General features: G+C 49.7%; 48 protein-coding genes, 1 tRNA gene and 1 pseudogene. 15 read left to right on the top strand and 35 right to left on the bottom strand.

Going from position 1 to position 49,629, the window contains the following annotated elements; all coding sequences use genetic code 11:
- Both NSMM_RS12140 and NSMM_RS12135 read right to left on the bottom strand, forming a co-directional pair.
- The coding region (locus NSMM_RS12140; RefSeq protein ID WP_090287796.1) for an IS1380 family transposase at positions 1 to 927 on the bottom strand (927 nt) is incomplete at its 3' end.
- Positions 928 to 1,006: 79 nt separating this feature from the next.
- Positions 1,007 to 1,246, bottom strand: a complete 240-nt coding sequence (locus NSMM_RS12135) for a hypothetical protein (protein ID WP_090287794.1) — start codon at positions 1,244 to 1,246, stop codon at positions 1,007 to 1,009.
- 290 nt (positions 1,247 to 1,536) lie between these two features.
- On the opposite strand from NSMM_RS12135, the gene NSMM_RS12130 reads away from it, so the two are divergent.
- Positions 1,537 to 1,824 carry a hypothetical protein gene (locus NSMM_RS12130; RefSeq protein WP_090287793.1) on the top strand — a complete coding sequence of 96 codons (288 nt, stop codon included), beginning with the start codon at positions 1,537 to 1,539 and terminating at the stop codon, positions 1,822 to 1,824.
- Between the two features lie 120 nt (positions 1,825 to 1,944).
- On the opposite strand, the gene ftsZ is transcribed toward NSMM_RS12130, so the two are convergent.
- The 16 genes from ftsZ to mraZ all read right to left on the bottom strand — a co-directional run bounded on the left by ftsZ (position 1,945) and on the right by mraZ (position 19,806).
- Positions 1,945 to 3,093 carry a cell division protein FtsZ gene (ftsZ, locus tag NSMM_RS12125; protein WP_090287791.1) on the bottom strand — a complete coding sequence of 383 codons (1,149 nt, stop codon included), beginning with the start codon at positions 3,091 to 3,093 and terminating at the stop codon, positions 1,945 to 1,947.
- Positions 3,094 to 3,161: 68 nt separating this feature from the next.
- A complete protein-coding gene (ftsA, locus tag NSMM_RS12120) occupies positions 3,162 to 4,400 on the bottom strand; it encodes a cell division protein FtsA (protein ID WP_090287790.1) in 1,239 nt (412 codons plus the stop codon).
- A gap of 3 nt (positions 4,401 to 4,403) precedes the next feature.
- On the bottom strand, positions 4,404 to 5,207 hold the full coding sequence (locus NSMM_RS12115) for a cell division protein FtsQ/DivIB (RefSeq protein WP_090287788.1): 804 nt from the start codon (positions 5,205 to 5,207) through the stop codon (positions 4,404 to 4,406).
- A 7-nt stretch (positions 5,208 to 5,214) separates the two neighbouring features.
- Positions 5,215 to 6,138, bottom strand: coding sequence for a D-alanine--D-alanine ligase (locus NSMM_RS12110; RefSeq protein WP_090287786.1), 924 nt, complete (start codon positions 6,136 to 6,138; stop codon positions 5,215 to 5,217).
- A complete protein-coding gene (murB, locus tag NSMM_RS12105) occupies positions 6,135 to 7,085 on the bottom strand; it encodes a UDP-N-acetylmuramate dehydrogenase (protein ID WP_090287805.1) in 951 nt (316 codons plus the stop codon). Before murB ends, NSMM_RS12110 begins: the two co-directional genes overlap by 4 nt.
- Positions 7,086 to 7,129: 44 nt before the next feature.
- Positions 7,130 to 8,548: a UDP-N-acetylmuramate--L-alanine ligase gene (gene murC / locus NSMM_RS12100; RefSeq protein WP_090287784.1), complete on the bottom strand. Its 1,419-nt coding sequence runs from the start codon at positions 8,546 to 8,548 to the stop codon at positions 7,130 to 7,132.
- Positions 8,545 to 9,627: an undecaprenyldiphospho-muramoylpentapeptide beta-N-acetylglucosaminyltransferase gene (gene murG / locus NSMM_RS12095; RefSeq protein WP_090287782.1), complete on the bottom strand. Its 1,083-nt coding sequence runs from the start codon at positions 9,625 to 9,627 to the stop codon at positions 8,545 to 8,547. Before murG ends, murC begins: the two co-directional genes overlap by 4 nt.
- A gap of 46 nt (positions 9,628 to 9,673) precedes the next feature.
- Entirely contained in the window at positions 9,674 to 10,846 is a 1,173-nt protein-coding gene (ftsW, locus tag NSMM_RS12090) for a putative lipid II flippase FtsW (protein ID WP_090287779.1), read from the bottom strand.
- 2 nt (positions 10,847 to 10,848) lie between these two features.
- Positions 10,849 to 12,261 carry a UDP-N-acetylmuramoyl-L-alanine--D-glutamate ligase gene (gene murD / locus NSMM_RS12085; protein WP_090287777.1) on the bottom strand — a complete coding sequence of 471 codons (1,413 nt, stop codon included), beginning with the start codon at positions 12,259 to 12,261 and terminating at the stop codon, positions 10,849 to 10,851.
- Complete coding sequence (mraY, locus tag NSMM_RS12080) at positions 12,258 to 13,343, bottom strand: phospho-N-acetylmuramoyl-pentapeptide-transferase (protein ID WP_090287775.1); 1,086 nt, start codon at positions 13,341 to 13,343, stop codon at positions 12,258 to 12,260. The genes murD and mraY overlap by 4 nt, the downstream gene beginning before the upstream one ends.
- Positions 13,344 to 13,377: 34 nt before the next feature.
- Positions 13,378 to 14,802 (bottom strand): UDP-N-acetylmuramoyl-tripeptide--D-alanyl-D-alanine ligase, encoded by a 1,425-nt coding sequence (locus NSMM_RS12075; protein WP_245654795.1) that lies wholly within the window; start codon positions 14,800 to 14,802, stop codon positions 13,378 to 13,380.
- On the bottom strand, positions 14,799 to 16,367 hold the full coding sequence (locus tag NSMM_RS12070; protein ID WP_090287773.1) for a UDP-N-acetylmuramoyl-L-alanyl-D-glutamate--2,6-diaminopimelate ligase: 1,569 nt from the start codon (positions 16,365 to 16,367) through the stop codon (positions 14,799 to 14,801). The genes NSMM_RS12075 and NSMM_RS12070 overlap by 4 nt, the downstream gene beginning before the upstream one ends.
- Positions 16,367 to 18,115: a peptidoglycan D,D-transpeptidase FtsI family protein gene (locus NSMM_RS12065; RefSeq protein WP_090287770.1), complete on the bottom strand. Its 1,749-nt coding sequence runs from the start codon at positions 18,113 to 18,115 to the stop codon at positions 16,367 to 16,369. The genes NSMM_RS12070 and NSMM_RS12065 overlap by 1 nt, the downstream gene beginning before the upstream one ends.
- A gap of 1 nt (position 18,116) precedes the next feature.
- Entirely contained in the window at positions 18,117 to 18,395 is a 279-nt protein-coding gene (gene ftsL / locus NSMM_RS12060; protein ID WP_090287768.1) for a cell division protein FtsL, read from the bottom strand.
- A 7-nt stretch (positions 18,396 to 18,402) separates the two neighbouring features.
- Entirely contained in the window at positions 18,403 to 19,344 is a 942-nt protein-coding gene (gene rsmH / locus NSMM_RS12055) for a 16S rRNA (cytosine(1402)-N(4))-methyltransferase RsmH (RefSeq protein ID WP_090287766.1), read from the bottom strand.
- A gap of 15 nt (positions 19,345 to 19,359) precedes the next feature.
- On the bottom strand, positions 19,360 to 19,806 hold the full coding sequence (mraZ, locus tag NSMM_RS12050; protein WP_090287764.1) for a division/cell wall cluster transcriptional repressor MraZ: 447 nt from the start codon (positions 19,804 to 19,806) through the stop codon (positions 19,360 to 19,362).
- Between the two features lie 189 nt (positions 19,807 to 19,995).
- Between mraZ and NSMM_RS12045 the strand changes: the two genes are divergently transcribed.
- From NSMM_RS12045 to NSMM_RS12010, 8 genes are all read left to right on the top strand, one after another.
- On the top strand, positions 19,996 to 20,613 hold the full coding sequence (locus NSMM_RS12045) for a DNA-3-methyladenine glycosylase family protein (protein WP_090287762.1): 618 nt from the start codon (positions 19,996 to 19,998) through the stop codon (positions 20,611 to 20,613).
- A gap of 48 nt (positions 20,614 to 20,661) precedes the next feature.
- Positions 20,662 to 21,783: a tRNA 2-thiouridine(34) synthase MnmA gene (gene mnmA, locus NSMM_RS12040; RefSeq protein WP_281200914.1), complete on the top strand. Its 1,122-nt coding sequence runs from the start codon at positions 20,662 to 20,664 to the stop codon at positions 21,781 to 21,783.
- 103 nt (positions 21,784 to 21,886) lie between these two features.
- Entirely contained in the window at positions 21,887 to 22,357 is a 471-nt protein-coding gene (locus NSMM_RS12035; RefSeq protein ID WP_090287758.1) for a DUF5658 family protein, read from the top strand.
- Between the two features lie 10 nt (positions 22,358 to 22,367).
- A complete protein-coding gene (locus NSMM_RS12030; protein ID WP_218121111.1) occupies positions 22,368 to 22,583 on the top strand; it encodes a DUF2905 domain-containing protein in 216 nt (71 codons plus the stop codon).
- Between the two features lie 55 nt (positions 22,584 to 22,638).
- On the top strand, positions 22,639 to 23,451 hold the full coding sequence (gene proC / locus NSMM_RS12025; RefSeq protein WP_090287754.1) for a pyrroline-5-carboxylate reductase: 813 nt from the start codon (positions 22,639 to 22,641) through the stop codon (positions 23,449 to 23,451).
- A gap of 41 nt (positions 23,452 to 23,492) precedes the next feature.
- Positions 23,493 to 24,050 carry a YggT family protein gene (locus tag NSMM_RS12020; RefSeq protein ID WP_090287753.1) on the top strand — a complete coding sequence of 186 codons (558 nt, stop codon included), beginning with the start codon at positions 23,493 to 23,495 and terminating at the stop codon, positions 24,048 to 24,050.
- A complete protein-coding gene (locus NSMM_RS12015; RefSeq protein ID WP_342671791.1) occupies positions 24,047 to 24,337 on the top strand; it encodes a DUF167 domain-containing protein in 291 nt (96 codons plus the stop codon). The genes NSMM_RS12020 and NSMM_RS12015 overlap by 4 nt, the downstream gene beginning before the upstream one ends.
- A gap of 57 nt (positions 24,338 to 24,394) precedes the next feature.
- Positions 24,395 to 25,387 carry a 2-hydroxyacid dehydrogenase gene (locus tag NSMM_RS12010; protein WP_090287751.1) on the top strand — a complete coding sequence of 331 codons (993 nt, stop codon included), beginning with the start codon at positions 24,395 to 24,397 and terminating at the stop codon, positions 25,385 to 25,387.
- 6 nt (positions 25,388 to 25,393) lie between these two features.
- Here NSMM_RS12010 and NSMM_RS12005 read toward each other — a convergent pair whose 3' ends face one another.
- From NSMM_RS12005 to thiS, 5 genes are all read right to left on the bottom strand, one after another.
- Positions 25,394 to 25,879, bottom strand: a complete 486-nt coding sequence (locus NSMM_RS12005) for a YajQ family cyclic di-GMP-binding protein (protein WP_090287749.1) — start codon at positions 25,877 to 25,879, stop codon at positions 25,394 to 25,396.
- A gap of 41 nt (positions 25,880 to 25,920) precedes the next feature.
- On the bottom strand, positions 25,921 to 27,144 hold the full coding sequence (locus tag NSMM_RS12000) for an argininosuccinate synthase (RefSeq protein ID WP_090287748.1): 1,224 nt from the start codon (positions 27,142 to 27,144) through the stop codon (positions 25,921 to 25,923).
- Positions 27,145 to 27,175: 31 nt separating this feature from the next.
- Positions 27,176 to 28,096: an ornithine carbamoyltransferase gene (argF, locus tag NSMM_RS11995; RefSeq protein ID WP_090287746.1), complete on the bottom strand. Its 921-nt coding sequence runs from the start codon at positions 28,094 to 28,096 to the stop codon at positions 27,176 to 27,178.
- Positions 28,097 to 28,104: 8 nt separating this feature from the next.
- Complete coding sequence (locus NSMM_RS11990) at positions 28,105 to 28,911, bottom strand: thiazole synthase (protein WP_090287800.1); 807 nt, start codon at positions 28,909 to 28,911, stop codon at positions 28,105 to 28,107.
- Positions 28,912 to 28,993: 82 nt separating this feature from the next.
- Positions 28,994 to 29,194, bottom strand: a complete 201-nt coding sequence (gene thiS, locus NSMM_RS11985; RefSeq protein ID WP_090287744.1) for a sulfur carrier protein ThiS — start codon at positions 29,192 to 29,194, stop codon at positions 28,994 to 28,996.
- Positions 29,195 to 29,250: 56 nt separating this feature from the next.
- Between thiS and NSMM_RS11980 the strand changes: the two genes are divergently transcribed.
- The 4 genes from NSMM_RS11980 to NSMM_RS11965 all read left to right on the top strand — a co-directional run bounded on the left by NSMM_RS11980 (position 29,251) and on the right by NSMM_RS11965 (position 32,520).
- Positions 29,251 to 29,321 (top strand) — tRNA-Gly (locus tag NSMM_RS11980).
- 62 nt (positions 29,322 to 29,383) lie between these two features.
- Positions 29,384 to 29,998, top strand: coding sequence for an ATP-dependent zinc protease family protein (locus tag NSMM_RS11975; RefSeq protein WP_245654793.1), 615 nt, complete (start codon positions 29,384 to 29,386; stop codon positions 29,996 to 29,998).
- Entirely contained in the window at positions 29,995 to 31,557 is a 1,563-nt protein-coding gene (locus tag NSMM_RS11970) for an inactive transglutaminase family protein (protein ID WP_090287740.1), read from the top strand. Before NSMM_RS11975 ends, NSMM_RS11970 begins: the two co-directional genes overlap by 4 nt.
- 18 nt (positions 31,558 to 31,575) lie before the next feature.
- Positions 31,576 to 32,520: an alpha-L-glutamate ligase-like protein gene (locus NSMM_RS11965; protein ID WP_090287738.1), complete on the top strand. Its 945-nt coding sequence runs from the start codon at positions 31,576 to 31,578 to the stop codon at positions 32,518 to 32,520.
- Positions 32,521 to 32,666: 146 nt separating this feature from the next.
- On the opposite strand, the gene NSMM_RS11960 is transcribed toward NSMM_RS11965, so the two are convergent.
- Entirely contained in the window at positions 32,667 to 32,882 is a 216-nt protein-coding gene (locus NSMM_RS11960; protein WP_090287736.1) for a CopD family protein, read from the bottom strand.
- A gap of 336 nt (positions 32,883 to 33,218) precedes the next feature.
- On the opposite strand from NSMM_RS11960, the gene NSMM_RS11955 reads away from it, so the two are divergent.
- On the top strand, positions 33,219 to 34,724 hold the full coding sequence (locus NSMM_RS11955; protein ID WP_245654792.1) for a porin: 1,506 nt from the start codon (positions 33,219 to 33,221) through the stop codon (positions 34,722 to 34,724).
- A 103-nt stretch (positions 34,725 to 34,827) separates the two neighbouring features.
- Here the strand turns inward: NSMM_RS11955 and NSMM_RS11950 are convergent, their stop codons facing one another.
- The 9 genes from NSMM_RS11950 to NSMM_RS11910 all read right to left on the bottom strand — a co-directional run bounded on the left by NSMM_RS11950 (position 34,828) and on the right by NSMM_RS11910 (position 46,387).
- Complete coding sequence (locus NSMM_RS11950; protein WP_090287734.1) at positions 34,828 to 35,226, bottom strand: hypothetical protein; 399 nt, start codon at positions 35,224 to 35,226, stop codon at positions 34,828 to 34,830.
- 340 nt (positions 35,227 to 35,566) lie between these two features.
- On the bottom strand, positions 35,567 to 36,868 hold the full coding sequence (gene odhB / locus NSMM_RS11945) for a 2-oxoglutarate dehydrogenase complex dihydrolipoyllysine-residue succinyltransferase (protein WP_090287732.1): 1,302 nt from the start codon (positions 36,866 to 36,868) through the stop codon (positions 35,567 to 35,569).
- Between the two features lie 23 nt (positions 36,869 to 36,891).
- Positions 36,892 to 39,756 (bottom strand): 2-oxoglutarate dehydrogenase E1 component, encoded by a 2,865-nt coding sequence (locus NSMM_RS11940; protein WP_090287730.1) that lies wholly within the window; start codon positions 39,754 to 39,756, stop codon positions 36,892 to 36,894.
- A 43-nt stretch (positions 39,757 to 39,799) separates the two neighbouring features.
- Positions 39,800 to 41,089: a citrate synthase gene (gene gltA / locus NSMM_RS11935; RefSeq protein WP_090287728.1), complete on the bottom strand. Its 1,290-nt coding sequence runs from the start codon at positions 41,087 to 41,089 to the stop codon at positions 39,800 to 39,802.
- A 173-nt stretch (positions 41,090 to 41,262) separates the two neighbouring features.
- Positions 41,263 to 41,496, bottom strand: coding sequence for an FAD assembly factor SdhE (locus NSMM_RS11930; protein ID WP_090287726.1), 234 nt, complete (start codon positions 41,494 to 41,496; stop codon positions 41,263 to 41,265).
- The gene (locus NSMM_RS11925) at positions 41,493 to 42,188 is read right to left on the bottom strand and encodes a succinate dehydrogenase iron-sulfur subunit (RefSeq protein ID WP_090287724.1); all 696 of its coding nucleotides are present in this window, start codon (positions 42,186 to 42,188) and stop codon (positions 41,493 to 41,495) included. The genes NSMM_RS11930 and NSMM_RS11925 overlap by 4 nt, the downstream gene beginning before the upstream one ends.
- A 111-nt stretch (positions 42,189 to 42,299) precedes the next feature.
- Positions 42,300 to 43,709 carry a threonine synthase gene (gene thrC, locus NSMM_RS11920; protein WP_090287722.1) on the bottom strand — a complete coding sequence of 470 codons (1,410 nt, stop codon included), beginning with the start codon at positions 43,707 to 43,709 and terminating at the stop codon, positions 42,300 to 42,302.
- 50 nt (positions 43,710 to 43,759) lie between these two features.
- Complete coding sequence (locus NSMM_RS11915; protein ID WP_090287720.1) at positions 43,760 to 45,076, bottom strand: homoserine dehydrogenase; 1,317 nt, start codon at positions 45,074 to 45,076, stop codon at positions 43,760 to 43,762.
- Between the two features lie 84 nt (positions 45,077 to 45,160).
- The gene (locus NSMM_RS11910; RefSeq protein WP_090287719.1) at positions 45,161 to 46,387 is read right to left on the bottom strand and encodes a pyridoxal phosphate-dependent aminotransferase; all 1,227 of its coding nucleotides are present in this window, start codon (positions 46,385 to 46,387) and stop codon (positions 45,161 to 45,163) included.
- Positions 46,388 to 46,561: 174 nt separating this feature from the next.
- On the opposite strand from NSMM_RS11910, the gene NSMM_RS11905 reads away from it, so the two are divergent.
- A complete protein-coding gene (locus NSMM_RS11905) occupies positions 46,562 to 46,945 on the top strand; it encodes an Mth938-like domain-containing protein (RefSeq protein WP_090287717.1) in 384 nt (127 codons plus the stop codon).
- A 153-nt stretch (positions 46,946 to 47,098) separates the two neighbouring features.
- Here the strand turns inward: NSMM_RS11905 and NSMM_RS11900 are convergent, their stop codons facing one another.
- Complete coding sequence (locus tag NSMM_RS11900; protein ID WP_090287715.1) at positions 47,099 to 48,517, bottom strand: dihydrolipoyl dehydrogenase; 1,419 nt, start codon at positions 48,515 to 48,517, stop codon at positions 47,099 to 47,101.
- Between the two features lie 309 nt (positions 48,518 to 48,826).
- Positions 48,827 to 49,629, bottom strand: a pseudogene (locus NSMM_RS11895) (IS256 family transposase); the annotation flags it as partial.

The raw sequence follows: 49,629 nt of genomic DNA, 5'->3' as shown, positions 1-49,629 counted from the left end.
CATATTTATGATTTTCTTTCGCCCGTCATTTGTGATGTAAGCTGCTTTGGCAAAGAGCTTGTAGCGTAGCGTTTTTAGGGTATGCTGAACATCCGGCTTATCAGAAACGGTGTTGCTTCTCATTACCCCCTGACGAAACAGGCTCATTAAATTGTAAGCCATCATAACCGTCAACAAAGCCGCCTCGGTAGCCCAGAAGTTCTTGAGATTGAGGCTATCTCCGCCAAAGTCATATTTCAGTTCCTTGATGCGGTTTTCACAATCTGCACGACCACGATATAAACGCCAAAGTTCTGCTGCAGGCAAGTCTATATTGGTGACGATCACGCTATAACGATACTGAGAATAAACAGCATCATCTACGAATAAGGAGAGTTGTTTGCCCTTGGCGTTAGCACGTTCGTCTATTTTTTGACGAATACCCACGACCCGACGTGGCTCGTCCCAACTCGGTGCCTGGTAATCAAAGCGAACTAACTCAATACCATCATCCAATTTCCACCAACCTGTTTCATCGACTAATGCTCTCTGCAAGGGTTGGTTTAAGCGTAATGCAATTAAATAATTCATGCCGCGCCGATCCAAATCATCCAGAAATGCCCGTTCACTAAAACCGCTGTCAGCTCGAAGCAATGCGACTCGCTTATCGCCCAACTTATCCAGGCTATCATCCAAAAACGAAAGCACATTATTGGCGCTATGGCTGTTACCTGGCCGCAACCAGAGATTCGCAATCATGCGTGTGTCTGCAACAAAGGCCATCAGTGGATGATGTGAGCAACGTCCCGGTTTTCGTGGGTTGTAACCACGAGCCGCGCCTTCCTGCTGCCCGTAACGCGTCATCACCGTTGAGTCTAGATCAAGCGTCAAGTAATTAACCTGCAGATTGTCGAAAAACCAACGATATAGACGACTAAAAACTCTCATCAAAGTCGCTTGATCAAATCACCTGGAAAGTCGCATAATCGCCTTGAAATTGGCCATGCGCTTAAAACCAAACAGCTTCTTACACTGGATCATGGCGTGTGATTTCTACATGTTCAAACCGATTGGCACCACACCATATGGATAGCATGAACTGCAGAATCAACTGGTGCGGCGCATAACCTCGATTACTCCCAGGCTGTGGTAAGTCACATGATTCAACTGCGCTGGAAAAACCTATGCGATCTAACAGCTGTTTCATCAAGCCCATTCCTCCCCAGGCAGTAATCTCTTTTTCAGTAAATCGAAGCTTAAATTCCATCAAAACCTCCCGGATGAAAAATATACATCTAGAAAACAACTTTAATTTACCAAAATATGCTTATTTATAACAGCTTATTCTAATGGCTTCCATTAGAAATCAAACCTAATGGGAAATCTGGGCTAACTCGCCAATCGCTGGACTCCAGACTGCTCTCGGACGAGAAAATTAGTTTCAACGTTTAATGCGGACATAGCCTAAAAAAGGCTAATTCAAAAAACCGCTAAACTCTGGCTGGCACTTGCCGTTAATGAAAATTCATTAACTCTCGTTGTCTATGGGTCAACAACATGGCACTGAAAAACAACATAAAAGAATTCGCAGCTTTTTTGGGTGACCAGGAATCCATCCTTGACCATTCCTATCCAAGGATAGCGGAAAAAATCGAATTACTCTGGCGCCACAATGAAGTTTATCTTTATCTTGACCAGATGATGGTCGTCGAAAAAGGGCGTGAGCGCAACGGTTTCCCCCTCGCAGTCATGAAGGAATTTCAGACTCTGCGCGAAATTCATGCCCGTTTGTATGGTGAAGTTGCCGTGAACGACATGGGTAGCAAGCCGGTCTGGCGTGGCTGAGTTTCTGCGCCTGGCTTACTACCCGATGGTTGGGCAACAGGGGACAATACTTCCATAGCGACCGTCTCCGACAGCTATTTCACTGATTCAGTACAGTTCCCTTTTTCCTTCTACTCATTCTTAATCGGCCTGTCTGCGCAAAAAAGCCGGAATATCCATTGGATCCATCCCTGATTGCTGCATGGCGGCCACAACAGCATTACCTCTTCTGCCCGTGCGCATCACGGCGGGCTCATCTATATTGTGCGACATATCCTGATCGTCAGTACCGGTACGAGTATTAATGACTTTCAACGGTCTTTGTGCTTGTTGCGACACGCTACCCAAGCCGGTTGCAACCAGAGTCACCCGCAAGCTTTCTCCCATATCTTCATCGATAACCGTGCCAACAATGACGGTTGCGTCTTCAGCAGTCAGTTTCTTGATGGTATCCATCACTTCCTGTACCTCACGCATTTTCATCGTTGAGCTGGCAGTAATGTTTACCAATACACCCCGTGCGCCAGTCAGTGCGATATCCTCGAGCAATGGGCTGGCAACTGCCTGTTCGGCTGCCATGCGCGCACGATCGACCCCGCTGGCAACTGCAGAACCCATCATGGCCATGCCCATTTCTGACATGACCGTTTTAACGTCCGCAAAATCTACGTTAACGTGCCCTGGGCAATTGATTACTTCGGCAATACCTGCAACGGCACCATAAAGTACATCATTCGCCGCTCTGAAAGCATCCAGCATGCTGATATCGTTTCCAAGCACATTCATCAGCTTGTCATTGGGAATAACAATCAGGGAATCGACATACTGAGCCAGTGATTCCATTCCCAGTTGTGCGGCTTTCAGGCGTTTACCCTCAAACGAGAAGGGCTTGCTAACCACGGCAACTGTCAAAATACCCATATCCTTGGCAATCTGCGCTACAATCGGCGCCGCCCCCGTGCCAGTACCTCCACCCATGCCTGCAGTAATAAACAACATATCCGCACCCTGAATCATTTCGGCAATGCGATCGCGGTCTTCCAGCGCAGCTTCCTTACCGACATCCGGATTGGCACCTGCACCCAACCCACGGGTGACATTGGCACCAAGCTGTAATAAAGTTGGCGCCTGATTACCTTTCAGCGCTTGCGCATCGGTATTCAAGCAAATAAATTCGACACCTTTCGTTTCGTTGCGAATCATGTGATCGACTGCATTTCCACCACACCCCCCCACACCAATTACCTTAATAATGGCTTCCTGAGACTCGGCATTAGTAATTTCAAACATGGCATTACTCCTTTTTTGATCAAAGTTTAAGACAGACAACTAACTGGCAACACACATCTATATCTTCATTAAAAATTTTCCTGAAACCATCCTTTCATTCTTGCCAGCACCTGTTTCGCTGAACTATTTTTCAACTTGGTTTTATGATGATGAAGATGCTCCTCCGCACCTACCATCACCAAGCCAATTGCAGTTGAATACCTTGGCGTTTGAATAACTTCTTCAAGATTCCCTTTATATATGGGTAACCCCAAACGTACCGGCATGTGGAAAATTTCCTCACCCAACTCGACCATGCCTTGCATCGAACTGCTACCACCGGTAATCACGATTCCGGAAGAAAGTAGCTGCTCAAACCCGCTTCTGCGTAGCTCTGCCTGGATCAGGAGATAAAGCTCTTCTACCCGCGGCTCGATTACTTCAGTCAAGGTTTGTCTGGAAAGTGCGCGTGTGCCACGATTGCCCACATCCGGCACTTCCAGCATTTCATGGATATCTGCCAATGCACGCAATGCACTGCCGTAACGACACTTGATATCTTCTGCATTCTTGGTAGGCGTGCGCAGTGCCATCGCAATATCGTTGGTGATTTGGTCGCCAGCGACCGGAATGACAGCAGTATGGCGGATCGCGCCATCGGTGAATACCGCGATATCTGTCGTGCCGCCTCCAATATCGACCAGACATACCCCCAGGTCCTTCTCATCTTCAGACAAGACTGCTTTTGCGGATGCCAACGGTTGTAATACCAGATCCCGAACACCGATATCACAACGATGTATGCATTTGGCGATATTCTGCGCGGCAGAAACTGCGCCGGTAACAATATGTACCTTGACTTCCAGGCGGATGCCACTCATGCCCACTGGCTCACGAACATCTTCCTGGCCGTCAACGATATACTCCTGATTAAGAATATGTAAGATCTGCTGGTCAGCGGGAATATTGACTGCTTTTGCGGTCTCCATGACCTTTTCGACATCTGCCTGCGTCACCTCGCGATCCTTAATCGCAACCATGCCATGCGAATTGAAGCTTCTGATATGGTTGCCCGCAATGCCGGCATATACTTCGCTGATGCGACACCCTGCCATGAGCTCGACTTCTTCGAGCGCTCGCCGGATTGCATTCACCGTGGTTTCGATATTCACAACCACCCCTTTCTTAAGGCCGCGTGAGGAATGACTCCCCAATCCGATGACCTCGAATCCCCCCTCAGGCGTCAACTCAGCAACGATTGCTACAATTTTGGACGTTCCGATATCGAGACCGACGACCATCTGCCTTGTTTCCCCGGCTTTATTCATTTTTTAAAATCCTCCCTGACTTGTCATTTCCCTATCTGGCCAAATAAATGCCGCCGGGTCAGGGCTGGCTGAACCAGACTGTTTGCCGATAGCTAATCCGTCGGGATAGCGCAAATCCACATAGGATAGCGGGCTCTCCTGATCAAAATTGTGTGTATGTTGATGCATAACGGAAATGTAGCGCTGGAAGCGTGATTGGATCTCTTTGCGTCCCAGTTTCAGCCAGACACCCGTATCCAGACGGATATGCCACGAATGCCTGGGTGTCAACACCACTTCCGCCACGTTTTGTCCAACTGGTTGCAACATTTTCCTGAAAATCTTGTAGTTTCGGGAGATCAACGAGCTGCTGTCATAATCGGCTGCAATAAACACTGGCATAGAATTTTCCTGAAAACTCGCATAAAATATTTCTCCATGCGTATTGACTAACGCAGCATTTCCCCAGTATGCCAGCGGAACATGTTCCTCGAGCAGAATATGCAGGGCAGGCGGCCACTGGCGTGAAATGGTAATTGACCGGATCCATGGCAACTCAGTTAATGCCGTCTGCAAAGACAGCAGATCAATTGTCATGAAATTTCCGTTTATGGAGTTTTTAATAACCCGCTCCAGCTGATCGCGTGAAACATTAAGCGGTGTTGCCTGTTTAACACGCAAATGATCCACGCTCTCGATACGAATCTCCCTGAGTGAAAAAAATGGCAATGCTAGCACTCTAACGCCAATTGCATAAACCGCTATTAACAGAACACCTGTTAATAGCGTGTTGGCCAATAAATTCAGAGTCTGATGATCGTTCCACATGATACTTTTATTCCCTGCGCTGTTCGACCAGCCTGAGTATTTTAACAACGAGCTCATCAAATGAAATATTTGCTGCCTTTGCTGCCATGGGCACCAGACTGTGATCGGTCATGCCCGGTGAAGTATTGGTTTCCAGCAAAAAAGGGCGCTCACTCTTATCCAGCATCACATCCACCCTGCTCCAGCCGGAACATCCCAGGACCCGGTGCGCACGCAGGGCAATCGACTGAATCTGTCTGGTTAGCTCATTTGATAACCCACTTGGGCAGGTATAGCGAGTTTTGTCCGAACAGTACTTGGCGTGATAGTCATAAAGCGTGTCCGCAACATCAATGCGCACGAGCGGTAACGGTTCATCATCCAGAATAGTAGCGGTCAATTCGACTCCATCGATAAACTGTTCAGCCATCACCAATTCATCGCAGCTGACAGCCAGTGCATAACCTGCCTGAAACTCCTGCTGACTGGCCACTTTACTCAAGCCAATGGTAGAGCCTTCACGAGCCGGCTTGATGATCATCGGCAAACCCAGTATTTCAGCTACTTTGTCAAAGCAGCTGTCAGCACCCAGCATGAGATATCGCGGCGTATCAATTCCAGCCGCCTGCCAGATCATTTTGGTGCGCCATTTATCCATCGCCAAAGCGCTGGCAAGTATACCGCTACCCGTATAGGGCATTCCCATCAATTCCAGCGCACCTTGTACTGAACCATCCTCACCATACCGGCCATGTAGTGCGATGAAAACCCGGTCAAAACCATCCCGCAGCAGATTGTCCAGCGGCTGTCCGACTGGATCGAACGCATGCGCATCGATCCCGCACCTGAGTAAGGCAGCGAGCACAGCCACACCACTTTCCAATGAAATTTTCCGCTCTGCAGAGCGCCCCCCGAGCAACACCGCAACCTTGCCGAACTCACTGGCAGTCATGCTTTTCGCTCCTCTCCGATAATGTGAACCTCCGGGATGAGTACAACCCCCATTCTGACCAGAACCGTCTCTTTTACCGATTCAATCACCGCTTCGATGTCGCTGGCGGATGCCTGACCACAATTAACAATGAAATTTACATGTTTGGGGGATACCATGGCATCACCGATGCGCCAACCTTTCAATCCACATTCTTCGATCAGGCGCGCGGCATGATCTCCGGGAGGATTGCGGAATACCGAACCCGCATTGGGATAATTCAGAGGCTGACTTTTGATACGCGTTGCCAGCAATGACTTGATTCCCTGGCGTGAGGTCTCCTGATTACCGGCATTGAGACGGAACCAGCCGCCCGTAAACCACGTTTCAGTATCGCTGACGGGAGCATTCCCACGTAACACAACCTGCCGGTAACCAATCTCATATTCATCTGGCTGCCGTTCCCGCAAAGCGCCGGTGCGATCGATAGTGTTGACACGTTCAACCTGTTCCCATGTCTGGCTGCCGTAGCAACCAGCATTCATTGCCAGCGCGCCGCCCACCGTGCCGGGAATACCCGCCAGAAATTCCGCGCCAGCCAGATTCTGTGCAGCGGCAAATCGCGCCAGTTTGGCACAGGCCACGCCTGCTCCGGCATAAATCAGGCCACCCTGTGTATCGCGTTCAATCAATACCAGGTCATTAAGCCGCGCATGTAACATGATGACCACCCCTGTCACGCCGCCATCCCTGACCAGCAGATTACTGCCGAGCCCAACCATATAAACCGGCTCATTTTCTGGCCAGACCGCCAAAAAAGCTGCAAGATCATCAATATCTGCCGGCACATAAAAATTGGCCGCATGCCCGCCCGCACGCCAGGAAACATGCCTACTCATCGGTTCATCACGCAACCATTTTCCACGCAGACTTGATTGCACAATTTTTCCTGCCTTTACCATTCTCATTTCGGGTAATCGACGATAATTGTCATAATTCAGCGCCAACATGATCAAGTGCCTATCACTGCTATTTTTCTGACTGGCTGCGCAATCTCCGCAGCCAGTCTGCCAATCGCGCCCGCGCCCATAATCACTACCACATCCCCATCCCGGGCAATGGTCTCGATCGCTTCAGGCAATTCCTCTACCTGCTCGACATAAATCGGCTCTAGCCTGCCATGCACGCGAATCGCGCGTGCCAGCGATTTACTGTCCGCAGCAATAATCGGCTCCTCCCCGGCAGCATAAATCTCAGTGAGCAGCAACCCATCCGCCTGCGACAACGCCTTGACGAAATCCTCGAACAAATCACGGGTACGACTGAATCGATGCGGCTGAAAGGCAAGCAACAACCTGCGTCCAGGAAAAGCGCCTCTAGCGGCAGCCAAGGTTGCCATGATTTCCGCAGGGTGATGGCCGTAGTCGTCGATCAGCGAAAAAACGCCACCGCTCGGCAGATCGATTTCTCCATAATGTTGAAAACGCCGCTCCACGCCACCAAATTTGGCAAGTGCAGCGGTAATGGCGGAATCGCTTATGTTCAATTCGTTAGCAATCGCAATTGCCGCCAGCGCATTCTGCACGTTATGCAAACCTGGCAGATTGAGCGTTACCGGCAGTCGACGTGCGGAGCCATTGACACCGAGATGCGCCACGAAATGCATTTTGCCGTGATCGGGACATATTTCTGTGGCATATACCTGTGCCTCGTTCGTCAATCCATAGGTTGTCACCGGCTTAGTGATCATTGGAATGATTTCACGCACATGCGCATCATCGATGCACAGCATGGCCATGCCATAAAATGGCAGATGCTCGATAAATTCGACAAAAGTCTGTTTGAGCCGGTTGAAATCGTGACCATAGGTACTCATGTGATCAGCATCAATATTGGTCACGACGGTCAGGACCGGTTGCAGATACAGGAAGGAAGCATCAGATTCATCCGCCTCGACCACGATGAATTCCCCGCTGCCCATTTTGGCGTGGCCACCCAACGTCTTGAGTCTGCCACCAATGACAAACGTTGGGTCCATATTAGCTTCGGCAAGAATGCTTGCAATCAGGCTGGTGGTGGTAGTTTTGCCATGCGTACCCGCAACCGCAATGCCACGCCGCAGTCGCAACAACTCGGCGAGCATCATTGCGCGTGGCACGACTGGAATATGCTGTGCACGCGCCGCCACAATCTCCGGATTGTCGGTTTTGATGGCAGATGAGTAAACAACCACATCCGCCGTCCCAATATTTTCCGGAGCATGCTGGCGTTGAATGACCGCGCCCAGCTGATGCAAGCGACTAGTAACGGAATTTTCCGACAAATCTGATCCGCTGACCTGATAACCCTGATTGATGAGCACTTCTGCTATCCCACCCATACCGGACCCACCGATACCGACGAAATGGATATGATTGATTTTATGTTTCATCTAGCAGGCTCCAGTATTTCTTCACATGAATCGGCCACCCGGGTGGTCGCATCCAGCCGAGCAAGCTGACGTGCTTTTACAGCCATGGTCTGCAGGGATTCACGCGAACACTGACGCAGCCACTCTGCCAGCAAAGATGGTGTCAATTCATTCTGCGGCCAGAGTACTGCAGCTTTCGCATCGCTCAGAAAGCGAGCATTGCTGGTCTGGTGATCATCTACCGCATAAGGATAGGGAACCAGAATGCTGGCAACCCCGGCTGCCGCCAGCTCCGAGATCGTCAGCGCCCCCGCTCGGCAGAGGACCAGATCATTCTCGGCATATTGCGCAGCCATATCCTCTATAAAGGCAACCAGTTGCGCGCTCACACCAAATTCTGCATAGGCCCTCTCGAGATCGGCAAGATGCGCTCTGCCCGCCTGATGCGTAACCTGTGGACGTTGGGTTTCGTCGATCATGGCCAGCGCCTGTGGCATTACCGTATTCAGTTTTTGCGCACCCAGACTGCCACCAACCACCAACAGTTTCAGTTTCCCGGCACGTCTCCCATAGCGGTCTTCCGGTGATGGCAATCCGGCAATTTCAGTGCGGATCGGATTTCCGGTTACCCGCAGTTTTTTGTTATTTCCCTGCAATGTGCCCGGAAAAGCCAGCAAAATTCGGTCCGCAATTTTTGCCAGTACCTTGTTGGCCAGACCTGCCACCGCATTTTGTTCATGAATAACGAGCGGAATACCCAGCAATGCCGACATCATCCCGCCCGGTAACGTCGGATAACCTCCAAACCCCAGTACTACATCCGGGCGCAAGCGTCGCAGAATGCTCAGGCTTTGCCAGCAAGCGCGCTGCAGCCGCCAGGGCAGCAGCGCATAATCAGACAATTTTTTCCCCCTCACAGCTGAAAACTGAATAGTTTCAAGCGGAAAACCATGTTGCGGTACCAGAGTGGCTTCCATGCCGTGCTGCGTACCCAGCCAGACGACCCGCCAGTCTCGATCCCTCAACCATGCCGCTACCGCAAGCCCAGGAAAAACATGTCCGCCGGTACCGCCTGCCATGATCAGGATGGTACGCACCATATTTCCCTCGCAATATTCGGCTTTAAACTATTTCCGCCAGACCTTCTCATATACCTCTCCCTGAAGGCTTCTGCCGGTTTTCCCAATCAATGCGTAGTAACAATGCGATCGTGATGCAGCAGACAACCATACTGCTTCCGCCGTAGCTCATGAAAGGCAAAGTCAACCCCTTGGTGGGCAGGAGTCCCATGTTGACCCCCATATTGACAAATGCCTGCAAAGCAAACCAAGTGCCGATTCCATAGGCAACCAGCGCGCCGAAATGATCCCCCAGTTCCTGAGCAGTACGACCAATACGAAAAGCGCGCAGCAACAGACTGGCAAACAACACCATGACGGTAGCAACCCCCAGAAATCCAAGTTCCTCGGCCAGCACCGCGAGCATAAAATCCGTATGCGCCTCCGGCAGATAATGCAGTTTCTCAACACTACCGCCCAACCCTACTCCAAACCATTCCCCAAGACCAAAAGCGATCAAGGCATGACTGAGTTGATAACCTTTATTAAAAGGATCATCCCATGGATCCATGAAGGTAGCGATTCTGACCATACGATACGGCTCTATCCATATCGCCAGCGTAAACAGTATCACGCCCATACCAGCCAGCATCAGAAATGATCTAAGACTCATCCCGCTCATGAACAGAATGCTGACCATCACAAGGGTAATGACAAACAATGCGCCATAATCCTTTTGCATCAGCAGCAAACCAGCGAGGATCATCAGGATGACCAGTACTGGCAGGATCCCTCGGAACAGGTGATTCAGATGGGCATGCCTGCGCACAGCGTAGTCTGCGGTAAAAATAACCATGAGCAGTTTTATTAATTCGGAAGGCTGAAAATTTGTCACACCTAATGGAATCCAGCGATAACTGCCGTTAATTTCCCGCCCCACTCCTGGCACCAAAACCAGCAGTAACAACGCCAAGCCACCCAGCAGAAGCAAAGGACAAAAAATTCTCAGGCGTTCCATCGGAAGCAAATGAAAAATTATCAACCCGACAAATACACCACATAAGATGGCAATCCCCTGCTTCTCAAGGTAATAGTATGCGCTACGCGTTTCCTGCTCCGCCTCAGCAATCGCAATGGAGGCGGAATACATCATGACCAGCCCCAACCCCAATAAAAATAATACCGTCCAGATCAATACTAGGTCAGTGCTGGATTTGTTCGTCTTGCTTGGCGTGTCGGGGGTGGTTGGCGAGGTTAACATGACTAATGCTGCACTTCGGTTGGCGGTACAAAGTTGTTCTCAATCGCCTTGACTGCATCGACAAACACCTCGGCGCGATGCACATAGTTGTTAAACATGTCAAGACTCGCACAAGCAGGCGAAAGCAGCACAAAATCCCCCGGCTCCGCCAGCAGAAAACTGAGCTGCACTGCCTGTTGTATGGTCGCCACCCGGTGTACCGGTATACCACAACCCTGAATGGAACCAGCTATGCTTTCAGCATCGCGCCCCAGTAAAATCACGCTGCGTGCATGCTCGCGAACAGAGTGCTTTAATGGCAGAAAATCCTGTCCTTTGCCATCTCCTCCCGCGATCAGTACCGCCTTGGTTGGCAAACCATTCAGCGCCGCAATCGTCGCGCCCACATTGGTACTCTTGGAATCATTAAAAAAAGTGATTTTATTGATATCCGCCACTTTCTGCATGCGGTGCGGCAATCCCCTGAAAACACGCAGAGCGTTTAATAGTGGCTCAAATGGGAGAGCAACCGAACGACATAGCGCCAATGCCGCCAGTGCATTCGCGGCATTATGTAATCCAGCCACCGCCAGTTCACTGGTTTTCATCAGACAAGTATTGCCTTGCGCCAACCACAGATCCGCGCCGTCTGTCAGCAACCCAAATTCTTCGTCGGTCGCTGATTCACCCAGACCAAAACTGAATTGTTTGCGATCCACCTGCGTCATGGCGCAAACAAGGGGATCATCCCGGTTAATTACCTGCATTCCCTTGCAATTGCTACCGGAAAATATGACCGACTTGGCAGCGATATAAGCTGACATATCCGTATATCGATCCAGATGATCTTCACTCAGATTCAGAACGGCAGCTGCATCTGCCTGCAAATTCCGCGTGGTTTCCAGCTGAAAACTGGACAATTCAAGTACCCATAGTTGCGGCCAGTGATTGCTGTCCATCCTTTGCATCAATGCATCCAACACCGTACGCCCAATATTGCCGACTACTTCCACATCCCAGCCGGCACTCTCAGCCATCATGCCCACCATCGTGGTCACGGTGGATTTTCCATTCGAGCCGGTAATAGTGATTATTTTTGCATGGCCTTGGTCATATTCCCTCAGCGCGAGTGCGAATAATTCAATGTCGCCCACCACTGGAATATTACGTTGCACGGCAGCGGCTACCATTGGATCACCAAGCGGTATGCCTGGACTGATAACCATAAGGTCTATCTCTAGAAACATACCAGCCTGAAATGGTCCACAAAAAACATTCTCCGCAGACATACTCTGGTGAAACAGTGCCAGATTTGGAGGTGATGGCCGGGTATCGGCAGCAGACAATATTGCACCAGTACGGGACAACCACTTTGCGACCGACAAACCGGTATTACCCATACCCAGAATCAATATTTTTTTACCGTGATAATTCATCTCAATTTTAGTGTGGATAACCCAACCAGAACCAGAATGATGGTAATGATCCAAAATCGCACCACCACCTGATTTTCTTTCCAGCCTTTCAGCTCATAATGATGATGCAGCGGTGCCATACGAAAAACACGTCTGTTTGTAAGTTTGTATAATGCCACCTGGAGCATGACCGATAGCGCTTCCATCACAAAGACACCTCCCATGATGGCTAGTACGATTTCCTGGCGTACAATGACAGCTACCACACCCAATGCGGCCCCTAGCGCCAACGCCCCCACATCCCCCATGAATACTTCTGCCGGATAGGTGTTAAACCAGAGAAAAGCCAAACCTGCGCCAGCCAGCGCACCGCAGAATACTGACAGCTCACCTGCATTCGGGATATGCGGAATACCAAGATATTTTGCAAAAATGGCATGTCCCGCTAGATAAGCAAAAATGGCCAGCGCTCCGCTCACCATGACGGTTGGCATGATAGCCAACCCATCGAGACCATCGGTCAAGTTGACGGCATTGCTGCTACCGACAATCACCAGATAAGTCAGCAGAATAAAAGAGAATATTCCCAACGGAACAGCCACTTCTTTGAAAAACGGCACAATCAACTCCGTATGTTGCGGCAGTTCGGCTGCCGAGACCAAATAGCCCGCGACGATAAGTGCAATAACCGATTGCCAAGCAAGCTTGGATGCTGCGGACAGCCCCTTGGAATTACGCAAAATCACCTTGCGATAATCGTCCACCCAGCCAATCACGCCAAAACCCAGTGTTGTCAACAACACCACCCAGACATAGCGGTTGCTCAGATCCGCCCATAAAAGTGTCGTCACCAGTACCGCAATCAGAATAAGAGCACCACCCATGGTAGGTGTGCCTGCTTTGATAAGGTGTGATTCCGGTCCATCATCACGTACCGATTGACCAATCTTGCGCATGGTCAAACTTCGAATCATATACGGGCCAATCAGAAATGAAATAATCAGTGCAGTCAGTGCCGCCAGCATAGTACGCAATGTAATATAACCAAATACATTGAAAGCCCGGATATCTTCCGCAATCCACTGGGATAACGCTAGCAGCATACGAGACCCCCGAATAAGTTAACGTTTATCCCAGTCATGCGGAACGATTCCTGTCAGTCATTTTTTCTGCTACGGTCAGCTTTTCAATGACACGTTCCATGCGCATGGAACGTGAACCTTTGACCAGCACGGTTACATCGGTATCGAGCAGATCGGTCAAATAAGCCATCAACTCATCCACATTCACAAAATGCTGTCCCCCATGACCAAACGCCTCGACAGCATGTACACTCAGTTCCCCCAGCGCCAACAAAGTGTCCACTTTCGCTGCGCGCGCCAATTGGCCAATTTGCCGGTGGTACTCTGCTGCTGCTACGCCGAGTTCGCCCATATCACCCATCACCAGCATTTTTTTACCATTAGTGTCGCATAGCACAGCCAGCGCTGCCTGCATGGATTCTGGGTTGGCATTGTAGGTATCGTCTATTAGAACTGAGTGATGCAGGCCGGCCGTAATTTGTAGCCTTCCATGCGTACCTGTATACGAACCTAGTCCGGCAGCAATCGCAGGCAAGCCAATACCAGCGGCATAGGCAGCAGCAGCAGCAGCCAGTGCATTGTAGACATTGTGCTGCCCAGGTACCTGCAACATCAATTCGATTTGATCCTCTGGCAGAGTCAGCAACCAACCATTCTCCATCGTATCCTGCAGACGCCGTGCGCTGACGCTGGCAGCATTTATCAGGCCAAAATCCACAATCCGCCGTTTGCCTGCCAGCTGCCGCCATAGTGGAGCAAAACGGTCATCTGCATTGATGACTGCAATACCGGATTCGCTCAGTCCTTCAAAAATTTCACCTTTGGCAGCGGCAATTGCATCCGTCTTGCCAAAATGGGCAATATGCGCCGACCCCGCATTCGTAATGACAGCGACTGTGGGTGAGGCCAGACCGGATAGATAGGCAATTTCACCACTATGATTCATCCCCATTTCGATGACAGCATAATGGTGGCTAGGGTTGATCTGCAGCAACGTGAGCGGAACTCCAATATCGTTATTGAAATTGCCGGAGGTTGCCAGCACCCGATCACAGCCAGCATGCTGGCGCAGGATGGCTGCTAGCATTTCCTTAACGGTAGTCTTGCCGTTACTACCAGTCACTGCCACCAATGGCGGATCAAAGCGTTTGCGCCATACTGCCGCAAGCTGCCCCAGAGCCAACCGTGGGTCCTTGACTCGCAGCAAGGCAAAATCAGACATAACGAGGTTTTTTAGTGGCTCGATTGCTTCATCTGCGACCATCGCAGCTACCGCACCTTTATCGATGGCATCAGGGATGAACCGATGTCCGTCGAAGCGCTCTCCCGACAAGGCCACGAAAAGGCTGCCTGCGCGTAACGTGCGGCTATCGGTACTCACTGTGTTAAAAAATGGATTGCCGCCGGACCACTCTGCTTCCAGTATCCTGGCAGCTTGCTGCACGTTCATCATCACCGGAGCAGGCGTATTGCCGTTCATTGCTCTGTTTCCTGCATTTTTTGCCGAGCAAGGTCGCGCAGCACCTGCCTGACAATCTTGCGGTCATCATGAGGGTATTTCCTGCCCTCCCTTTCCTGATGGGTTTCAGCGCCTTTACCGGCAATCAGCACCACATCCTTTCGGCGTGCCTGGTGAATCGCACGATAAATCGCTGCGCTGCGATCGATCTCTACCCGGCAATGATCCTTTTGTTTCCCCTCGACACCATCCAATATTTCATTGATTATTTTCCCGGGATTTTCACTCCGAGGATTGTCGCTGGTAAAAATCACCTCATCTGCCAATCTGGCGGCAATTTCACCAATCAATGGACGTTTTCCGCGATCACGATCACCACCGCATCCGATGACGCAAATCAACTTTCCCTTATCTTTATCAGCGATTTTTTGTTTACTACCTGCCGTCGTTTCACGTAATCCAATCAGCACTTCACTGAGCGCATCCGGAGTATGCGCATAGTCAACGATAACGACAGGCTGCTCTCCCCCACCGAGCAACTCCATACGTCCCGGAATCGGACGAACCTGCTGCAAAGCCAGTACCGCATCATCAAACCCGACTCCACTGGCAAGCAAGGTGGCAAGCACCGCGAGCAGATTGTATGCATTGAAACGTCCGGCAATCTTGAATTGAAGAGTAACCCGCTGTCCACGAAAATCCACATCGAAACGGAGACGATCCATTTTCAGCTGGATATTACTGCCAAACAGCACCTGCTGGTTTCTGGTCACCCAGCTGCCTTCGCGCGGCAACCGGAAACCGTAGCCTATGACCTGTATCGCCTTGCTTTCCAGCTGGCGCGACAATTCCACGCCCAGCACCTCATCCAGATTCAGCACCGCAGATTTCAGCCCTGGCCAGAAAAACAGCTTTGCCTTAGTTGCAGCATACGAATCCATGGTGCCGTGATAATCCAGGTGATCGTGGGATAAATTGGTCAATACCGCAACCGAGAATTCCGCGCCGGTCAATCTGCCCTGATCGAGTCCGTGCGACGAAACCTCCATCGCGACCGATTTTGCTTGTTGCCGAACGAATTCAGCCAGCAGCTGCTGCAACTGCGCGGCATCCGGCGTGGTATGCGCCGTACTTGAGAGTGTATTGGCAAATCCATGACCAAGCGTACCGATCACGGCAGTTTTTTTGCCCAGTGCCGTCATAGCCTGAGCAAACCAGTGACTACATGAAGTTTTGCCATTGGTGCCGGTAATACCCACCAGCCATAGCTGGCGCGAGGGGTAATCATGCAGATGGCTCGCGATCAGCCCCACTTTCTGCCGCAAGTGGCTGACTGCGAGATTGGGCAATTGCCACTGCGGATTCCAGGTAAATCCTTTTTTTTCCCAGATAATCGCGTTAACGCCTTTGGCAACGGCTTCAGGAATATGCTGACGGGCGTCAAAATTCTCACCTACATACGCAATAAAAGTATCCCCGGGCTGCAATTCCCGGCTATCAGTGACCAGTCGGCGTATTTTCAGACCAAGTTCATCCAGTGAATGAACCACAAAATCTTTCGAGTTTTTATGACTTAGGGTGGCCATTACCCCTCTTGCTTCCTAATGGAAAAAGAAGGAGAAATAACCAGGTTTGGCCATGGCTTATCAAAAGGCATATCCAGTATTCTCAGAGTTCCTTCCATTACCCGGCTGAATACCGGCGCGGCAACACTGCCACCAAAGTGCTCCCCGGCACCAGGCTCATCAATCATGACGGCGATGACAACACGTGGATCAGAAGCAGGAGCGTACCCAACAAAAGAGGAGAGGTAGCGGTTTGCAGCATAACCTTTCTGATTATCCAGTCGCTTGTGAGCAGTTCCGGTTTTGCCAGCCACACGATAACCATTGACGCGCGCGCGCGATCCGGTTCCATCTGGCTCTACTGCCAGCTCCAGCATGGCATTGATTGCACTTGCAGTTTCGCGAGAAATGACTCTCTGGCCGACCACCGGTTGATCGCGTTTTAGTAGCGTAACTGGTTTCAGCTCTCCGCCAGTTGCAAATAGGGTATAAGCACGCGCCAACTGCATAAGATTGATTGATATGCCATGGCCGTACGACATCGTTGCCTGCTCAATTGGCCGCCAGCTACGATAATCTCGCAACTTGCCGCTAATCTCGCCCGGAAATCCCAAACCAGTCTCGCCACCAAAACCAGCTCGATTGAGCATTTCCCATAATGTTTGTGGAGGCAAGAGCATCGCAATCTTAGCAACACCCACATTACTCGATGTCTGGATAACCTGCGAGACCGTCAAATTTCCCTTGCTGTGCACATCACGGATCAGCGCTTTACCAATTTTCATCATCCCTGCGGAAGTTTCCAGGAGCGTATCAGGTTTGACACGGCCGGTTTCCAGCGCGACAGCAACCGTGAAGGGTTTCAAGGTGGAGCCTGGCTCAAACTCATCCACCAGCACCCGATTACGTATAGCGTCCTTATTGATATTGGCTCGTTGATTAGGATTGAATGCCGGGTAATTGGCCATTGCCAGCACTTCGCCTGTCCGCGTATCGAGTGCAACGATACTACCGGCAAGAGCACGGTGCGCCTTAACTGCACGCGCCAGTTCCCGGTAGGCGAGATACTGTATTTTGTTATCGATCGACAATATCAGATCCTGGCCAGGTTTCGGAGAGTTTATGCGCTCGACATTATCGACAACACGCCCAAGCCGATCCTGGATGATACGCCGCTTGCCATATTCACTGGCCAGGCTATCCTGCCAGGCAAGCTCCATCCCCTCTTGCCCCTTATCATCGATATCGGTAAAACCAAGGATATGCGCAGCCAGCTCGCGTGTTGGGTAGTAGCGATAATATTCCTGCTTGAAATACAATCCCTTGATATTGAGTTGCGCTATATCTGCAGCCAGGCTAGGGGATACCCGTCTTTTCAGGTAAACGAATCTTTTGTTACTGTTGACGCGCTCCTGCACAGCAGCCCAAGGCATACCAAGCTGCTCGGACAGGATTCTGAGTTGCGCCTGCTGAGTCATGTCGATCTGCTGCGGGTCAACCCAGATGGATTTGACCGGCGCGCTGATGGCAAGGATTTCACCATGCCGATCCTTGATGCTGCCGCGTGGCACGCTTTGCTCAACTATTCGGCTATAACGCAACTCGCCTTGTTGCTGTAAAAAATCTTTATTAAATTCCTGCAAATAGACTGCACGGCTAGCCAATATGACCAAGCCAAACATCAGCACTCTCAACACCAGACGAGAGCGCCAGGCAGGAAGGATTGCAGCACTTCCAGCTCGATTCAATCTGATTGATGCAAGCTTCATTTTATCTGGCCCGGATTTTACCTGGCTGAATCACCAGTACATTTGTGGCCGCTGGCATCACCATTTTCAGTTGAGTTCTGGCGATGTTTTCAACACGGGCGTGCATAGCGAGCGTGCTTTGTTCCAATAACAGCTGATCTCTCTCGGTAGCAAATTGCTTTGCCAGCGCCTGCTCTTTTTCTTGCGCCATAAAAAGCTTGCGCGCTTCATGCCGAGCGGTCACAATCCCCAGACCCGAAATAACCAATATTAAAAACAAAGTCATATTTAATCTAATCATCTGTTTATTACGCTGGCTCCAGTTTTTCCGCAACACGCATGATCGCGCTGCGCGCACGCGGGTTGGCAGCAATTTCATTTACGTCCGGTCGAATCTTTTTGCCAATCAGCAACAATTGCTGCCGACTGTGTCGCATACGTTCATCCTCACGAACCGGCAGCTTGCGTGGCAAGGTATCTGTCATAGCTTGTGTGCGCATGAAATTCTTGACAAGACGATCTTCCAGCGAATGAAAACTGATCACGACCAGCCTGCCAGCAGAGTTTAGTCTGGCCAGACACATTGGCAATGTTAGCGATAACGCTTCAAGTTCCTGATTGAGATAAATGCGGATCGCCTGGAAGGTACGCGTTGCCGGATGCTGCCGGTACTCCCGCCCATGGCTGCGCGCGCGCACGACCGTTGCAACAGTTTCAGCAAGCTGAAGCGTGGTAGTAATGGGCCGCCTGCTCCGCTCCATGACAATTGCGCCTGCAATCTGCCCAGCATACCGTTCTTCGCCATAATCTCTAATCACCTCCTTCAATACGGTTTCATCAACCGTCGCCAGCCACTGCGCTGCCGTTTCTCCACGACTGGTATCCATACGCATATCCAATGGCCCGTCATGACGAAAACTGAATCCGCGAGTCGCTTCTTCCAGTTGCATCGATGACACACCCAAATCCAGCAAAATACCATCCACTCCTGTTATCGCCAGTGCCTGCAACGTCTCATCAAGCTTTACATAACTGTCATGCACCACGTGCAGCCGTTTGTCCTGAATCGATTTCGCCACACTGACGGCAACCGGATCCTTGTCAAACACAATCAGCCGACCATGCCTGCCTAGTTTCGACAAGATCAGACGGCTATGCCCGCCATGACCAAACGTGCCATCGACATAAACCCCATTCGCCGTGATCGCCAGCGCATCGATTGCTGCATCGAGTAAAACAGGAATATGCAAAGTTTCAGCTACGCACTATAGTGAGAACTCTTCCAGTTCGGGCGGGATATTGCCATTCCTGTAAACCAGCGCCGCTTCAATTTCCTGATCCCACCGGTCACTATCCCAAAGTTCAAATTTCGCTCCCTGCCCGGCAAGCACGACTTCTTTCGTCAATCCGGCAAATTGTCGCAATGGAGGGCTGATCAGTATTCTTCCGGAGCCGTCTATTTCGACATCACAAGCATTGCCGATAAGCAACCGCTGCAAACTGCGTATTTGAGGCTTAATACTAGGGAGACTGTTCAGTTTTTGTTCTATTGGTTCCCAGGCAGGCTGGGGATAAATCAGCAAACATCTGGAAGGATCGGCTGTGACGACAATATTTCCCGCGCAACTGGCAATCAACTCGTCCCGATACTTCGCCGGGATGGCAAGCCTGCCCTTGCCGTCTAGGCTCAATTGCGTGACGCCACGGAACATTCCGCCCCCTTCTGTTATTTGCTAAAGCCAGTTTTAATTAAGCAAATAAATTACTTTTATCCCATAAAACTGCACTTAATTTACATTTTTTGCTACTTGACCCCACTTTAACTAAAAATTATTTACGGGTCAAGTAGAATCCGTTTTTTATTTTCGGCAACAATTGGTTAAGCCATATCCTGACTCCCCATGACACCTATATATTGGCAACAAGCGGTAACCGAGCTGTCATCACATGACCCGATTCTGTGCCGGCTCTTTCAGCAATTCAGCGAAGTCTCCTTTGAACAGCAAAGCAATACCTTTGCTACGCTGGCACGCGCAATCGTCGGCCAGCAAATTTCTGTCAAGGCGGCCGCCAGCGTCTGGAAGCGTGTCTGCGCAGTGCTTCCAGAAATGACGCCACCAGCATTGATGGCTGTTGAGCCGGATATATTGAGAAATTGCGGCTTATCTGCTCGAAAAACCAGTTACTTGCAGAACCTGGCCTCCCATTTCGAGAATGGTCTCCTAAGAGAAACAAGCTGGCATGACCTATCAGACGAGGAGCTGATCCGACAACTGGTTTGTGTCAAAGGTATCGGTCGCTGGACAGCGGAAATGTTTCTAATTTTTCACCTGCACCGCCCGGATGTTTTGCCACTGGATGATATTGGCCTGCAGCGCGCGGTAAGCATCCATTACAATGGTGGCTTACCCATGCACCGGCACGAAATCAGTGCCATCGCACAAAACTGGCGACCATGGCGTTCTGTCGCCACTTGGTATCTGTGGCGTAGCCTGGATCCTTTTCCGGTAATTTATTAATGGCTTGAGTAACTGAACACTGAGAGACATAAGCTTTTAACTAAAAATATATTCTTAAAAATGCAAAAACAGCGTGTTGTGGTTGGCATGTCCGGTGGAGTGGATTCCTCGGTTGCTGCCTTTCTGCTCAAGCAACAGGGTTGGGATGTCATCGGTCTTTTTATGAAAAACTGGGAGGATGACGATACCGACGAATACTGTTCGTCCCGCCAGGATTTTCTCGATGCGGCGTCGGTCGCCGACCTGCTGGATATACCACTGGAAGTGGTCAACTTCTCGGCAGAATACAAGGATCGCGTTTTCAGTCAGTTCCTTGCGGAATATCGGGCAGGCCGCACCCCCAATCCGGATGTGCTTTGCAACAGCGAAATCAAATTTAAAGCATTTCTCGAGCACGCCTCACGTCTGGGCGCAGATCGGATTGCAACCGGGCATTACGCGCAGCTCCGTGAAGCCGCCGGCACCTTCCAGCTAATGAAAGCCGAAGATGGCAACAAGGACCAAAGCTATTTTCTCTACCGACTCAACCAGTCACAACTTTCCCAGACCCTTTTTCCAGTCGGCCATCTCTACAAGCATGAAGTCCGAAAAATTGCCCACGAACAGGGATTGCCCAACGCCACCAAAAAGGATAGCACCGGCATTTGCTTCATTGGTGAACGCCCCTTCCGAGAATTCCTCAATCGTTACCTTCCAGTAGAACCAGGGGAAATCCATACACTCGATGGCAAAACCGTCGGCACTCACCAAGGGCTAATGTATTACACTCTTGGACAACGGCAAGGACTCAGAATTGGCGGAATATCAGATAAAAACGAACAACCCTGGTTTGTTGCCGACAAGGACATGACCCAGAATATTCTTTACGTCGTCCAGGGACATGACCACCCTGCACTGCTCCATACTGGCCTGACAGCTAATTCACTTACCTGGATCAGCGGCACACCACCGCATCCACACTGGGTTTACGCCGCCAAGATCCGCTATCGCCAGACTGACGCGCCCTGCGTCATCCTCAAAATTACGCAGAATATCTGTCAGGTCGGCTTTGCAGCCAAGCAGTGGGGCATTACTCCGGGACAATCAGTAGTGATATACGAAAGCAAGGTTTGCCTGGGCGGGGGAATCATAGTTCAGCAATCTAATTTTGGATTTAATGAATTCGTTTGAGTTGCGAAATCAGGTATACGGCTTTACACTCACCATTTACCAAAAGTAACCTGGAAAATTTTCATTTTAGGAAGATTTTCCCCAACTAACCAGGAGCCTGGACATGATGAACAATATAGGGGTCAGCGATCGACGTGCACTGGAAAGACGATCACCAATCGCTCTCTTTTGCCCTTATCAGCTCGGAATCAAGAATGGCAGACGTAGCAGCGTGCGGCGTGCCGGAGCGGATGCTGTATATGTTGATAACTATGCCTGGCACATTGGTTTCTGTTGTCTGGCAATTGTGCTGTTAAGTGCGACCGACGCCTTCCTGACACTTAATATTCTGGCTCGCGGCGGAGTGGAGCTCAATGAGTTCATGGCGGTGTTGATAGAAGGCAATACCCATAAATTCGTGATGTTCAAGATGGCGCTGACTTCCCTCGCAGCCATTTTTCTGGTTATTCACCATGAATCTAGGATTATGGCCAGATTGCGTTGCAAATATCTGCTATACACAATATTGACCGGTTATCTGTGTCTGGTAGGTTATGAATTGGCTCTGCTCAATTTTATAATCCCGTCGTATTAAGCGAGAAATTGTGGAACAGCCCGGGAAATGGCTAATGCTCGCTGGCGCGACAATAGTGACGTTAGGATTCGTACTGCATTTTGCTCCATGGCTGCTGAACTGGTTTGGCAAGTTGCCTGGCGATATCCGTATCGAAACCGAACGCAGTAAGGTATTTATTCCGATTACGTCGATGATAGTAGTCAGTATTGTGTTGTCCGTGATTATCAACCTGTTCCGAAAATAACCAATCAATCTGAAATGATGTTTGGCATCCCATACCATAAATTTTTTATTCTCCTATGAATATCACCTTTATCGGCGGCGGCAACATGGCAGCCGCCATAATTGGCGGTTTACTGCAGCAAGGAAATTCTCCTGAAACTTTGGCTGTAGCCGAAATTAATACAGACCGGCGCACACAGCTTCAACACCAATTTGGTATCAACATCAGCGCCACTGTGGCCGATTCAAGTGTAAATAGTGACATTTACGTGCTAGCGGTTAAACCCCAGCAACTGCGGGTTGTAGTAACTGAAAATGCCACGCTGTTACACAACAAACTGGTCATTTCAATCGCGGCCGGTATTCGTGCAACGGATTTGAGTGCCTGGCTGGATAACCAGTCATACATCATACGCGCCATGCCTAACACCCCTTGCCTGATCGGAAAGGGCGTCACCGGCTTGTATGCACTGCCTGGGGTGAATGCCTCACAAAAAAAACAAGCAACCGATATTCTCGGTGCGGTAGGCTCCGTGATCTGGTGTGATGATGAAATCCAGCTGGATGCCGTTACTGCCATGTCAGGCAGCGGCCCGGCCTACGTTTTTTATCTGCTGGAAGCTATGCAACAAGCAGGAACAGAACTGGGGCTGTCTGCTGAAACTGCAAGACAGCTCTCGCTGGAAACCTTTATCGGTGCGTCCTTGTTGGCCGCAGACAGTCATGAATCTTTCAGTACCTTACGTACCCGCGTTACCTCGCCCGGCGGCACCACCGAACAGGCGATCCTCAGTCTGGAGCAGGACAATGTCAAACACGCATTAATAGATGCCATCAAAGCCGCGCACAGGCGTTCACAGGAAATTGGCCATATTTTAAGCCAGTCTTGATGCGTGCAACCAACTTCTGACTTAACCATTCTGGAATAACCATGCCCAATCAAATCCTGATGTTTTTGCTTGATAATCTGCTAGGTCTGTTTTCACTGGCCTTGCTATTGCGGTTTTACATGCAGTGGTTGCGCGTACCGCATTATCACCCGGTATCACGATTCATCGTCACCGTTACCGATTTCATCGTCCGTCCTGCGCGCCGCTGGATCCCGGGTTGGCGCGGTATGGATCTTTCCACTTTCATCCTGGCCTGGTTTTTTCAGTTCATTCTTCTCGCCGGATTGAGTTTTTTACAGGGACTGGGCATGGGCAGCCTGCTCGGCCTAGCTTTATTAGCACTCGTGGCAATCGCCAGATTGACGCTGATGATTCTGCTCGTCTCTATCATCGTGCAGGCAGTCTTATCATGGGTAAACCCGCAGAGCCCATTAATGCCGCTGCTGGAAAACTTCACCCAGCCGTTGCTCGGTATGTTCAGGCGAGTGATTCCGCCGATTGCTAATGTTGATTTATCACCTTTGTTTGCACTGCTGCTGTTACAGGTGCTGTTGATGTTCGTTGGCAATCTGCAATACCAAATCGCATCCTGGTTTTGATTAGCTGGCACCGTTTTGATTCCGCTGGTGATCTGATTTTGCAACTGCATGTACAACCTGGTGCCAAAAAAACTGAAGTCGTTGGCTTGTACGGCGATGCGCTAAAAATCAAACTGGCTGCGCCACCGATTGAGGGTAAAGCAAACTTGATACTAACGAAACTCCTGGCCGAACGTTTCACTGTACCGCTTAAGCACGTCATACTGGTAAGTGGTGAGCACTCCCGTCACAAACTGGTTCGCATCAAGCAAACCAATTGTGACCCTGAAAGCCTGCTCGGAGAATAATGCCCATACCAACCATACTTGTTTTACTCCGATTTTATTCTTCTACTGGAATTACCTATGCGCTCGGTTTTTCTCGATTTTGACTCGGTCACCAGAGGTGACATCGATCGTTCAGCACTCGAAGCGGTAACGTCCCCCTGGATTTTTCATGGTGATACTGATTCCACTCAACTAGCCGAACGAATGTGGGACGCGGAAATCATTGTCACTAACAAGACCGTACTTGGGCGCGATGCCATTTTCGCAGCGAACAAGCTCAAGCTGATCTGCATATCGGCGACCGGTTACAACAATATCGATCTTGTTGCTGCTGCCGAACGGGATATCGCGGTATGCAACGTGCGTGGCTATGCCACACAGTCAGTCACGCAGCATGTTTTTATGCTGATGCTGACGCTGACGACAAATTTTGTTGATTATCAGCATCTGGTCAAAAGTGGTGGTTGGCAGGCAAGCCGATTTTTCTGCCCACTCGACTATTCTATTGAAGAGTTAACCGGCAGAACGCTAGGCATCATTGGTTACGGGGAACTTGGACGCGCGGTTGCGCGTGTGGCAGAAGTATTTGGTATGCGAGTGCTGATTGCAGAACATAAGGGTGTGGCTGCCGCATCTGTTCGGGCGGGCAGAACAGCATTCGAAGAGGTGCTGGCGCAAGCGGATTTTATCAGTCTGCATTGCCCGTTATTTCCTGAAACAGCCAATCTGGTCGGAGAAAGGGAGTTTGAGTTAATGCGGCCTTCTGCCTATCTCATTAATACCGCGCGCGGCGGTCTTGTCGATGAAACGGCGTTGCTGCAGAGTTTACAGAGCGCGCAAATTGCCGGTGCAGCAATCGATGTGCTGCAGAGGGAACCACCTGAAGCCGATCATCCTCTGCTGGTTTACCCTCATTCGAATCTGATCATCACGCCTCATATCGCATGGGCAAGTCGGTCTGCCAGGCAGCGCGTACTTGAGCTTGTCGCAGAAAACATCGACAACTTCCAACATGCTCGGGATTTTAATCAGATTACCGATGCGCTGAAAGACGGAGTTTGTCGAAATTAACGCAGATCAGTCGCGAAAATTACGAAACTGTAATGGCTGTTCAGTAACGCTGGTTTTAACCAACTGGATGGCTTCCTGCAACAGGTCGCGCTTGGCGCCGGTTACACGCACCACTTCGCCCTGAATGCTGGCTTGAACTTTGAGCTTGCTGTCCTTGATAAGCCTGATGATTTTTTTTGCCAGATCGCTTTCCACCCCCGTTTTAATCATGGTTTTACGCCGCACCTTGTTACCACTGATTTTCTCGACATCTCCATGCTCGATGCAGCGCACATCGATCTCGCGCTTGGTGAATTTGGCGACCAGGATGTCCACAACCTGCGAGAGCTTGAACTCATCATCCGCATAGACATATAACTCATACTCAGTCTGCTCGACCCGTGCGTCCGATCCCTTGAAGTCAAAACGAGTGCTGACCTCCTTGTTGACCTGATCGACCGCGTTGCGGATTTCCTGTTTATCAACTTCCGAGACAATATCAAATGAAGGCATATCTGCTCCTGCGTTTGATTAAAAGATTCGATTGATGCGATTTACCCGGATTTCCTGTCCAGTCGTTTTTTCGCAATGCGCAACCTGAGCGCGTTCAGCTTAATAAATCCGGCAGCATCGGCCTGATTGTAGGCTCCTTCATCGTCCTCGAACGTCGCGATATCCGAATCAAACAGGGAATCCGTTTTTGAGTCGCGCCCGATCACGATGATATTACCCTTGAAAAGCTTGAGCCGCACCCAGCCATTAACACTTACCTGTGACTCATCGATCAGCGTTTGCAAAAGCTTACGCTCAGGGCTCCACCAGTAGCCGTTATAGATCAACGCAGCATAGCGCGGCATCAGATCATCTTTCAGATGCGCCACCTCGCGATCCAGTGTAATGGATTCGATTGCACGATGCGCGCGCAGCATGATTGTACCCCCAGGCGTTTCATAGCAACCTCGTGACTTCATGCCAACATAACGGTTTTCGACCAGATCTAGCCTGCCGATACCATGCCGGCTGCCAATCTGGTTTAACCGGGCAAGTGTTTCTGCGGGCGATAAACGCTTACCATTCAAAGCAACGATATCACCGCGCTCATATTCGAGCTCAATATTTTCTGGGATGTCAGCTGCTGTCTCGATAGATTTCGTCCAGCGCCACATGCTTTCTTCCGGCGCTTCTGCCGGATCTTCCAGCGCGCGACCTTCATAGGAAATATGCAGCAGATTCGCATCCATACTGTACGGTGAGCCGGTGTGATGCTTCATTTCAATCGGAATACCCTGTTTCTCCGCATAAGCAAGCAACTTTTCCCGGGAGGTTAGATCCCATTCGCGCCACGGCGCAATGACATGAATATCCGGCTGTAACGCATAATAGCCAAGCTCGAAACGCACCTGGTCATTTCCCTTGCCGGTTGCCCCGTGTGATACTGCATCCGCACCAGTCTCCCTTGCGATCTCGATCTGCCGTTTAGCGATCAATGGTCTCGCAATACTGGTACCGAGCAAATACTCTCCTTCGTAGATAGTATTGGCACGGAACATGGGAAACACATAGTCCCTGACAAAAGTTTCCCGCAAATCCTCGATGAAGATTTCTTTTACTCCGAATTGCCGTGCTTTTGCTCGTGCAGGCTCGATCTCCTCACCCTGGCCAATATCTGCCGTGAAGGTGACCACTTCGCATTGATAGGCATCCTGCAGCCATTTTAGAATGACAGACGTATCTAACCCACCAGAAAAGGCCAGTACTGCTTTTTTGATTTTTTCCAAGATCTCGCCCTTCAATTTATTGTTAATTTTCTTAACCGCTCAGATTACCAAGCAACAAATACTCCATCAACGCCTTCTGCGTATGCAGGCGGTTCTCCGCTTCATCCCATACCACCGATTGTGGACCGTCAATTACATCGGCTTCGACTTCTTCGCCACGGTGTGCCGGCAGACAATGCATGAAGAGCGCATCCTTCCTGGCAATCTCCATCATTTCGGCATCCACACAAAAATCGGCAAAATCGGCTTTACGCAAATCCGTTTCATCTTCAAATCCCATACTGGTCCAAACATCGGTTGTCACCAGATCTGCATCCTGAGTCGCCTCCAGCGGTGAGGCGAACTGCTCATAATGATCCGTTCCATAAAGCCCCGCGCGTTCGGGTTCCACTTCGTAACCAGGCGGCGTTGCTACGTGAACGTTAAAATCGAAAACCTCCGCTGCCTGCAGCCAAGTATTGCACACATTGTTGGAATCTCCGATCCACGCTACCGTTTTGCCAGAAATACTGCCACGATGCTCCATGAAGGTAAAAATATCGGCCAGAATCTGGCAGGGGTGGTATTCATCAGTCAAGCCATTTATGACGGGCACACGCGAATGTTGTGCAAAACGCTCAACGATGGAATGCTCATAGGTACGGATGGTGATGATATCCACCATGCGCGACACCACCCGCGCTGCATCTTCTACCGGCTCCCCGCGACCAAGCTGAGTATCGCGGGTGGAGAGATAAATAGCGCTGCCACCGAGCTGATGCATACCGGCTTCGAATGACAACCGGGTACGGGTCGACTGCTTGTCGAAAAGCATTGCGAGCGTGCGATCCGTGAGTGGCCAATAGCGGCGATACTGCTTGAATTCATTTTTAATCCAGCGAGTACGCTCGAAAATATATTCGAATTCGGCACGACTGAAGTCGTTGAATTGCAGAAAATGTTTGCTTTTCATTAAATTTTCTATTTAATAATAGGAATTTCAAGTGTGTCCAACATACCTTCTGTTGGGGAGCTCGGGCTTGCCTGGTAAGTTTTTCTAGGCATGCGCCCGGCCAGATATGCCTCGCGTCCAGCTTCTACCGCCTTGCGCATGGCTTGTGCCATCAGTGTCGGATTGCGTGCGCCTGCAATTGCCGAATTCATCAGAACGCCATCGCAACCGAGTTCCATCGCAATCGTGGCATCCGATGCTGTTCCAACACCAGCATCAACCAAAACTGGTACGTGTGCATTTTCAATGATGATCTGTAAATTCCACGGGTTAAGAATCCCCATTCCCGAGCCAATCAATGACGCGAGCGGCATGATGGCGACACAGCCAATATCTTCCAGTTGTCTAGCGACAATCGGATCATCCGAAGTATAAACCATTACCTGAAAGTCTTCCTTGACGAGCAATTTTGCTGCTTCCAGCGTGGCTACCACGTCTGGAAACAGGGTTTGTTGATCGCCCAGTACTTCAAGCTTCACCAGCGAATGCCCATCAAGCAGCTCGCGCGCCAGACGTAATGTGCGAACTGCGTCCATGGCGGTATAGCAGCCAGCGGTATTAGGAAGCAGGGTAAATTTCTCCGGTGGGAGTACATCCAGCAGATTGGGCTCATTTGGATGCTGACCAATATTGGTGCGCCGAATGGCAACTGTAACAATTTGTGCACCGCTGACTTCGACTGCCGCCCGCGTTTCAGCAAAATCCCGGTATTTTCCGGTACCCACCAGCAGGCGGGAATGATAGCTTTTGCCGGCAATACTCAGCAAATCGTCCATATCGATCATAAAAAATCAGTTTTGCTTGCATGAATAGATAGCAATACAACCGAATTAACTTTCGGCAAATCTAGGAGACAAATCAACCGCCACCAACCGCAACAATAATTTCCAGTTGGTCGCCATCAGTCAGTAGATGACTAGGGAACGTGCTACGAGGAATGATTTCACCATTGCATTCGACAGCAATGCGTTTGTCCTGCAACGACAGTGATTCGAGTAGTTGCAGAACGCTGTTCACATTATCAAAACACTGGGACTGGCCATTAATGACAAGTTGCATAATCTAAAAAGTATTTAAGCGCCATGTTTCAAATGTTAAGATTAGTATTCTAACATGCGGGTGTAGCTCAATGGTAGAGCAGAAGCTTCCCAAGCTTAAGACGAGGGTTCGATTCCCTTCACCCGCTCAACGGAATTTTTATATCTACGCGTCGATCAGACGGGATTACATTCAAAATTTGGGGATGCTATGTTGAGTTGTTTTTTCACCCGATGGATGAGTTTGTTGGTCAAGCTGTCAGGATTATTCCTGGTCTTTATCTTTTCTAGTGGCTTAGCAATTGCCGGACAGGCTTCCAATACAACGGCATCACCGCCGGTTCTGGGCTGGGTTGAATACGTTCGCATTGAGCCTTGGGGCGTGAAAACACGAGCGAGACTGGATACTGGCTCCAATACTGCGTCGATCAGCGCATATGATATTGAACTGCTCAAAAAGAATGGCAGGCAATGGGTCAGATTCATGTTTGATTTCAGCACGGCTGGCAAAGAACGCTCCATACAGATTGAGCGTCCGGTGATTCGCACTGGAAAAATAAAGCAGCATACAGGTCTCTTGCAGGAGCGCCCGGTTATCAACATGGATATTTGTCTGGCCGATGAAGTCAGAACAGTTGAATTCAATCTGATCGATCGTCGCGCACTGAATTACCCTGTTTTACTTGGACGCAAAGTACTAGCAACACGTGCACTGGTTGACTCTTCGCGAATCTTGCTGAGCAAAGCTGACTGTGGGCACGAGAAAAAGAAGAAGAAAAAGAAAGCGAATAGAAATAATTCGTCCAATGCTGGAACAGCTGAATGAGAAAGCTGCATTTGTCACTGCTCACACTATTACTATGCGTGACAGGATTGGGGTTGGCTTATTACAAGGTTACGGTCATCGGTCTGCCGTTAACGGCTTCTGAACAAGCATTAGTCTGGAACATCGAAGCCAGTGTTTCATTTCGCGCGAAACCGGATAGTTCCATAAAGGTAACATTGCCACTACCGCTGGATCCTCCTGGCTTTACCATTCTGAGCGAAGACTTCATGAGTGCCAATTATGGACTGGCGATCGAACAGGATGAAAACGGCCGCGTGGCGTTATGGGCCAAGCGGCGCGCGCAGGGAAAACAGTTGCTGCTCTTCCGGGCAGCTTTGATCGAGGTGAAAGAAAGTAGCGCTGCAAGTGACGACAAATCTACTTCCAAATCTGCAGCTACGACCTCTTCAACGCCTGCTTTTCCTGTTGTCCCGCAATACCCGCCCAAGCTACTACCAGTGATTGAAGGATTACTTGACAAGGCACGGCAACAATCAGCCGATACCGTTTCCTTCTCGCAGCGTGTCATTGAGGAATTAAACTCAACTTCGCCTACACTGGAACTGAAAACGCTCCTGCAGCAAATTGATCGACCACGTGAGTTTGCCAAAAATATTGGCTGGATACTGGCTGGCGCGCGCATTCCCTCCCAGGTTATCCGCGGTTTACGTCTGGAAGAAGGCAAAGAGTACTCCGAGCTGGAGTCTTTTCTGCAGGTCTATGATGGTACCCGATGGCGAACACTCAATATTCGCAATGGCCAGGAAGGATTACCCGAGAATTTTGTGTTATGGCAACTAAACAGTAGCAAAAATTTTGTTATTGAGGGTGCCAGAGAATACAGCATCAAATACTCAGTTGGTAAAACCTTGAGAGAAGTAATTGATATTGCAGAAATCACATCGACCCAGAAAGGGCTGCATCTGATGGAATTTTCCCTGCACTCTCTGCCCGTCCACAGCCAGAATGTTTACAAGGTATTGCTGATGGTGCCATTGGGCGCGCTGATGGTGGTTTTGATGCGTAATCTGGTTGGCATTAAAACCTTTGGTACCTTCATGCCAGTGCTGATTGCGCTGGCATTCCGCGAAACCGAATTGCTGTGGGGCCTCATACTCTTCAGCCTCATTATTGGTATCGGCCTGTTGCTACGTGCCTACGTCGAGCAATTAAGACTGCTGCTCGTACCCAGGCTGGCGGCCGTGCTTACCATGGTGGTATTGCTGATGGCTGGCACCAGCGTAGTCATGCATAAACTCGGGTTGGAAATGGGGTTGTCGGTTGCCCTGTTTCCGATGGTCATCATGGCAATGACGATAGAGCGCATGTCACTGATCTGGGAAGAGGCCGGGCCGGCAGAAGCATTTAAGCAGGTATTTGGCAGCTTACTGGTCGCCGTCGCGGGCTATCTAGTAATGAATATCGACGAATTACAATATATGTTCTTTGTTTTTCCGGAACTATTACTGGTAGTACTTGCAGTCATCATTCTGCTCGGGCGCTATTCGGGTTACCGCCTAACAGAACTATGGCGTTTCCGCGCGCTGGCAAAGCGTTGATGCGCCGCCGCTGATTCTATGTTCAAAACCTGGCTAAATCTCAGAAAAACCGGTATTGTTGGCATGAACCAACGCAATGCCGATTATATCTCTGTCTACAATCGGCGATCACGCTTCCCGCTGGTAGATGATAAGCTACAAACGAAAATCCTGGCAGAAAAAGCCGGCATTGCCGTACCGGAGCTCTATGGCGTCATAGAAATTGAACATGATATTGCCAATCTTGCCAATATCATCAAGGATCACGAGGATTTCGTCATCAAGCCGGCACATGGCTCGGGTGGTAATGGCATCTGTGTTGTCACAGGGCAACTTTACGACCGCTATCGCCTCAGCAACGGTAATCTGCTAACCCAGGACGAAATTGCCTATCACATTTCAAATATTCTGAGTGGTCTTTATAGCCTGGGCGGACAGCCAGACCAGGCACTGATCGAATACCGCGTTAAATTTGATCCAGTATTCGAGGCTATTTCCTATCAGGGCGTACCCGATATTCGCACTATTGTATTCAAAGGCGTGCCGATCACGGCTATGGTGCGCCTGCCGACCCGGATGTCAAACGGAAAAGCCAATCTTCATCAGGGCGCCGTTGGCGCAGGTGTTGATCTGATCACCGGACAGACAAATTCTGCCGTTTGGCAGAATTTCCCCGTTGATCATCATCCCGATACCGGCGCTCCAATCAGCGGCGTGCAGATACCGCACTGGCAGAAACTGCTGACCTTGGCCGCACAATGCCATGATCTAGTTGACCTGGGTTATCTCGGAGTCGATATCGTGCTCGATCGTGATCTAGGGCCACTCGTGTTGGAACTGAATGCCCGTCCCGGCTTATCGATTCAGATCGCCAACGCCAAAGGACTCAACAAGCTGTTACAGGCTGTAGAGCAACTTGAAACCATTCCAGCCCCCCCGCAGGAGCGCGCTGCACTGGGGCAGGCAATTTTTCATAAAACATAGGGATTCTAGGCAAGTCCAGTGACGTAGGAAGGGAATCGCTCTTGTGCCCATGCGGTTGGTGCTGTGGACAAAAACGCTGCAATCAAAAAACGAACCACGCTGGTTATTCCAGATCTCCTTGATTGCGATCACCTACCCAAAGATTTTCAAAATACATCCGGGTCGTCACCTTCATCAATACCGAAATCAGCAGGTGGCGAAGTAAAGGTAGTCAGGACGGCAGTGAAAATAAACATGAGAATGGTCAGGATATATTCGGAGATCAGGGTTTTGCGCAGACTGACGGTGACGGCTCCGCGCAGATCGCCCCGTTCGATAGCAGGTACGAGCCGCCATTTGTTGATTGATGCCCGCGCTAGCAACAGTAGAAATCCATCAAGCTTAGCGAGCAACAGAGGCCATACGGTGGAGCCAGATCATCAAAACTCTGCAGCAAACCCACAGCCAATATAAACAGGGCCATAATACATTTGAATTGTTTCGTCACGCCTTTATATGTAACCCCATTTCAGCCTGCCTCATGCTGAGCTGTCGCCATTTCAGCCATATCATGGCGGCCAGTTAAACATTAGCACCAAATTAACATGGCTATATCATCATTAACTGTTAGTTACTGTAAATAAAAAAGCTATCATTTATAAACACGTCATTAACCAAAAACCAACAATTTATATTTTGTTTCAAGTTCATTGAGTTGCATGAGCATCACTAACTACGATGACATAGCCAATAACATTTTTATTTTTATGAAGTTTACATATTTAACGATTGCCATTTTGGCAGTAATGGGAGTAACAGCCCCCTCCGGCGCTTCGACGATCGAACTTTATGTCGACAATGAAACTAAACAACTGTACGCCGAACCCGGACCCAATCGGACCAAGCTTGGTACCTTTCAACGAGTGGACGAAGCGACTGGCACTAATCAACTCTCCGAAGCCAAAGCGTTAGAGGGGAAACTGGATCAAAAAACCCGTGAGTTGGATGTCATGGAAGCGCGAATCGATCAAAAACAAATTGAAGCTATGGAGACTAAAGCCAAGCCAGTCGATTCGAAAGGTATATTACCATCTGGTGTGAGTTACGGTAATAACGGATTTGAATTCAAAACTGATAATGGTAAATTTGCGTTGGCGATTCAAAACCGAATTCAGACGCGCTATGCCAATCCGTTCGACAGCGATCCGCGTACGCTAAATGACTTAGATCGCGAACAGAGCTCCTTCATGATTCGACGGGCGCGTACCAAATTGAAAGGTCATGCCTACTGGCCATGGCTTAAATTTTATTTGCAGTATGATTGGGCTGACCCGGTCTTGCGCGACTTGAACTTGACGGTAGCCAAGTTTAAATGGGCCTCATTGGAACTCGGTCGGGGCAAGGTCATCTACAACGCTGAAAGAAAAACGTCGTCCGGCAATCAACAATTTGTCAACCGTTCGATCGTTAACAGTATATTCACGGTCGATCGTCAACAAGGTGCGCAATTGTACGGAAATCTGTTCCCTGGAACTTGGCACGATGTCACCTATTATCTCGGAGTCTTTTCTGGTATGGGCGTCGGAGAGCGAAATAATGACGATGATGGCATGATGTACAACGCCCGTTTGCAATGGAACGCGTTGGGCGGAGAAATGCCATTTTCTCAATCCGACATTGAGTTTCACGAACAGCCGGTACTCAATTTTGCGATTGCGGCGAACACCAATAAAAGCCGATGCCTAACTTTTGCGACTAACGACAGAAGTTGCAGAGCTATGCCTTGGGAGCCTTTTAGCAGTGTTGGAAAAGACGGTCAGTACAGAACCAATCAGCTGATGGGGGAAATTAGATTAAAATGGCAAGGATTCTCGTTGTCGCATGAGATGCACTGGAAAGAGATTAAAGACAAGCTTGCCGCGCAGGATAGTTCGTTCAAGGAAACCACCATGCTGGGCGGCCTCGTTCAAGTGGGTTACTTCCCTCATCATGTTATCCCTCTGATACCCATGAATTTGGAGTTTGCCGGACGATACGCGTTTGTCGATCCGAATCTTGCAGAAAATAACATCCAGCAACAAGAGATCAGCGGGGTAATGACTTATTTCCTAAACGGTCATAACAGCAAAGTGAGCTTCCAGGTTAGCCACTTGACCCTCGATCCGAATAATTCGAGTAGCCGTTCCGATCAACGTTTCTGGGCACAATGGGATTTATCTTTCTAATACAATAACAATATCGTCGGCACGGATTGATTGATTCAATTTGACGGCTAACCCACATTTAATACCCGTTTTTAGAAAACGTTAATTATCATATAATTGAAGACTAAAAAACAACGTAGGACACTACAATTTCTCCATTGAGCAGAATTCGTAAGTCACACCTTAGTTTTTGTACGCCTCCTGGTAAGAGGTCGATATTCAGTACTCGGTAAATGGTTGCAAGGCTGGTCCTGGACGGGTGGTTTTGCGGACATACAGGGTCTTCTTGCCGCTGGCACAGCGGAATGTGATACCGCTGTACAGACAGGATTCCCCATAAACTGCTCCAGCGGCTCCGGATGCCATGACTCTGGAGAAGCCTCTGAATGAGTTCCACGAATTGATAGGCGATCACGGTAATGAGTAGGCGGGCTGTCGGCGCGCAGTTTTTATGATGATAAACCGGACGTAACCCCAATTCGGATTTGAGGATACGAAGTGCAGCTTTGAGGTTGATGAGCATGATGTAGATGCGTCATAACCGCTCGTTATCGCTGCTGGTTTCGTTACTGCGCAGACAATAGGCGCCAGAGCCCGGCACTGTTTCGCGGCTATTCTGTCCAGCACAACCCACCTGCTTTTTTATCAGGAGCATCCGGCAGCAGCTCGGTGTCATAATGCTGCGCGATTCCCTAGCTTTGCGCTTCCTGATTAGAATTGAACACGGTTCATGGCCATGATAGTCCTCTTTGATACGTTTGTTTGGACCAGTATGCGTCTTATCAGCCTTATCATAGAAAAAATCAGGCTTGACTTAACAATAATCTTTCTAATCAGGAGAAAAGTTGCCCGCCCTATGTGATTTACGATTCAAACAAAGGGCTTACCGGGTATTCCAGAGCTTCCTTGATTGCAGCCAATGACAACACGGCTTCGCGCCCGTCGATGATACGGTGATCATAGGATAGTGCGAAATAGTTCATCGGGCGGATGACTACTTGACCGTTCTCGGCTACTGGGCGTTGTTTAGTGGCGTGAATGCCGAGAATGGCACCCTGTGGCGGGTTGATAATGGGCGTGGATAACATCGAACCAAATACACCGCCATTGGTGATAGAAAAGGTGCCACCGGTCAGTTCTTCCAGCGTAATTTTGCCTTCCTGCGCACGCTTGGCAAGATCGGCGATCCGCGTTTCGATTTCGGCGAAGGAAAGCTTGTCAGCATCGCGCAGAATTGGCACGACCAGTCCGCGTGGACTGGCGACTGCAATGCCGATGTCGAAGTATTCGTGGTAAACGATGTCATTGCCGTCTACTGAGGCATTGATGATGGGGTATTTTTTAAGCGCCGCCACTGCCGCCTTGACGAAGAATGACATCAAGCCAAGTTTTACGCCGTGTTCTTTTTCGAAACTGTCCTTGTAGCGGGCGCGCAGATCAAGCACAGCCTGCATGTTGACTTCGTTGAAAGTGGTGAGGATCGCTGCGGTCGCCTGTGATTGCACCAGTCTTTCAGCAATGCGCATCCGCAGGCGGGTCATCGGAACCCTTTTTTCTGGCCGTTCAGTGATTGCAGCGGGCACGACAGCTGGTCGCGCCGGCTCCGCATCCCCGACAGATGTGGCTGTCAGAGTGCGGCTGCCGGCTTCCTGCTGATCACTTTTCTCTTCATTCTTGTTATTGACGTAATCCAAGATATCCTGTTTGACGATGCGCCCGTCCCGACCCGTACCCCGAATGTTTTGAATCTCATCAGCTTCGAGATTGTGCTCTGCTGCCACCCGTTTTGCGGCGGGCGGCAGCTTTGGCGATGCATCGGTAGAAATTTTGTCTGCAACGGGGGTTACCGATTGCAGTTCTGCCTTGTTTTCAGCAGCAGGCTCTACTTTGGCAGCAACCGTCTCAGAGGAAGCCTCTGCCTGCTTGCCTGTCGTATCGATTCTGGCAATGACCTCTTCACCTGCGACGGTTGCACCATCTTCTTTGAGAATTTCTACGAGGATTCCAGCCTGTGGCGCCGGCAATTCCATGACTACTTTATCTGTTTCAATATCGATCAGATTTTCGCCCCGCTCAACCCGCTCACCCTTCTTTTTGTGCCAGTTCGCCAGCGTAGCGTCAGCTACCGATTCAGATAATATCGGAACTTTGACTTCGATCAACATAGAAACCTCCTTGGATCAATCATTCATTCGAGTTTGTCACGAAAAGCTGCTTCAATCACTTCTTTCTGCCTAAGTCTGTCCAGCGCCAGGTAGCCAACAGAAGGCGAGGCGGCAGAGGGCCGCAGCGCGTAACCCAGGACCTGATCTGGCCGCATATGGCGCAACAGATAGTGCTGAATCCGATGCCAGGCACCTTGATTGCCGGGTTCCTCCTGACACCACAGAACTTCTCTGGCACGCACGTAATGGTTGATCTGCGCATGAAATTCTTCGTGCGGAAAGGGATATAGCTGTTCCAGGCGGATGACGGCCATGTCGGCAATTTCATGTTTGTGGCGGTAGGCAATGAGCTCGTAATAAATCTTGCCGCTACAGACAATGACACGCCTGATCTTGTCAACATCGAGTGCTTCCGCTTCTCCAATAACCATCTGAAACCGTCCACTGGCAAGTTCTTCCAGAGGGGAAACCGCCTCTTTGTGCCGCAGCATGCTTTTCGGCGTCATTACAATCAGGGGTTTGCGCATGGGACGGATCATCTGCCGACGCAGTAGATGAAAAATCTGTGCCGGAGTGGAAGGTACGCATACCTGAATATTGTACTCCGCGCACAGCTGCAGAAAACGCTCCAGCCGTGCGGAAGAGTGTTCCGGCCCCTGCCCTTCGTAACCATGCGGCAGCAGCATGACCAGCCCGCACAGCCGCCCCCATTTGGCTTCGCCCGAGGCGATGAACTGGTCGATAACCACTTGCGCCCCATTCGCAAAATCACCAAATTGCGCCTCCCAGATAACCAGTTCGTTTGGCTGTGCGGTTGAATAGCCATATTCGAATCCAAGCACCGCCTCTTCCGACAGGATGGAATCGATAATCACGAAATCAGGCTGCTTGGGGGCAATATGGCGTAACGGAATATAAATGCCATCTTCCCATTGATCCTGCTCGCGTTGCTGGTCATGCAGTACCGCATGACGATGGAAGAACGTGCCACGTCCGCAATCCTGCCCGGAAATTCGGATCGGGTAGCCGTCCTTCAACAAAGAAGCATAAGCCAGACTCTCTGCCATGCCCCAATCGAGCAGTAGCTCGCTTTTTCCCATGCTGCGACGGTCGTCGATAATCTTCTGGACTCGGGATTGCAGCTGAAATGTAGCGGGAATATCGGTGAGACGCTGTGCCAGATAGCGTAAATCTTCGATCGAAACGCCGGTTTTGACCGGTTTATTCCATTCGTCAGACTCCTGGAAGATTGCCCAATTTACCCCATGCGGAGATTTATAATCATAGCAAATGGTCTTATTGGGATTGCAGCCAGCATCCATCGCTTCCCGATAGGACTGTTCCAGCATGGCCACTTCTGCTTCCTCTACGACTGCCTGCTGAATCAGTCTGTCGGCATACAATCTGCGTGTACCCGGATGCTGCCGGATGACACGATACATCGATGGCTGGGTCACCATGGGTTCATCCTGCTCATTGTGCCCTTGTTTACGAAAGCACACGAGATCAATGACGACATCCTTGCGGAACTGCATGCGAAAATCGAGTGCAATTTCGGTTATTAACACCACTGCTTCCGGGTCATCGCCATTGACATGAAAAACCGGGGCATCAATCATTTTGGCGACATCGGTGCAATAAAGCGATGAGCGGCTGTCACGCGGATCGGATGTGGTAAAGCCAATCTGGTTATTGATGATGACATGAATGGTACCCCCCGTCCCATACCCACGGGTTTGAGATAGATTGAGCGTTTCCATCACTACACCCTGCCCGGCGAATGCAGCATCTCCATGGATCAATACTGGAATTACCAAATCACCGGTTTTATCACCCAGCCGATGCTGGCGGGCACGCACTGATCCTTCCACCACGGGATTAACAATCTCCAGATGCGAGGGATTGAACGCCAGCGCCAGATGTACGATTCCACCCGGCGTCATCACGGCCGAGGAAAACCCCTGATGATATTTGACATCACCGGAGGTCAGCAACTGGGGTTTTTTGCCCTCGAATTCCTGAAACAATTCGGATGGCATTTTTCCTAATGTATTAACCAGCACATTAAGGCGTCCGCGATGCGCCATGCCGATCGCAATTTCCTTGACCCCTGCCGTGCCCGCGTGTTGCAGCAGTTTGTCCAACAGCGGAATCAGGCTTTCATTGCCTTCTCCGGAAAAACGTTTCTGCCCGACATAGCGATTATGCAGATATTTCTCGAACCCTTCCGCTGCTGATAAGCGCTCGAGAATATGACGCTTATACTCTGGCGGAAAAACCGGTTGCGCCATGATAGATTCAAGCCGGTTCTGTATCCAGCGTTTTTGCCGGATATCCGCGACATACATATATTCCGCGCCTACACTGCCACAATAGGTCATCTGCAAACGCTGGATAATTTCTTTCAAGGTTGCCTGTTGTGGTCCTACCAGCGATCCGGCATTGAAAACCTGCTCCATGTCCACATCGCTTAATCCGTAGAAAGCCGGATCCAACTCAGGCACATCTGCTGTTTGCTGCAGGTTAAGCGGATCCAGATTCGCCCGGCGCACTCCCAGGAAACGATAGGTATTGATCAACTGCAAGACAGCGACCTGCTTGCGAATCCTGATTTCCGGATCAACCAATTCCACATTTGTCACAACGGGTTGGGACGCAGGTGTGGGTGTTGCTGAAGTTTGCACCACCGAGGCACGCTTCAGGGATTCGATGATCGGCGTATGGGGAACATCGCGGGCAGAGATAGTTTCTGCTTGCTGCAAACTATCAAAATATTCACGCCACTGCGCTGGCACATCTGCCGGATTCACCAGATATTGTTCGTACAGCATCTCGATGAAAGCCGCGTTTGCCCCGAACAACATCGAGTTCTCAAGGAATTTTTTCATCGTCGTCACAGTGCGTTCAATGGCAAAAGAGTTGACCAGTCAATTACGACTTCGGCATATCCCTTCTGGGCGTCCCGATATAAAGTTGACGCGGGCGACCAATCTTCTGTTCCGGATCAGAGATCATTTCATTCCATTGCGCAACCCAACCAACGGTGCGTGCCATGGCAAAAACCGATGTAAACATCGAGGTTGGAATCCCCAGCGCACGCTGAACGATTCCCGAATAAAAATCGACGTTGGGATACAGCTTTTTGGAAATGAAATAATCATCCTCAAGGGCTATTTTTTCGAGTTCCAGTGCCAGTTTGAATAAACGATCGTTGTGTAATCCCAGTTCGTTGAGCACTTCATGACAGGTTTCCCGCATCAGGTTGGCACGAGGATCAAAGTTTTTATATACCCGATGGCCAAAGCCCATTAAACGGAAGGGATCATTCTTGTCTTTGGCGCGATTGATATATTCGTTAATACGAGAAATATCACCAATTTCTTCCAGCATATTGAGGCAGGCTTCGTTCGCGCCACCATGCGCCGGCCCCCACAAGCAGGCAATTCCTGCCGAAATGCAGGCAAAGGGATTAGCGCCACTAGAACCGGCCAGTCGCACCGTCGAGGTAGACGCATTCTGTTCATGATCTGCATGCAGGATGAGAATACGGTCCATCGCCCGTGCAATGATCGGGTTGGGCACATATTTTTCAGCGGGGGTGGCGAACATCATATACAGAAAATTTTCAGTGTAACCCAAATCATTATGCGGATATATAAAGGGCTGTCCGATATTGTATTTATAGGCCATTGCGGTGATGGTAGGCAATTTGGCAATCAAGCGAAAAGCGGATTCCTCTCGATGAATGGCGTCCGCAATATCCATCGCCTCATGATAAAAGGCAGACAAGGCACCGACCACGCCTACCATCACAGCCATCGGATGCGCATCCCGCCGGAAGCCGCCAAAAAACTTGACAAGTTGTTCGTGCAGCATTGTATGGTTTTTGACCGTTGTGACAAACTGGTTTTTCTGCGTGCTGTCCGGCAACTCTCCATTGAGCAGCAAATAGCAAACTTCCATGAAATCACAACGGGTCGCCAGTTGCTCGATCGGATAGCCGCGATAGAGCAGTACCCCTTCGTCTCCATCGATGAAAGTAATCGCAGATTTACTGCTGGCGGTGGAAACGAATCCGGGATCATAGGTGAACAGGCCGCTCTGTGGATACAAGGCGCGAATATCGATCACATCGGGCCCTTCACTACCCGACATGATCGGCAGCTCAATTGTTTGCTTACCTTCGCCTAGTGACAAGATAGCTGTATTTTCTTTGGCCATAATACTTACTCCGTTTATCTTTAAAATTAAGCCCGGGGACGATAGATCGGACTGTTTCTGATCAGAAAACCAGCGATGATCCAGGCAAGTCTTTCAGTGGAAAAACTTTCGCACTGACGGTATATAACGCAACTTGAGAATATACTGAACAAATTCTCTGCTGCCGCTGAGGGTCAACTTTTCCGTAAAAGTTTCAGAGCAGATGGCGACGTCGCGTCCGGCACATCATTCTCAACCATAATCATAGCCCATAGATCATGATCCGGAAGTGACAATAGTGTTTCAAACTCCCGGTGCTGACTCTCGCTCAGTTGTGCGTAGTACTTTCTCAGAAAACGCTGCAGCACAATGTCCAGTTCCAGCATGCCGCGCCGGCAGCGCCACCGGATACGACCAGCATCGTTCAAACTGTTTTTTTCAGCATCATATTTTTGATGTTGCCAATAGCGGCGGTTGGATTCAACCCCTTGGGACAGGCATCAACGCAGTTCATGATGGAATGACAGCGAAATAAACGGTAAGGGTCTTCAAGATCATCGAGACGCTCGGCAGTTGCCTGGTCGCGACTGTCGGCCAGAAAACGGTACGCTTGCAACAATCCGGCCGGACCTACAAATTTGTCCGGATTCCACCAGAAGGAAGGACAGGCGGTAGTACAACATGCACATAAAATACACTCATAAACACCATCGAGCAATGCACGGTCTTCCTGTGACTGCAGCCGCTCAGTCTCTGGTGGGGGATCATTATTGATCAGGTAGGGTTTAATCGAGTGGTATTGATTGAAGAATTGCGTCATGTCAACGATCAAATCCCTGATCACCGGCAAGCCGGGCAACGGGCGTATCTCAACCGGTTCCTTCAGCCCGGCCAGCGGGGTAATGCAGGCAAGGCCATTGCGGCCATTGATATTCATTCCGTCCGATCCGCAGACGCCCTCACGGCACGAACGCCGTAAACTCAAACTGTCGTCCACGCTTTTGATGTGAATCAACGCATCTAAAAGCATTTTATCGGTGGACGCCAGTTCGATTTCGTAATCCTGCATGTAGGATTTGACGTCTTTGTCCGGGTCATAGCGGCTAATGGAAAATCGCATATTGCACTCCTTTTGACGTGTTTCACAACGAGATAACCTGCTGGTGACCAGCCCTCACCAGCCAACGGAACATGCCGCAGTAGCGCTACCCAGGCCAACAACACACAAACGCTAGTTGCTGTGCTCCGTAATAAACTGCTTCACCCGGCTGACATCAACAGGCATACGCTCAAAACGCTGCGGTAGGGCTTCCAGATCTTCATAACCAACGGGTCTTGTCGGTTCAAAACCAACCGCCTCATGAATACTTTCCGAAAATTTTGCTGGCAGTGCCGTCTCCACACATATCAGGTGTGCATCGTCTCCGCGCAGCTCCATGCCTACTTTCAACCCGTCTGCTGTATGAGTATCCACCAACACATTATACTTCCGATAGATCTCACGAATTGTGCTGATACGTTCAGCATGATTGCTTGTACCAGACAAAATACCAAAATCCTTGGTTTGCGCCCAAAGCTTGCTGCCAAACAGATCGAAGGCCCCGCCCTGATCGACAGACTGCCATAATTCCCTGACACGCATGGCATCCCGCCCGGTCAAATCATAAATGAAGCGCTCAAAATTGGATGCCTTGGATATATCCATTGACGGACTGCTGGTGTGTCTGGTCTCGCCCGCAGTGCGCGGCCGATACAGTCCTGACCGGAAAAACTCATTGAGCACATCATTCTCATTCGTCGCCAGAATGAGATGCCTGATTGGCAAGCCCATCATGCGCGCCACATGTCCTGCGCATATATTGCCAAAATTACCGGAAGGTACCGAGAAACTCACCTGCTCGTCATTGGACCGGGTAACTGCAAAATAGGCTTTGAAGTAATAGACGATCTGCGCAGCTATTCGCGCCCAGTTGATCGAATTGACGGTGCCGATATGATATTGCTGCTTGAATGAATGATCACTACTGACTGCCTTAACAAGGTCCTGGCAGTCATCAAAAACACCCTCGATGGCGATATTGAAAATATTTTCATCCTGCAGGGAGAACATCTGCGCCGTCTGGAAGCGGCTCATCTTGCCGTATGGCGAGAGCATGAATACACGAATACCACGCTTGCCGCGCATCGCGTATTCCGCACTGGAACCAGTATCCCCCGAGGTTGCCCCGAGGATGTTCAGCTCCTCGTAGTTTTTGGCCAGCGCATACTCAAATAGATTGCCGAGTAACTGCATGGCAATATCCTTGAACGCCAGGGTAGGTCCATTGGAGAGATGCAGCAGATGCAGACCGGATTCCAGCGTTTGCACCGGCGTAATTTCCGAGCTACCGAATATTTTCGGCGTGTAAGTACGGTCAATCAGCTGTCGCAAATCCTGCGCAGGAATATCATCCATGAAGCGCGACAATACTTCAAACGCCAGGGCTGAATAATCCAGTTCTCGCCAGGCCGTCAGTTCAGCTGCTCCAATTTGTGGATACGCTTCCGGCACGGCAAGCCCTCCGTCTGGCGCCAGCCCGCTTAGCAAAATTTCGGTAAAAGTTTTGGGCGGCATGCCACCACGAGTTGAGTGATAACGCATATTGAATCAGCACTCCTCTGACAGCAAAAGAACGAATGGTTTTACAGGCATCAGCTACCTAACTCCTCAAGGCGGATACGAATGATCTGATCAATCATGGCCGGCAAATTCTGTATTTTGGCAATCGCATCATTGACTTGCCTCTCTAGCGTTTTGTGCGTCAGCATGATGATGTTAACTTTATCTTCCCCTTCATGGTGTTCTTTCTGCACCATCGCATTGATGGAGATACCGTGATCAGCCAACACTCGAGTCACATCAGCCAGCACCCCGGTTTTATCCGTAACTTGCAGGCGCAGATAATGGGCAGTTTCAACATCTTCCATTGTTACAATGGGTGTATCGGATAACAATTCTGGCAGAAATGCCAGTACTGGTACGCGCTGTTCCGGACTGGCCGTTAACAAGCGAGCAACATCCACCAAGTCAGCAATAACTGCACTGGCAGTAGGATTGGCACCAGCGCCAGCACCATAGTACAGCGTTGACCCAACCGCATTACCGTTGACGATCACCGCATTCATCACCCCTTCCACATTGGCGATCAGGCGTTTTACCGGTATCAATGCCGGGTGTACTCGCAATTCGATTCCCTTCGCCACACGCTTGGTTATGCCTAGTAATTTGATACGATACCCTAGCTCTTCAGCATAACGAATATCCTCATTGGCAAGCCGGGTGATGCCTTCAACATAGACCTGATCGAATCGCACCGGAACACCGAAAGCCAATGCCGCCATAATGGTAATTTTATGTGCTGCATCGATGCCTTCGATATCATAGGTAGGATCGGCTTCAGCGTAACCCAGACGCTGCGCTTCTGCAAGCACCGCACTGAAATCCAACCCCTTCGAGTGCATTTCTGAAAGGATAAAATTGCTGGTGCCATTGATGATGCCAGCAATCCATTCGATGCGATTGGCGCTCAATCCCTCGCGCAATACCTTAATAATCGGAATGCCGCCCGCAACCGCCGCTTCAAACGCAACAATGACGCCACGCTGGTGCGCTGCTGCAAATATTTCATTGCCATGTTTAGCCAACAAGGCTTTGTTGGCAGTGATTACATGTTTGCCATGTTCGATCGCCGCCAGCATCACTTCCCGGGCAACTGTCTCGCCACCAATCAGTTCGATCACAATATCGATCTCCGGATGCCTAGCGACCTCGAAAGCATCATTGGTGATCGTGACATTATCACCTGCTGTTAGGCAGCGTGCTTTTTCCTGATCAAGATCAGCAATCATGCGAATCTCGATATTACGCCCCGTTCTGCGGCTGATTTCAGACTGATTGCGCTTGAGGACAGCATAAGTACCTCCTCCAACTGTGCCGGTACCCAACAATCCAACGTAAATCGGTTTCATAAAAAATTATTCTCTATCGATAAAAACAAGCTGCGGATTATATATGCAAAGAACGGTACAAAACACCCATAAAAACTGATAGGATCAGTTTTTATGGGTGTTACGGTAACGATCCAGGAACCGCGCAATACGCCCAATCGCCTCGGTAAGATCATCACTGTTAGGTAGAAAAACCACCCGGAAATGATCTGTGTGTGCCCAGTTAAAACCACTGCCTTGCACGATCAGCACTTTTTCTTCCAGCAGCAGCTCGAGCGCAAACTGCTCATCATCCTCGATTGGGTAATGAGTGGGGTCAAGCCTTGGAAATAGATAAAGCGCCGTGCTTGGCTTGAAGCAGGTCACCCCCGGGATATCCGTTAACAATTTCCATGCCAGATCACGTTGCCGCTTGAGGCGACCGGTTGGCATGGTCAGATCGTAAATACTCTGATAGCCACCCAGCGCAGTCTGTATGCCGAATTGCGATGGAACGTTGGCACAAAGCCGCATCGATGCCAGCATGTTGAGTCCGGTGATGTAATCCTGCGCGCGTACTTTGCCACCGGAAACTACTGCCCAGCCTGAACGGAAGCCAGCCGCGCGATAGCTCTTCGACAGGCCATTGAAAGTAACGAACAGGACATCGTCCGCCAGAGATGCAATCGACGTATGCGTCGCCTGATCATATAGAATCTTGTCGTAAATCTCATCAGCAAAGATGATCAGACCATACTGCCTGGCAATTTCGATAATACTAAGCAACAACTCGTTCGGGTATAACGCACCTGTTGGATTATTGGGGTTTATAATCACAATGGCACGAGTATTCGGACCAATCTTCGCACGCATATCGTCGAGATCAGGCAACCAGTCGGACTGTTCATCACATATGTAGTGCCGCGCCACTCCACCCGCCAGCGAAACTGCTGCTGTCCATAACGGATAATCCGGTGATGGAATCAATACTTCATCATTATTTTCCAGCAACGCCTGCGTTGCCAGCATGATAAGTTCCGAGACACCGTTACCAACATAAATATCGTCTACCCGCACATTCGCGATGGCTTTTTCCTGCGTATAGTGCATGATGGCCTTGCGTGCAGCAAAAAGCCCCTTAGAATCACAATAGCCAGAAGCTGTTGACAGATTGCGGATCACATCCTGCAGGATTTCATCCGGCGCATCAAAACCAAAGGCCGCCGGATTACCAATATTGAGCTTGATGACACGATGGCCTTCTTCTTCCATCTCTCTGGCTCGATCGAGCACAGGACCGCGAATGTCATAACAGACGTGGGCAAGCTTGCTAGATTTTTTGATGGGGCGCATGGTAAGGATTGTTTTAGAAATTCATAAAAATGACGATATCCCCGGTCAACCGTTCGATAAACACAGGCTATCCGGACAAAAGCATACCATGTTACGCTAACCTCTGTTGTCGCGAAAAAGACGATAACGGTCGCCTATTTATTGCGGGCATTCATTTTGATGAAAAGGTTTTTTATGAAATTACATTTGACGGATTTTTCTGACTTGAACGCATTTACCGGCTATGGGCCAGGTTACGTAGAAGTTAATCGCATGCAATATACCTGCAACCTGATTGTGCTTCCTGATCAAATCATTCAGAACTGGCCGGTACGTAATTTTGATCAGCTGACCATCCAGCATCTGGAAGATCTGTTGAGCATGCGGCCAGAAATCATTCTGATCGGAACCGGCACAACCTTCAAGTTCCCTGATAGGCCATTACTGAAGGATATCGCCGCACGCGCAATCAGTCTGGAAGTAATGGACACACAAGCTACCTGCCGCACCTATAATATTCTCTCAACCGAGGGACGGCGAGTGGCAGCAGCGATGTTTGTTGAGATCACGAGTGGGTAACGTCTGCTGTCAATCAGCGGGTAGCGGACAGACTCGGCCATCGACCACTTACAGTCCTTGGATTCAAAACCCCGTTTGAGATATTCTCTGGAAAAACGTTTTACTGCACCAAATAACCGTTAGGCATTGCACTTCTAAATTGAGTTCGTGAAGTTAATCCAGAGCTTCTGTATCAAATGCACCGCACGTAGCAAGATCGGATTCACTGTCGACAGGAAGCTGCGCGGCCAACATACGTAACGCGGTACGTAAGCCTTCTTCCAGAACCGGGTGATAGAAAGGCATGTGCAATAATTCCCGTACTGTGAGCGAGCGATCGATGGCCAATGCCAGCAGATGCGCCATATGTTCTCCAGAGGGGGCACACATCTCAGCTCCTAACAACCGACCACTATCAGCGGCGGCATAGAGACGCAGAATTCCCTTGTTATGTTGACCTACGCGTGCACGCCCTTGATTACTAAACGTTACTTCACCCACTAAAGTTGTAGCGCTCTCTAGTGCACAGTACTGACTGCCTACGACTGCAATGTTCGGATCAGCAAAAACAATAGCTAGCGGTGTTCGGCGGGTAAAACAAACGGGTGCAGCGAGACGAGTGGCGTTAAATCCCGCAATGTGTCCTTCATCAGCAGCTTCGTGCAATATAGCGGATTGGCCATTGACATCGCCGGCCATAAATATGGGTAAATCCGCCACTTGCATAGTGTTTGGGTTGATAGGGGGCATGCCCTGTTCGTTTAGCGAGACTCCCAATGTTTCGAGTCCGAGACCATCAATAATGGGACGTCTTCCCAATGCGGCAAGCACCGCATCCACTACTACTTCACTATCTCCTGCCCTTACTTGCAACCCCTCATTAATAGCAGTCAGATCAGCTTTCTCTCCCAAATTGAGGGAGAACTCACATCCTAGTAGCTCTATTGCAGCCGCATTAACCTGCGGATCTGTCAATCCACCAATTGCCTGATTGCCACCAAACGCTATTACATCAACGCCCAGCCTGGATAGCGCCTGTGCCATTTCGACACCAATAGGGCCCATGCCTAAAACAGCCATTCGAGTGGGTAAATTTTCCTGTTCAAATAGAGTGTCTGTTGTAAATAATCGTTTTCCCAGTTTGTTCCAAGGCTCGGGCACAATCGGAGAAGAGCCGGTAGCAATGATAATACTGCGTGCGTACAATTGCTGACCATTAACTTCTACTCTATCTGGCGCGAGCAATCGTGCACGCCCTGAGATAGCACGCCTGCCCAAATCATCGGTAGTTTTTACCGTGCTGGCAACAAAATGATCACGTAACTGTCGTACACGTCGAAGTACGGTTGGTATATCTGTTGTAAGAGAGTTGGCACCCTGAATTCCAAATTCCGAAAAAGTACTGCGACGGTGATAAGCATTAGCTGCTTCAATTAATGCCTTAGACGGCATGCACCCCACACGGGCACAGACTGTGCCCCACGCACCATCATTAATAATTACGAAATTCTGGGTACGTTTTCTTACTTCCCGCAGTGCAGATAAACCACCGGTACCGGCGCCGATGATGACAACGTCCAAAGTTTCTTTCATAGTATTTCTGTCCATTAGTGACCTACTAAATTCCAACCCAAGTAATTAAAGGCTATGTCATCGTTAATTATTAGTTACTGCAAATAAACACAAATTATTAACCAAAAACCAACAATTTATATTTTGCTTAAAATTCACTTGGTTACATGGCCACCACCAACTAACGATGACATAGCCTAATTAAAATACCCGGAAACTGTGACTCCTATACACAAATTTTTAGGTGACAGCTTAGCATGAGGCAGGCTGAAGTGGATTACCCATGAAGGCGTGGCGAAGGAGCTATTGTCAAATCTGGTGTATAGAGAATCAAGCGGCTACCTGTTTTCGATCTCCATTTTGTTTAACGCCGTTAACGAATTTGACGCCCTGCATAACATCCGCTAACAATTTATAGCCCCTTAGTCGGAACCATTTCTTCTGCGCCACTTCCATCAGTTTGAACGCCATTGTCAAAGTAGTCATCCGGCTTCCACAGTTTTTGGTTTTGGCTGTTCTCAGCCGGACAGTTGCAAAGACTGATTCGACTGGATTAGTTGTTCTAATGTGTTGCCAGTTTTCTGCAGGATAATCATAGAAAGCCAGCATGGAATCTTTATCCTTTGCCAGACACTCCATCGCTTTTGGATATTTAGGACTAAAACGTTCAATACAGTTATCAAATGCTTTATAAGCCTTTTCCCGTGTTTCCGCCTGCCAGATATTGTGCAGCGCTTCCTTGACCTTGGGTTGCATGGCCTTGGGCAGCTTTTCCATTACATTGGCGATTTTATGCACTCAGCAATGCTGTTGATCCGTATCCGGCCAGCACTGGGTAACAGCCTTCCAGAACCCCAGCGCACCGTCACCGATAGCTAATTTGGGAGCACCTTTGAGGCCACGTTGTTTCAAATCCATCAATACTTCCGTCCAGCTCGCTTCAGACTCACGATAACCATCAGACAATGCCAGCAGCTCTTTACGCCCCGTTTCATCAGAACCGATAATCACCAGAAGACATAACCGGTCATCCATCCGCACAGTGCTGTAGATACCATCAGCCCAGACATAAGCATACCGTTTGCCACTCAGATCGCGGCGAGTCCAGTTTTGATAATCCTGTTCCCAGTCCT

Source organism: Nitrosomonas mobilis, assembly GCF_900103035.1.
Lineage (GTDB): Bacteria > Pseudomonadota > Gammaproteobacteria > Burkholderiales > Nitrosomonadaceae > Nitrosomonas > Nitrosomonas mobilis.
Note: the sequence above shows the minus strand (reverse complement) of the source record. Positions and strands in the feature narration are given on the sequence as shown.

Bases quoted from the DNA above. Each gene is read 5' to 3' on its own strand.
- NSMM_RS11900 (WP_090287715.1), bottom strand. From the start codon at position 48,517: ATGAAAGAAACTTTGGACGTTGTCATCATCGGCGCCGGTACCGGTGGT.
- NSMM_RS11940 (WP_090287730.1), bottom strand. From the start codon at position 39,756: ATGAAAAAATTCCTTGAGAACTCGATGTTGTTCGGGGCAAACGCGGCT.
- thrC (WP_090287722.1), bottom strand. From the start codon at position 43,709: ATGCGTTATCACTCAACTCGTGGTGGCATGCCGCCCAAAACTTTTACC.
- NSMM_RS11950 (WP_090287734.1), bottom strand. From the start codon at position 35,226: ATGCTCATCAACCTCAAAGCTGCACTTCGTATCCTCAAATCCGAATTG.
- murB (WP_090287805.1), bottom strand. From the start codon at position 7,085: ATGAGAATGGTAAAGGCAGGAAAAATTGTGCAATCAAGTCTGCGTGGA.
- ftsL (WP_090287768.1), bottom strand. From the start codon at position 18,395: ATGATTAGATTAAATATGACTTTGTTTTTAATATTGGTTATTTCGGGT.
- gltA (WP_090287728.1), bottom strand. From the start codon at position 41,089: ATGGCCAAAGAAAATACAGCTATCTTGTCACTAGGCGAAGGTAAGCAA.
- NSMM_RS11910 (WP_090287719.1), bottom strand. From the start codon at position 46,387: ATGCGCCCCATCAAAAAATCTAGCAAGCTTGCCCACGTCTGTTATGAC.
- proC (WP_090287754.1), top strand. From the start codon at position 22,639: ATGAATATCACCTTTATCGGCGGCGGCAACATGGCAGCCGCCATAATT.
- NSMM_RS11965 (WP_090287738.1), top strand. From the start codon at position 31,576: ATGTTCAAAACCTGGCTAAATCTCAGAAAAACCGGTATTGTTGGCATG.
- ftsA (WP_090287790.1), bottom strand. From the start codon at position 4,400: ATGAATAAAGCCGGGGAAACAAGGCAGATGGTCGTCGGTCTCGATATC.
- NSMM_RS12110 (WP_090287786.1), bottom strand. From the start codon at position 6,138: ATGACTGCCAGTGAGTTCGGCAAGGTTGCGGTGTTGCTCGGGGGGCGC.
- mraZ (WP_090287764.1), bottom strand. From the start codon at position 19,806: ATGTTCCGTGGCGTCACGCAATTGAGCCTAGACGGCAAGGGCAGGCTT.
- NSMM_RS12035 (WP_090287758.1), top strand. From the start codon at position 21,887: ATGATGAACAATATAGGGGTCAGCGATCGACGTGCACTGGAAAGACGA.
- NSMM_RS12065 (WP_090287770.1), bottom strand. From the start codon at position 18,115: ATGAAGCTTGCATCAATCAGATTGAATCGAGCTGGAAGTGCTGCAATC.
- NSMM_RS12130 (WP_090287793.1), top strand. From the start codon at position 1,537: ATGGCACTGAAAAACAACATAAAAGAATTCGCAGCTTTTTTGGGTGAC.
- NSMM_RS12010 (WP_090287751.1), top strand. From the start codon at position 24,395: ATGCGCTCGGTTTTTCTCGATTTTGACTCGGTCACCAGAGGTGACATC.
- NSMM_RS11970 (WP_090287740.1), top strand. From the start codon at position 29,995: ATGAGAAAGCTGCATTTGTCACTGCTCACACTATTACTATGCGTGACA.
- thiS (WP_090287744.1), bottom strand. From the start codon at position 29,194: ATGCAACTTGTCATTAATGGCCAGTCCCAGTGTTTTGATAATGTGAAC.
- mraY (WP_090287775.1), bottom strand. From the start codon at position 13,343: ATGCTGCTAGCGTTATCCCAGTGGATTGCGGAAGATATCCGGGCTTTC.
- murG (WP_090287782.1), bottom strand. From the start codon at position 9,627: ATGGTGCGTACCATCCTGATCATGGCAGGCGGTACCGGCGGACATGTT.
- NSMM_RS12135 (WP_090287794.1), bottom strand. From the start codon at position 1,246: ATGGAATTTAAGCTTCGATTTACTGAAAAAGAGATTACTGCCTGGGGA.
- NSMM_RS11905 (WP_090287717.1), top strand. From the start codon at position 46,562: ATGAAATTACATTTGACGGATTTTTCTGACTTGAACGCATTTACCGGC.
- murC (WP_090287784.1), bottom strand. From the start codon at position 8,548: ATGAAACATAAAATCAATCATATCCATTTCGTCGGTATCGGTGGGTCC.
- murD (WP_090287777.1), bottom strand. From the start codon at position 12,261: ATGAATTATCACGGTAAAAAAATATTGATTCTGGGTATGGGTAATACC.
- NSMM_RS11975 (WP_245654793.1), top strand. From the start codon at position 29,384: ATGTTGAGTTGTTTTTTCACCCGATGGATGAGTTTGTTGGTCAAGCTG.
- NSMM_RS11915 (WP_090287720.1), bottom strand. From the start codon at position 45,076: ATGAAACCGATTTACGTTGGATTGTTGGGTACCGGCACAGTTGGAGGA.
- NSMM_RS12075 (WP_245654795.1), bottom strand. From the start codon at position 14,802: ATGAACGGCAATACGCCTGCTCCGGTGATGATGAACGTGCAGCAAGCT.
- NSMM_RS11925 (WP_090287724.1), bottom strand. From the start codon at position 42,188: ATGCGATTTTCCATTAGCCGCTATGACCCGGACAAAGACGTCAAATCC.
- NSMM_RS12020 (WP_090287753.1), top strand. From the start codon at position 23,493: ATGCCCAATCAAATCCTGATGTTTTTGCTTGATAATCTGCTAGGTCTG.
- NSMM_RS12115 (WP_090287788.1), bottom strand. From the start codon at position 5,207: ATGTGGAACGATCATCAGACTCTGAATTTATTGGCCAACACGCTATTA.
- NSMM_RS12045 (WP_090287762.1), top strand. From the start codon at position 19,996: ATGACACCTATATATTGGCAACAAGCGGTAACCGAGCTGTCATCACAT.
- argF (WP_090287746.1), bottom strand. From the start codon at position 28,096: ATGAAAAGCAAACATTTTCTGCAATTCAACGACTTCAGTCGTGCCGAA.
- NSMM_RS12005 (WP_090287749.1), bottom strand. From the start codon at position 25,879: ATGCCTTCATTTGATATTGTCTCGGAAGTTGATAAACAGGAAATCCGC.
- NSMM_RS11955 (WP_245654792.1), top strand. From the start codon at position 33,219: ATGAGCATCACTAACTACGATGACATAGCCAATAACATTTTTATTTTT.
- NSMM_RS11990 (WP_090287800.1), bottom strand. From the start codon at position 28,911: ATGGACGATTTGCTGAGTATTGCCGGCAAAAGCTATCATTCCCGCCTG.
- NSMM_RS12070 (WP_090287773.1), bottom strand. From the start codon at position 16,367: ATGGCCACCCTAAGTCATAAAAACTCGAAAGATTTTGTGGTTCATTCA.
- ftsW (WP_090287779.1), bottom strand. From the start codon at position 10,846: ATGTTAACCTCGCCAACCACCCCCGACACGCCAAGCAAGACGAACAAA.
- ftsZ (WP_090287791.1), bottom strand. From the start codon at position 3,093: ATGTTTGAAATTACTAATGCCGAGTCTCAGGAAGCCATTATTAAGGTA.
- odhB (WP_090287732.1), bottom strand. From the start codon at position 36,868: ATGTTGATCGAAGTCAAAGTTCCGATATTATCTGAATCGGTAGCTGAC.